General features: G+C 42.8%; 51 protein-coding genes (1 of these 51 running past the window's edge). 14 read left to right on the plus strand and 37 right to left on the minus strand.

What is annotated here, in order from left to right:
* Positions 1 to 583, minus strand: partial view of an OmpA family protein gene (locus ACE38W_RS07920; RefSeq protein WP_375829900.1) — the beginning only. Its footprint begins 971 nt before the window's first position; 583 of the gene's 1,554 nt are visible here — the first part of the coding sequence; its start codon is at positions 581 to 583; its stop codon lies beyond the left edge, outside the window.
* 313 nt (positions 584 to 896) lie between these two features.
* Here ACE38W_RS07920 and ACE38W_RS07925 point away from each other — a divergent pair, with 313 nt between their 5' ends.
* Together ACE38W_RS07925 and recJ are read left to right on the plus strand one after the other, a co-directional pair.
* The gene (locus ACE38W_RS07925; protein WP_375829901.1) at positions 897 to 1,862 is read left to right on the plus strand and encodes a polyprenyl synthetase family protein; all 966 of its coding nucleotides are present in this window, start codon (positions 897 to 899) and stop codon (positions 1,860 to 1,862) included.
* A 144-nt stretch (positions 1,863 to 2,006) separates the two neighbouring features.
* Positions 2,007 to 3,704: a single-stranded-DNA-specific exonuclease RecJ gene (recJ, locus tag ACE38W_RS07930; protein ID WP_375829902.1), complete on the plus strand. Its 1,698-nt coding sequence runs from the start codon at positions 2,007 to 2,009 to the stop codon at positions 3,702 to 3,704.
* Between the two features lie 120 nt (positions 3,705 to 3,824).
* Here the strand turns inward: recJ and ACE38W_RS07935 are convergent, their stop codons facing one another.
* Positions 3,825 to 4,577, minus strand: coding sequence for a hypothetical protein (locus ACE38W_RS07935; protein WP_375829903.1), 753 nt, complete (start codon positions 4,575 to 4,577; stop codon positions 3,825 to 3,827).
* Positions 4,578 to 4,903: 326 nt separating this feature from the next.
* Complete coding sequence (htpG, locus tag ACE38W_RS07940) at positions 4,904 to 6,739, minus strand: molecular chaperone HtpG (RefSeq protein WP_375829905.1); 1,836 nt, start codon at positions 6,737 to 6,739, stop codon at positions 4,904 to 4,906.
* 393 nt (positions 6,740 to 7,132) lie between these two features.
* Here htpG and rpsF point away from each other — a divergent pair, with 393 nt between their 5' ends.
* The 8 genes from rpsF (at position 7,133) to ACE38W_RS07980 (ending at position 13,569) form a co-directional block, all read left to right on the plus strand.
* A complete protein-coding gene (rpsF, locus tag ACE38W_RS07945) occupies positions 7,133 to 7,483 on the plus strand; it encodes a 30S ribosomal protein S6 (protein ID WP_205195154.1) in 351 nt (116 codons plus the stop codon).
* Positions 7,484 to 7,487: 4 nt separating this feature from the next.
* The gene (gene rpsR, locus ACE38W_RS07950) at positions 7,488 to 7,760 is read left to right on the plus strand and encodes a 30S ribosomal protein S18 (protein WP_073077706.1); all 273 of its coding nucleotides are present in this window, start codon (positions 7,488 to 7,490) and stop codon (positions 7,758 to 7,760) included.
* 6 nt (positions 7,761 to 7,766) lie between these two features.
* Positions 7,767 to 8,213 carry a 50S ribosomal protein L9 gene (rplI, locus tag ACE38W_RS07955; protein ID WP_375829907.1) on the plus strand — a complete coding sequence of 149 codons (447 nt, stop codon included), beginning with the start codon at positions 7,767 to 7,769 and terminating at the stop codon, positions 8,211 to 8,213.
* Between the two features lie 107 nt (positions 8,214 to 8,320).
* On the plus strand, positions 8,321 to 9,190 hold the full coding sequence (locus ACE38W_RS07960) for a hypothetical protein (protein WP_375829908.1): 870 nt from the start codon (positions 8,321 to 8,323) through the stop codon (positions 9,188 to 9,190).
* Between the two features lie 70 nt (positions 9,191 to 9,260).
* Positions 9,261 to 9,884: a rhomboid family intramembrane serine protease gene (locus ACE38W_RS07965; protein ID WP_375829909.1), complete on the plus strand. Its 624-nt coding sequence runs from the start codon at positions 9,261 to 9,263 to the stop codon at positions 9,882 to 9,884.
* A 62-nt stretch (positions 9,885 to 9,946) separates the two neighbouring features.
* Positions 9,947 to 10,687, plus strand: coding sequence for a hypothetical protein (locus ACE38W_RS07970; protein ID WP_375829911.1), 741 nt, complete (start codon positions 9,947 to 9,949; stop codon positions 10,685 to 10,687).
* A 62-nt stretch (positions 10,688 to 10,749) separates the two neighbouring features.
* Positions 10,750 to 11,121 (plus strand): hypothetical protein, encoded by a 372-nt coding sequence (locus ACE38W_RS07975; protein ID WP_375829912.1) that lies wholly within the window; start codon positions 10,750 to 10,752, stop codon positions 11,119 to 11,121.
* An 87-nt stretch (positions 11,122 to 11,208) separates the two neighbouring features.
* Complete coding sequence (locus ACE38W_RS07980; protein ID WP_375829914.1) at positions 11,209 to 13,569, plus strand: family 20 glycosylhydrolase; 2,361 nt, start codon at positions 11,209 to 11,211, stop codon at positions 13,567 to 13,569.
* Positions 13,570 to 13,594: 25 nt separating this feature from the next.
* Here the strand turns inward: ACE38W_RS07980 and ACE38W_RS07985 are convergent, their stop codons facing one another.
* The 21 genes from ACE38W_RS07985 to ACE38W_RS08085 form a co-directional block, all read right to left on the minus strand.
* Positions 13,595 to 14,800, minus strand: coding sequence for a DUF2252 domain-containing protein (locus ACE38W_RS07985; protein WP_375829915.1), 1,206 nt, complete (start codon positions 14,798 to 14,800; stop codon positions 13,595 to 13,597).
* 60 nt (positions 14,801 to 14,860) lie between these two features.
* Positions 14,861 to 15,964, minus strand: a complete 1,104-nt coding sequence (locus tag ACE38W_RS07990) for a D-TA family PLP-dependent enzyme (RefSeq protein ID WP_375829917.1) — start codon at positions 15,962 to 15,964, stop codon at positions 14,861 to 14,863.
* A gap of 31 nt (positions 15,965 to 15,995) precedes the next feature.
* Positions 15,996 to 17,309 (minus strand): gluconate:H+ symporter, encoded by a 1,314-nt coding sequence (locus ACE38W_RS07995; protein WP_375829918.1) that lies wholly within the window; start codon positions 17,307 to 17,309, stop codon positions 15,996 to 15,998.
* A gap of 58 nt (positions 17,310 to 17,367) precedes the next feature.
* Positions 17,368 to 18,645 carry an ABC transporter permease gene (locus ACE38W_RS08000; protein ID WP_375829919.1) on the minus strand — a complete coding sequence of 426 codons (1,278 nt, stop codon included), beginning with the start codon at positions 18,643 to 18,645 and terminating at the stop codon, positions 17,368 to 17,370.
* A 132-nt stretch (positions 18,646 to 18,777) separates the two neighbouring features.
* A complete protein-coding gene (locus ACE38W_RS08005) occupies positions 18,778 to 20,154 on the minus strand; it encodes an NADH-quinone oxidoreductase subunit N (RefSeq protein WP_375829920.1) in 1,377 nt (458 codons plus the stop codon).
* A gap of 23 nt (positions 20,155 to 20,177) precedes the next feature.
* Positions 20,178 to 21,611, minus strand: a complete 1,434-nt coding sequence (locus ACE38W_RS08010) for a NuoM family protein (protein WP_375829922.1) — start codon at positions 21,609 to 21,611, stop codon at positions 20,178 to 20,180.
* A 33-nt stretch (positions 21,612 to 21,644) separates the two neighbouring features.
* Positions 21,645 to 23,543, minus strand: coding sequence for an NADH-quinone oxidoreductase subunit L (gene nuoL, locus ACE38W_RS08015; RefSeq protein ID WP_375829923.1), 1,899 nt, complete (start codon positions 23,541 to 23,543; stop codon positions 21,645 to 21,647).
* A 56-nt stretch (positions 23,544 to 23,599) separates the two neighbouring features.
* On the minus strand, positions 23,600 to 23,917 hold the full coding sequence (gene nuoK / locus ACE38W_RS08020; RefSeq protein ID WP_167015542.1) for an NADH-quinone oxidoreductase subunit NuoK: 318 nt from the start codon (positions 23,915 to 23,917) through the stop codon (positions 23,600 to 23,602).
* A 43-nt stretch (positions 23,918 to 23,960) separates the two neighbouring features.
* Positions 23,961 to 24,455 (minus strand): NADH-quinone oxidoreductase subunit J, encoded by a 495-nt coding sequence (locus ACE38W_RS08025; RefSeq protein WP_375829925.1) that lies wholly within the window; start codon positions 24,453 to 24,455, stop codon positions 23,961 to 23,963.
* A gap of 60 nt (positions 24,456 to 24,515) precedes the next feature.
* Positions 24,516 to 24,965: an NADH-quinone oxidoreductase subunit NuoI gene (nuoI, locus tag ACE38W_RS08030; RefSeq protein ID WP_375829926.1), complete on the minus strand. Its 450-nt coding sequence runs from the start codon at positions 24,963 to 24,965 to the stop codon at positions 24,516 to 24,518.
* A gap of 107 nt (positions 24,966 to 25,072) precedes the next feature.
* Complete coding sequence (gene nuoH, locus ACE38W_RS08035) at positions 25,073 to 26,116, minus strand: NADH-quinone oxidoreductase subunit NuoH (protein WP_375829928.1); 1,044 nt, start codon at positions 26,114 to 26,116, stop codon at positions 25,073 to 25,075.
* Positions 26,117 to 26,155: 39 nt separating this feature from the next.
* Positions 26,156 to 27,247 carry a 2Fe-2S iron-sulfur cluster-binding protein gene (locus tag ACE38W_RS08040; protein ID WP_375829929.1) on the minus strand — a complete coding sequence of 364 codons (1,092 nt, stop codon included), beginning with the start codon at positions 27,245 to 27,247 and terminating at the stop codon, positions 26,156 to 26,158.
* Between the two features lie 115 nt (positions 27,248 to 27,362).
* Entirely contained in the window at positions 27,363 to 27,740 is a 378-nt protein-coding gene (locus ACE38W_RS08045; protein ID WP_375829931.1) for a GxxExxY protein, read from the minus strand.
* A gap of 96 nt (positions 27,741 to 27,836) precedes the next feature.
* Positions 27,837 to 29,195: an NADH-quinone oxidoreductase subunit NuoF gene (gene nuoF, locus ACE38W_RS08050; RefSeq protein WP_375829933.1), complete on the minus strand. Its 1,359-nt coding sequence runs from the start codon at positions 29,193 to 29,195 to the stop codon at positions 27,837 to 27,839.
* Between the two features lie 284 nt (positions 29,196 to 29,479).
* Complete coding sequence (gene nuoE / locus ACE38W_RS08055) at positions 29,480 to 29,977, minus strand: NADH-quinone oxidoreductase subunit NuoE (RefSeq protein ID WP_375829934.1); 498 nt, start codon at positions 29,975 to 29,977, stop codon at positions 29,480 to 29,482.
* 29 nt (positions 29,978 to 30,006) lie between these two features.
* Positions 30,007 to 31,227 carry an NADH-quinone oxidoreductase subunit D gene (locus ACE38W_RS08060; protein ID WP_375829936.1) on the minus strand — a complete coding sequence of 407 codons (1,221 nt, stop codon included), beginning with the start codon at positions 31,225 to 31,227 and terminating at the stop codon, positions 30,007 to 30,009.
* Positions 31,228 to 31,239: 12 nt separating this feature from the next.
* The gene (locus ACE38W_RS08065; RefSeq protein ID WP_375829937.1) at positions 31,240 to 31,755 is read right to left on the minus strand and encodes an NADH-quinone oxidoreductase subunit C; all 516 of its coding nucleotides are present in this window, start codon (positions 31,753 to 31,755) and stop codon (positions 31,240 to 31,242) included.
* 43 nt (positions 31,756 to 31,798) lie between these two features.
* Positions 31,799 to 32,362, minus strand: a complete 564-nt coding sequence (locus ACE38W_RS08070) for an NADH-quinone oxidoreductase subunit B (RefSeq protein WP_375829938.1) — start codon at positions 32,360 to 32,362, stop codon at positions 31,799 to 31,801.
* A gap of 24 nt (positions 32,363 to 32,386) precedes the next feature.
* Positions 32,387 to 32,779 (minus strand): NADH-quinone oxidoreductase subunit A, encoded by a 393-nt coding sequence (locus ACE38W_RS08075; protein ID WP_375829939.1) that lies wholly within the window; start codon positions 32,777 to 32,779, stop codon positions 32,387 to 32,389.
* A 159-nt stretch (positions 32,780 to 32,938) separates the two neighbouring features.
* Positions 32,939 to 34,696 carry a hypothetical protein gene (locus ACE38W_RS08080; protein WP_375829941.1) on the minus strand — a complete coding sequence of 586 codons (1,758 nt, stop codon included), beginning with the start codon at positions 34,694 to 34,696 and terminating at the stop codon, positions 32,939 to 32,941.
* Between the two features lie 38 nt (positions 34,697 to 34,734).
* Positions 34,735 to 35,649 carry a substrate-binding domain-containing protein gene (locus tag ACE38W_RS08085; protein ID WP_375829943.1) on the minus strand — a complete coding sequence of 305 codons (915 nt, stop codon included), beginning with the start codon at positions 35,647 to 35,649 and terminating at the stop codon, positions 34,735 to 34,737.
* Positions 35,650 to 36,249: 600 nt separating this feature from the next.
* On the opposite strand from ACE38W_RS08085, the gene ACE38W_RS08090 reads away from it, so the two are divergent.
* Positions 36,250 to 36,687 (plus strand): low molecular weight protein-tyrosine-phosphatase, encoded by a 438-nt coding sequence (locus ACE38W_RS08090; protein WP_375829944.1) that lies wholly within the window; start codon positions 36,250 to 36,252, stop codon positions 36,685 to 36,687.
* 21 nt (positions 36,688 to 36,708) lie between these two features.
* Complete coding sequence (gene hisS, locus ACE38W_RS08095) at positions 36,709 to 38,061, plus strand: histidine--tRNA ligase (RefSeq protein ID WP_375829946.1); 1,353 nt, start codon at positions 36,709 to 36,711, stop codon at positions 38,059 to 38,061.
* A gap of 69 nt (positions 38,062 to 38,130) precedes the next feature.
* Here hisS and ACE38W_RS08100 read toward each other — a convergent pair whose 3' ends face one another.
* The 5 genes from ACE38W_RS08100 to ACE38W_RS08120 form a co-directional block, all read right to left on the minus strand.
* Positions 38,131 to 40,140: a protein-disulfide reductase DsbD family protein gene (locus tag ACE38W_RS08100; RefSeq protein WP_375829948.1), complete on the minus strand. Its 2,010-nt coding sequence runs from the start codon at positions 40,138 to 40,140 to the stop codon at positions 38,131 to 38,133.
* 105 nt (positions 40,141 to 40,245) lie between these two features.
* On the minus strand, positions 40,246 to 40,701 hold the full coding sequence (locus ACE38W_RS08105; protein WP_375829950.1) for a protein-disulfide reductase DsbD domain-containing protein: 456 nt from the start codon (positions 40,699 to 40,701) through the stop codon (positions 40,246 to 40,248).
* Positions 40,702 to 40,734: 33 nt separating this feature from the next.
* Entirely contained in the window at positions 40,735 to 41,427 is a 693-nt protein-coding gene (gene purQ, locus ACE38W_RS08110) for a phosphoribosylformylglycinamidine synthase subunit PurQ (protein WP_375829951.1), read from the minus strand.
* Between the two features lie 190 nt (positions 41,428 to 41,617).
* Positions 41,618 to 42,595: a hypothetical protein gene (locus ACE38W_RS08115; protein WP_375829952.1), complete on the minus strand. Its 978-nt coding sequence runs from the start codon at positions 42,593 to 42,595 to the stop codon at positions 41,618 to 41,620.
* A 15-nt stretch (positions 42,596 to 42,610) separates the two neighbouring features.
* The gene (locus ACE38W_RS08120; protein ID WP_375829954.1) at positions 42,611 to 44,137 is read right to left on the minus strand and encodes a hypothetical protein; all 1,527 of its coding nucleotides are present in this window, start codon (positions 44,135 to 44,137) and stop codon (positions 42,611 to 42,613) included.
* A gap of 204 nt (positions 44,138 to 44,341) precedes the next feature.
* On the opposite strand from ACE38W_RS08120, the gene ACE38W_RS08125 reads away from it, so the two are divergent.
* Positions 44,342 to 45,259, plus strand: a complete 918-nt coding sequence (locus ACE38W_RS08125) for a TIGR01777 family oxidoreductase (protein WP_375829956.1) — start codon at positions 44,342 to 44,344, stop codon at positions 45,257 to 45,259.
* Here the strand turns inward: ACE38W_RS08125 and ACE38W_RS08130 are convergent.
* The 7 genes from ACE38W_RS08130 to ACE38W_RS08160 form a co-directional block, all read right to left on the minus strand.
* Positions 45,231 to 46,493 carry an anthranilate synthase component I family protein gene (locus ACE38W_RS08130; protein WP_375829958.1) on the minus strand — a complete coding sequence of 421 codons (1,263 nt, stop codon included), beginning with the start codon at positions 46,491 to 46,493 and terminating at the stop codon, positions 45,231 to 45,233. The two genes, ACE38W_RS08125 and ACE38W_RS08130, sit on opposite strands and share 29 nt — an antisense overlap.
* Before the next feature lie 72 nt (positions 46,494 to 46,565).
* Positions 46,566 to 47,021 (minus strand): hypothetical protein, encoded by a 456-nt coding sequence (locus tag ACE38W_RS08135; RefSeq protein ID WP_375829960.1) that lies wholly within the window; start codon positions 47,019 to 47,021, stop codon positions 46,566 to 46,568.
* Positions 47,022 to 47,114: 93 nt separating this feature from the next.
* On the minus strand, positions 47,115 to 48,386 hold the full coding sequence (locus ACE38W_RS08140) for an adenylosuccinate synthase (RefSeq protein WP_375829962.1): 1,272 nt from the start codon (positions 48,384 to 48,386) through the stop codon (positions 47,115 to 47,117).
* 279 nt (positions 48,387 to 48,665) lie between these two features.
* Positions 48,666 to 50,915, minus strand: coding sequence for a RelA/SpoT family protein (locus ACE38W_RS08145; RefSeq protein WP_375829964.1), 2,250 nt, complete (start codon positions 50,913 to 50,915; stop codon positions 48,666 to 48,668).
* 69 nt (positions 50,916 to 50,984) lie between these two features.
* On the minus strand, positions 50,985 to 51,743 hold the full coding sequence (locus ACE38W_RS08150; protein ID WP_375829965.1) for a response regulator transcription factor: 759 nt from the start codon (positions 51,741 to 51,743) through the stop codon (positions 50,985 to 50,987).
* Positions 51,744 to 52,210: 467 nt separating this feature from the next.
* Positions 52,211 to 53,650: an alpha-L-fucosidase gene (locus tag ACE38W_RS08155; RefSeq protein WP_375829967.1), complete on the minus strand. Its 1,440-nt coding sequence runs from the start codon at positions 53,648 to 53,650 to the stop codon at positions 52,211 to 52,213.
* Positions 53,651 to 53,652: 2 nt separating this feature from the next.
* Complete coding sequence (locus tag ACE38W_RS08160) at positions 53,653 to 56,256, minus strand: glycoside hydrolase family 2 protein (protein WP_375829969.1); 2,604 nt, start codon at positions 56,254 to 56,256, stop codon at positions 53,653 to 53,655.
* 75 nt (positions 56,257 to 56,331) lie between these two features.
* On the opposite strand from ACE38W_RS08160, the gene ACE38W_RS08165 reads away from it, so the two are divergent.
* Positions 56,332 to 56,502, plus strand: coding sequence for a DUF6728 family protein (locus ACE38W_RS08165; protein ID WP_375829970.1), 171 nt, complete (start codon positions 56,332 to 56,334; stop codon positions 56,500 to 56,502).
* A gap of 59 nt (positions 56,503 to 56,561) precedes the next feature.
* On the opposite strand, the gene lpxB is transcribed toward ACE38W_RS08165, so the two are convergent.
* Entirely contained in the window at positions 56,562 to 57,671 is a 1,110-nt protein-coding gene (gene lpxB / locus ACE38W_RS08170; RefSeq protein ID WP_375829972.1) for a lipid-A-disaccharide synthase, read from the minus strand.

Consider the following 57,671-nt stretch of genomic DNA (forward strand, 5'->3'; position numbering starts at 1 on the left):
TACCATCTACTGCATCAACGTCAACGTCAGCCATTACGATAGAGTAACCAGCCAATACATACCAGTTAGCTTTAGGCTCTGCTTTGTAGAACATGATGTTGCTCAGAGAAGCGATCACGTCTAAAGACAGCTGATGGTTAGCTGATTTGTAGTTAGGAACAATCTGTCCGCCGTTCAGAGCAGCAGTTTTAGCCCATGGATTTACCGCATCTGCAGTGTAAGGCACTGGACGCAGTTTGTAATCCTGACCGTAGTCGAAAGAACCAGTATACTCAGCTCTCAGGGAGAAAACGTGACCCAGAGATTTTCTCAGGGAGATACCACCACCGAAACCTGGTCTTGCAGGTACAGTACCATCAATCAGGTGAAGACCACCGTGTAAACCCAGTTCCCACATATCCCTTGGTTTAGCCGGGAAGTTGGAAGTGTGGTTCATGAAGTTATTTTGCTGTACCAATCTCTTGCTAGGAACTTTGGAAGAATCCAGAGCATCATAGCCAGTTGGTTGAGTCTGTGCAAAACCAGAAGACGCGGCTAATAAACTCACAGCGCCTGCCAGTAATAAGTACTTTTTGCTTGCCATAATTGTTTTTTATTTAAAAACTGTTAAAAATTTACTAATAACCCGTTTTTTACCAAGCAAAGGTAAAAATCATAAATGAATATACAAATTTTTCTTGCAATATTATTTTCATTGATAACTACTTATAAAGCAGTGCATAAACGAAAGTATTTATATACCTTAAACTTGTACTCATTCTCTCCCCGTCATTCTCGCGTTAACAAAACATTTAACTGCTGTTAAAGGAATGTTATACTTCTTATACAAATTAGAGGCCAAAATGTTAAAGTTTCACATTTTAAACCTAGCTTAGCAATCCTTTTGATTTTAGGCCATGGATGATATTAAGCACCTGATAAGTAAGGAATTACAGGATTTTGAAAGCAAATTCGCTGATTCGGTAAAAAGTAATATTCCGTTACTGGACCGCGTCATGCATTATATTGTTAAGCGTAAAGGGAAGCAAATGCGTCCCATGTTTGTGTTATTGTCCGCCAGGCTTTTTTGTGAAAATCTGCCGGAAAGTACCTACAGCGCCGCTTCATTCGTTGAACTGCTTCATACAGCCACACTGGTGCATGATGATGTTGTTGATGATGCAAATGAACGCCGGGGATTCTTCTCTATAAATGCATTGTGGAAAAACAAAATAGCCGTTCTCGTAGGTGATTATCTCCTGTCTAAAGGCCTATCCCTTTGTCTTGACAATAACGAATTCAGAACTTTGAAACTCATCTCCGATGCAGTTCAGGCAATGAGTGAGGGAGAACTCCTTCAAATAGAAAAAACCAGGAAACTCAATATCAAAGAAGATATCTATTTCGAAATCATTCGACGCAAAACCGCTTCTCTTCTGGCTTCTGCCTGCGCAGCAGGTGCATGGAGCACAACTAACGATGAAACAACAACCGAACAAATGAGGTTGTTCGGTGAAAAAGTAGGAATTGCATTTCAAATTAAAGATGATCTCTTTGATTATGGCTCCGCAAAAATCGGAAAACCAACAGGGATAGACATTCGGGAGAAAAAAATGACCCTCCCACTTATTTATACTTTAGAACACGCAACTCCGGAAATTCGTAGAAGAATTATCAATATTGTAAAAAATTATAATACCGATAAAGAAAAGGTAAACGAAGTAATCGACCTCGTAAAAGCCTCTGGTGGTATTGAATATACACAACAGAAAATGTTCCAGTACAGGGACGAAGCTATCGCCATACTCCATAGCCTCCCTGAAACCAATATCCGGAACGGCCTTGAGTCAATGGTGAGATACACCACTGACAGGACATTCTAACAAAGAATTTTCTAAAAATGTAAAATATTAAATGTAAAATGCAGAAAGCGTTCCCATAGAACGCTAATGGCTATATTATGCTCACACTTGTGACTTGCTTTCATTATCTTAGAAAATAGCTCACAGAATCCTGAAAATATTATAATGCAGAAACGCTGGACAGTAAAAGCTTATCAACCAAATCAGGAACATCTGCTGCAATCCTCACTCCGCATACACCCGCTGCTATGCCGGCTGTTAGTGCAGCGAAATGTTCATACCTACGAGGCTGCCCGGCAGTTTTTCAGACCTACACTGGCAGATTTACACGACCCCTGGCTCATGAAAGATATGGATAAAGCCATCGCAAGAATCGAACTGGCTTTCTTCCGTCATGAAAAAATACTTGTTTACGGCGACTATGACGTAGATGGCACCACCGCCGTAGCTACCGTTTTCGACTTCCTCCGACAACTTTATAATGATATAGAATACTACATACCTCACCGTTACCGCGAAGGATATGGCGTATCTCCCCAAGGCATCAGCTACGCTAAAGAAAATGATTTTAGTCTGGTTATCGCCCTCGATTGTGGCATTAAATCAATAGACCTCATCAGCGATGCCAAAGCAGCTGGCATAGATTTCATCATCTGCGACCATCACCTGCCAGATGCAATTCTACCTCCTGCAGTAGCTATTCTTAATCCTAAACAATACGACTGCCCTTATCCATATAAAGAACTCAGTGGCTGTGGCATCGGTTATAAACTGATCAGTGCCATCGCTTTGAAACGTGGCCTCCCGGAAAGTGCTCCGAATAAATACCTCGACCTCGTTGCAACGAGTATCGCCGCCGATATTGTGCCCATGACCGGTGAAAACCGCGTACTCGCTTTTCATGGTCTTAAAAAAGTGAATGAAGATCCGTTACCGGGCATTAAAGCCCTCATGCAACTCAATCAACAAAAGGAACCCCTCACCATCTCCAACCTGGTATTTGTTATTGCGCCTCGTGTAAACGCCGCCGGCAGAATGGACGACGCCAGGAAAGCAGTGAACCTCTTCATTGAAAATGATCCTGAAAAAGCCAATGCCATCGCAGCTATACTGCATGCCGACAATTTCGACAGAAAAGAAATTGACAGCACCATCACCCAGGAAGCTGTGGCACTGATCCAAAATGATTTGTCGCTGGCTAATAAAAAATCTACCGTATTGTATCAATCCCACTGGCACAAAGGAGTAGTAGGTATTGTAGCATCACGGCTGATCGATAAATTCTATTACAGACCTACTGTTATTCTTACGCAGTCTAATGATATGGTGGCCGGTTCCGCAAGGTCTGTTTCCGGCTTTAATGTGTATGAGGCTATACATCAATGTAAAGATCTGCTCGAAAACTATGGCGGACACTTCTATGCTGCTGGCATGACGCTTCGCCCTGAGAACGTAAAGGCTTTCCAGGAGAAGTTTGAAGAAGTAGTTGCACGCACCATTACCGCAGATATGCTGGTACCAGAGATCGTAATCGATACCGAATTAATGTTCAGTGATATTACACCGGCTTTTTATAACATTCTCAAGCAATTTGAACCCCTGGGCCCGGAAAACCTCCGTCCTGTATTTCTGGCCAGACACCTGCGTGATACTGGTTTTTCCAAGCTGGTAAAAGATGAGCATATTAAATTTTCTGTCAGACAAGGAAATACTGGTCCAACCTTCAATGGCATTGGGTTTTACATGGCGGAAAAATTCCATTTAGTCAATAGTAAAAAGCCTTTTGATATGGCTTTTACACTGGATGAAAATGAATGGAACGGACAAACGAGTCTACAATTAAAAGTGATAGACATCCGGTAAATCATCTCCTGAAAAATAAAAAAAATGGGGCTGATCAATTCTCTTCTCCAAAAAATGAGCAGAGAGTAGATCGGCCCCAAAGGTATAATAACAAAGCACTTCCGCTTACAATAACTTTAGTTAGCGATGTTGCTCCAGCATCCAGGTGTATAAATCAGCAGTAGCATAGGCACGGGTCCAGGAATCATGTCCTCCTGTTGGATATTCTGTGTAACGAATATTACCACCAATTGCCTGCAAAGCCTTTACTGGTCCTCTGGAACCTTCTACGTTTACCGTTGGATCATCAGCAGCATGGAATGCCCATATAGGCAGGTTTTTCACACTTTTTACCAGGTTAGGATCTCCTGAACCAGCAATAGGAATTGCCGCTGCAAAATTTTGAGGATATGCGCAAATCCAATCCCAGGTGGCGATTCCGCCCATACTTAAACCGGTAAGGTATACCCTGTTAGTATCTACATGATACTTATTCAGTACTTCCCGGTAAAATTGCTGAAGTACATCTCTGCTCCACCAGCTAGCATTGCATTGCGGCGCCACCATCACAAAAGGTTTACCGCTTATCACCCTTGGCAGTGCTACATTTCGGAGAATCTCCACATTAGTACCTATCTCCCCTACTCCATGTAAAAAAATTACAATGGGCCATTTGTAATCCTTTCTATCATTATATCCATCAGGAATATATAACAGATAATCGGAGATGTTGCCATTTACCGCAGTAACCTTTTTACTAGTGATACCAATGGTTTGCGGCTCAAATACATCTGGCTTAACCGGATGAGAGGTTTCTTTTTTTGAGCAGGAAAAAAGTGCGAGCATGCTCAGCAAGATGACATGGTTAAAATTCGTAATTGTTCTTTTTTTCATATAAGTCCTATAAACTAAAAAGGCCCCGACATTACGCCGAGACCAGGTTTCACAATAATATGCTGCATGATATTTTTCGCAGTGGGGTGCACAAATTAAAGGCTATAACGGGAGTAACATGAAATTATTTTGTGGGAGAAGCGGCATCATATAATGTTTATTTATAACTGATGCAGAACTAAAATATTTTCTCAACTGGTGGGCAATATATAAGCAGCTAAATCAATACTGGCAAGCATTTAAAAAAAATATAAAAAAAAGAAAGCCTGAAAGTATTGGCACTTTCAGGCTTTCTTTTTATGTAGATGATTATGTTTTATTAGTTGCTATGCTTCTTCTTCCTGGCTCATCAGCTCTACGCTTCTGTTTACGAAAGCGGTAAGATCAGCGCCGGTGAGCAGATTCTGAGAAAGCAGCGCCAGGTCAGCCAGATTTTTGATTTGCTTGTGTTGCAGATCAGCGTTTTTCTCTTTCAGGATCTGGAGATAAACCGGGTGATTAGCATTGATGGTCATGTTGATTTCATCAGGCATGGCAGCATACCAGTTCATTCCGCCGCCGCCCATGCTGGCCATATCTTTCATGCGACGCATGAATTCAGGGCGAGTCACGATTACTGGCTGGAGATCAGCGGTAAGACCTTTCATATCCACTTTTATATTAGGCTGTGTCACCTCAGTGGTGAAGAGGTTTTTCAGAGTATCTTCCTGTTCTTGGGAGAGTAGTGTTTCTACTGTTTCGTCTTTATCGATCAGGTTATTGGCGATATCAGCATCTACGCGGGTGAACTGTACGTTATCCCATTTCATCTCGATATTGTTGATGAATGCGGAATCTACGAGTGTTTCCATTTTCACCACGATAAAGCCTTTTTTACGCGCAGCTTGAACGTAGCTGTCTTGCTGTACAGGGTTGGTAGAATAGAGAATTACTAATTTACCTTCCTTGTTGGTTTGCAGCGCAGCAGCGGCGGTGCGATATTCTTCCTGTGTGTAGCATTTACCATCGGCAACATCTTCGAGAAGCAGGAATTTATTTGCTTTTTCCAGGAATTTATCGTCGGTCATCATGCCGTATTTCACGAAGAGGCCAACAGACTCCCATTTTTCTTCAAAGCCTTTGCGGTCGTTACGGAACATTTCGTCCAGTTTATCGGCCACTTTTTTGGTGATATAACCGTTGATTTTTTTCACGTTAGGATCACCTTGGAGGTAGCTACGGCTAACGTTCAGCGGGATATCCGGGCTATCGATCACACCATGCAGCAGCATGAGGAATTCAGGAACGATATCTTTCACCTCGTCGGTAACATATACCTGGTTGGAATAGAGGTTAATTTTATCTTTCTGTATTTCGTAGCTCTTGCTGATTTTAGGGAAGTAGAGGATACCAGTCAGATTGAATGGATAGTCTACGTTCAGGTGAATCCAGAACAGTGGCGCTTCTGCGAACGGATATAGTTCTTTGTAGAAGTTCTGATAATCTTCAGCCGTTAAATCACTAGGTTTTTTAGTCCATGCTGGGCTGGTATTATTTATTTGTTCGCCTTCAAATTTTACAGGTATTGGCAGGAACTTACAGAATTTTGTCAGGATGGACCTGATGCGGCCTTCGTCGAGGAATTCTTCACTTTCAGCATTTACATGCATGACAATTTCTGTTCCGCGTTCTGTTTTGGCAGTTTCTTCGAGGGTGTATTCAGGGCTGCCGTCGCATTCCCAGCGTACAGCAGGTGCATCATCTTTCCATGATTTGGTGAAGATTTCTACCTGATTACTGATCATAAAGGAAGAGTAGAAACCAAGGCCGAAGTGACCGATGATATTGGTTCCGTTTTCTTGTCCTTTATATTTTTTCAAGAATTCTTCCGCACCGGAAAAGGCTACCTGGTTAATATATTTATCAACTTCTTCAGCGGTCATGCCCACGCCATGGTCCGCGATGGTGATTGTTTTTTTCTCTTTGTCAAGTCTTACTTCGATATCGATATTTCCCAGTTCACCTTTGAATTCGCCAACACTGGCGAGGGTTTTAAGTTTTTGGGTAGCGTCAACGGCATTACTTACCAGTTCGCGAATAAAGATTTCGTGGTCTGAATAGAGGAATTTCTTAATGATCGGAAAGATATTTTCCGTTTGTACACGTATAGCACCTTTTTGCATGGGTAAACTAGTTTTTAAATCCGTGGCGTGGGGTTCAAAGGTTGTGCCATTGGTGGGTCGGCTGACAAGTTGACGCTATTTTTCCAATAGACATGGTTAATAATATAAATGGATTAGGAGATATTAGGATCTTTTGCTTTGCTGGACTCTTTTTTCTTTCGTTCGGTGCGGGAAAAAGGTCCAGCTATACGGATGGCCTGTGGCTGTCTATAAAGCTGGACAGCCACAGGCAGGGAAAATAAGCATCAATATATAATCAATTGATTATTAATAAAATACAGGAAACAGAAAGAATATTATGGAATAAAGCGTCTTATTAACTGGAAATTGGGAATACTTCTGTATCTTTGCGATCCAAATTTTTTTATTAAACCTATCAAAAAACAGGGAATTATGAACTACGAATTGATGGTGATCTTTACCCCTGTGCTTTCAGAAGACGATTACAAAGCGGCTTCTAAAAAATTCGCTGATATCATTAAAGATAACGGCGGAAATGTAACGCACGAAAATCCCTGGGGATTAAGATCACTGGCGTATCCTATCCGGAAAAAGACTACAGGAATGTACCTGGTTCTGGAATATACTGCGCCAACCGACCTCAATGAGAAGCTGAAAGTTCAGCTGAACCGCGATGAAAATGTATTGCGCCACATGACTACTGCGCTTGATAAATACGCTGTTGCGTATAACAATCGCAAGAACTACGGTGTAAATGCTGAATCTAAAACCACTGAAGCTTAAAATTATGGCAGTTAAACCGAAACAAGAGATCAAATACTTAACAGCCGTAAAAACTGAAAAACGTCAGAAGAAATACTGCCGTTTTAAGAAAATGGGCATCAAGTATGTAGATTACAAAGACGCGGAGTTTTTGAAGAAATTTCTGAACGATCAGGGCAAAATGTTGCCACGTCGTATTACAGGTAACTCCCTGAAATTTCAGCGTAAAGTAGCCCAGGCTATTAAAAAAGCTCGTCAAATGGCTTTATTGCCTTATGTTACTGACCTTTTAAAGTAAGAAGTTATGCAAATTATTTTAATACAAGACGTTGACAACCTGGGTCAGAAGAATGAACTGGTTTCCGTAAAGAATGGTTACGCCAGGAATTTCCTGATCCCTCAGAAGTTTGCGGTAGAAGCTAGTCCTTCTAACCTGAAACAACTGCAGGAGCGCCTGAAAGTACAGAAAGTGAAAGAAGAGAAACTGCTGGCAGAAATCGCTAAAGTGGTGGAAGTTCTGAAAGCTTCTCCTGTTAAGATCGGCGCTAAAACCGGTACTTCCGGTAAAATCTTCGGTAGCGTTACTGGTGTTCAGATTGCTCGCGCAATTAAAGAACAGAAAGGTTACGAAATTGACCGTCGCCGTATCCACATCATCGATGATGTGAAAGAATTAGGTACTTACAAAGCTCGTCTGGATTTCGGTAAAGGCAACGAAACTGAAATGGAATTTGAAGTTGTAGCTGAGTAATATTCGGTTTCACCGAAAAGAGATTTCCTCTCCTGGTAACGGGAGAGGATTTTTTTTTGCCCCTACCTAACTATTTTATTATTTTCAGGGCATATATCCGCCCATTCATGAAATACTTTATCGCCCTCCTCCTGCCTGTATTCATCACCGCATGTAACTCGCAGCGAGGCAAATTCACCACTCAACGCTTGCAGGCCATTACCATCCGCGGCGAAGAAATGCCGGCACTGGCTTTTAAATACAATGAAAAAGGCCTACTCACCACCATCACACGTTATGTGAATGCCTCCGATACCAATACTGTAAAATTTGATTATGATAAGTTTAGTCGCATTACGGGAATGGTATACCAACAGCAGATCGGCAAACAAAGCATCACTACACAAACAGCTACCGTTACAGACTGGGACCTCAACGGTAATATCCGTCAGGTCGACTTCTTCAATAAAGACCACCAGAAAGTACAGACAGCACAAGTACGATGGCTCAATAACCAGCCTTTATCGCTCAAATGCTCTCAGTCCCAGCAAGCCACTACCTGGAATTATATAGAAGGCAATGCCGAGTGGAAAAATATAAAAGAAGATAAAACAGCTGATGGCAACGACACTACCATCTATTTTACCAGCTCTCATTATGAATGGGACTTTTCCCGTAACCCGATGAGAGATCTCGCTAACCAGTTATTACTGACGGATTCCTTGCCACAATGCCACCCAGAGGCGCCGCTGCCTGATTTATGCAATCTCATGCTTCATATCAGCCAAAATAACCCGTCACTAGTGCGATTAAAGGAAAATCAACAAACAGTAGCAGGTAACAGCGTATCCCATTTCAGCAGAACGACCACCGTCCAATATATCTATGCATATAACAGCAATGGCTATCCGAAAAGCGCAAAGGTATTTGTAAACACAGAGGGCTACACACGACTGAAATCTCAACTGCAAACAACAGTAGATTATCAGTACGAATAAACCAGCATTTACTATATCGCTTACTGATAGCAGCATAATAATTACCTGATTTTTTCGTAACTTATCGTGAATGCAAACCAGTAAGCACCTTAAAAACATGCCTGTAACACTGGCGTTGATAACCATTAATACCATCGTATTTGTGGTTATCGCTGTCAGAGGACATGATTTTCTGTGGGGCAACCCGGATGACTTATTGCATGCCGGCGCTAATTACTGGCCGTTTACCGTACAACAGCAGGAATATTGGCGCTTATTCACCAGTATGTTTTTGCACGCAGGGATATGGCATCTGATCACCAATATGCTAGGCCTCCTCATCGCAGGGCTGTTTCTGGAGCCGGTAGTCAGAGGGCCTAAATTATGCATCATCTATTTTAGCACTGGCCTGATCGCAGACTATGCCAGCATCTGGTTTCATCGGGATGTAGTGGCAGTAGGAGCCTCAGGAGCTATTTTTGGAGTGTATGGCGCTTTCCTGGCGCTGTTAACCACACCGCTGTTCAAAACAACAACGCGTATTCCTTTCCTGGTATTTATCGCATTGTTTGTAGGACTCAATATCATTGCTGCTTTTTTTGTTGGAGAAATAGATAATGTGGCGCATATTTCAGGATTTATCAGCGGGATTATTTGCGGATTCCTGTTATACCCAACATTATCCGATACCGACGGAAGCAGATTACCCGGATAATCATCTAACCATATCATAATTTCTATTACTTACTTTTGCAGATCAGAAATTTTAAAAAGTATATGTACAAAAACCTGATTTATCTGATTGCTGTTGCCTGTATACTCACCAGCTGCGGTCAGCGTAAAACGAAAGAACCTGTTGCCGATTCTACGGGTATTGTATTTGCAGATGTACCCGCCACTTCTGAAGAACCAATAGACACACTTGAACTGGCCAACAAAAAATTTTTAGTTTACACCATCGACTCTGCTGTATTCGAAAAATTCAAAGCGCAACCTATCGATACCAGTGAAGCACTGGCGCTAAGTCGCGATACCAGCGTGAAACGCAATGGCCCAAGCCTACAGTTCAGACTCGAAAACGGTAAAACATTAACGCTCACAGACAACGACAGTGAAAGTGATACCACAGATACCTTCGCACATTATCTGTATGTAAGTAACTACCCTGAAATTCATAGGAAAGGCGTAATCGTTTACTACTACGAATCACAGGATTATCTGCTGGTAGATACCCGTAATGGCGATACACTGCATATCTGGGCCGAACCCATCTTCTCACCAGATAAAAAACATTTACTCTGCGCTTCCATGGACCTGGTGGCGGCCTTTATGCCTAACGGTTTTCAATGGTATGATATCAACAAAGACAGCATCGTTTATAAAGGAGAAGCCAACCTCGAAAAGTGGGGGCCAACAGAAACCAAATGGGTAGATCCTAAAACAATCCTCTGTCAATATATCACCATCGACGAAGAAGGAAATACACAATCTTCCTACGTGAAATTAGTGATGCAGTAACCATTTGGCGACATGACTTTTTTTTGTAACTTAATAAAGCATTTCATCTTTAATCCCATCACATGAAAAAGTTATTCACCTTATTGCTTATCCTCATCACAGCTGGACAATTTGCACTGGCTCAGAACCCGACCATGAACATTGAAGGGACTGCGTCATCGATTATCAGCAAACTTGATAAATCACTGCAACTGAGCGAAACACAAAAGCCGAAGTTGCTCACAATTGTGACTAATTATCTGCAGCAAAAAAGTAATATACAATCGCTGAAAGTCACTAATGAAAAGGCATACAAGTCGAAAATCAACAGTATGCAAAATGGTTTAAATAACCGGCTAAAACCATTGCTGTCGGATATACAGTATACTGCGTTTCAAGATCTGAAGCCAACAGCGCCCGACGCGACGAATGTACTTACGCAACTTTACTATTAGAATTGGGCATAATTGCCTAATTTGTATGATAATCAAACCTTCACCTTTAGTGTGAAGGTTTTTTTTATCAGTGAACAATCCGCAAATATGAAATCGCTTAAAGAAAACCTCCGCCTGTTATTGCCGGCAATGTTGCTGCCTGCTATTTCCAGCGCACAGCAAATACCAGATTCTGCTGTGTTTGCACAAGCAGTGAAATCCATTGCGCCTATTACGATACCACAAAGTGGACAAGGAAAAATTATTATACCTGCTGCTCCCGCAGGATATCAGCTGCTGCTCAAAGGCAGTGATAGGAATCCGGTGATTGATAGTCTGGGACAGATTACTACACCGCTGAATGATGCCACGGTAAATTTATATTTCGTACTACGCCGTACACAAGACGGCGCGGAAATGGATGCGCCACAGCAACTCACTGTTCCGGGCAAGTTTGGTAAACAGGAGGCAGATCAACCTACTGTTATTCCTGCATTGCGCGAATGGCATAGCCAGTCAGGCATTTACACTTTAAACGCAACTACCAATATCGTCCTTGATCCGGCTTATGCGAAAGTGTTAAGTCCAGGAGCGAACGTCTTCCTGCAAGATTTGCAAACCTTTACTCACAGCCGCTTACATAAAATTATTGTTGGAAAACCGGCTAAGGGTGATATCTACCTAACATTAAATACTGCCGATAAGAGTTTGGGTAAAGAAGGATATCTAATGCAGATAGATGATCAGATCAATATCCAGGCCACGCACCAACAAGGTGCATTCTGGGCTACCCGTACTATCTTGCAACTATTAGAGCAAGATATAACGCATAAGAATATACGAAAAGGAATTACCCGTGACTACCCTAAATATGCGATCAGAAGTTTTGTATTGGATGATGGCAGAAAATTATTCACGTTGGAGTTTGTAAGGAACTATGTAAAGTTCATGGCTTACTACAAAATGAATGATTTCCACATTCACCTGAACGATAATGGCTTTGTGAAATTCTTTGGGAATAACTGGGATAGTACTTATTCCGCATTTCGCCTAGAAAACACGACCTATCCAGGACTTACCGCCAAAGACGGATTCTACACCAAAAAACAGTTTATCGATTTACAATCGCTTGCCGATAGCATGGCGGTAACTATCATTCCTGAAATAGATGTTCCTGCACATTCGCTGGCATTCAGCAAGGCTAAGCCTGAAGTGGGCAGTAATAAATATGGTCGTGATCATCTCAACCTGGAACCTGTTTCCTGGGAGATGATAGATAATGTGTTTAAAGAATATCTGGAAGGCCCGAATCCTGTCTTTAAAGGCGCTGAAGTACACATTGGCACTGATGAGTATTCAAAAGATGAATCAGAGAAATTCAGGGCATTTACAGACCATTTAATAAAATTCGTAGAAGCCTATGGTAAAAAAGTAAGGATGTGGGGATCACTGACACATGCAAAAGGTAATACGCCTGTGAAATCAACTGGTGTTACGATGAATGCCTGGTACAATGGTTACGCAGAACCAAAAGACATGGTCCGCCAGGGATATGACTTGATCAGCACTCCAGATGATTGGTTATACATCGTGCCAGCAGCAGGCTATTACCACGACTACCTCGATATCAAAGGCATCTATGAGAAATGGGAGCCTAACATGATCGGCAATGTAACTTTTCCTTATGGCCATCCAAAAATCAAAGGAGGTGCATTTGCTGAATGGAATGACCATTGCGGCAATGGCATTACCCAGGAAGATGTTCATGATCGCGTATTTCCAGCCATGCAGGTACTCGCCGAAAAAATGTGGGCAGGTCATACTGCTAACAGCAATTACGAAAACTATATACGCTACAGCCACCAGATTAGTGAAGGACCTGGACTTAACCTAAGAGGAAAATATACTAGTAAGGATTCCTTAATACTTTCATATTCCTTCGAAAATGGCAAAGCGAATGACATTAGTGGAAACAACAGAAATGCTGTAAAAATCAACAACGCAAAAGTATCAAAAACACTGAAACTCAACGGCGGCAATAGTTATATCACCACGCCAATAAACGAGGTTGGATACGACTACACCATAAGTTTTGATATCAAGCCATCAGAGAATAATGCTGCGAATGCAGTGATATTCTCCGGCCCGCATAGCGTATTTACATTAAAACAAGGCTCTTCTGGAAAACTAGGTTTCTCAAGAGAAGGTTATCACTATTTCTTTGATTATGTTGTACCAACCAATACCTGGACACATATAGAAATTGCAGGAAATAATAAAGGCACCTCTCTTTTTGTAAATGGTAAACTGGTACAACGTTTACAGGATGAGAAAATTAGTTTCTCCAATACAAAAGATAAAATCGCAAAAATGCAGACACTCATTTTCCCTTTACAAATGATAGGCGCTACAGCAAACGCATTTAATGGTGAGATTGATAATCTGAAAGTATATAATTACGCGAAATAACTTAAAACTGCTGTCATCCTGAATTTCAGGATGGCAGCTTTTTCTTATCATAGGCAGCAGCGAATACTTTGTAATCCTTGTTAACTTGTGCTGCATAAGATTTCACATAATCAAACAATAGTGGTTTCCACGTTTTAGCCGTTTTTGCAAATGCAATCAGATCATCCGCAATTGCTGATCCCTGGCGGCCTCCCGACCTCAAACAATCCCAGGCACATATCTGACCCATGGTCGATAATATTTCTTCCAACGCAGGTATCTTCCCGCTGAATAACTGAAAATTTAATTTATCTGCCGAAGGCTGTAATGATTTTAAAATAAAATGTTTTTCCAGGATATCTACATTACGCAACAATGCCGGAGATGCAGCCTGTATACGTTTCTGCACTTCTGTCACTCTGTTTGCTTCATCTTTCCAATTGGGCTGTTTGAACTTGTGAAACTGTAAGATACAGGATGGTAGTGCCTCTTTTAAGTCCAGTAGGTAGTATTGCCCTGGTATATTTTTATACGTCACCAATAGTATATACCGATAACCGCCCAAACTACCGGTACCGGCTATACGATAAGCAACATCCATTATCGTTATTTTCTTCAACTTGGGTGTGGCGTCCATATACTGTTGCAGTGCGACTTTCACAGCGCGTTTCTCTTCTCCAGGCACCTTAACGGTTTTGACGCCATCTATTGTAATTTTCGGCTTCTTATCTTTGAAGTACATACGCTTGCTCATAAAAGCTTCATGACTTCTGTTCTTAACCGTATCAAGAAATTGCTTGATAATACCTGTAGCAGCCTGCTTTTCTAAAGATCTTATATAACCAGCTTCTAAGGTATCCGTATAAGCATCCATAAAGATGTTATACAATTCTTTAGCACCGACAGCATTAATTCCCAATACATCTGAAGCTACCAGCACACTGCATAGCAGGCGTGCCGGATCTACCAGGCATGGCGCCAGAATAGATTCATCAAAATCATTGATATCAAAATATGGGATGTGATTATCAGCTTTGTAGCTTCCGAAGTTCTCCAGGTGAAGGTCGCCACAAATCCATGCCATGGGGGATTTTAACAAAACGCTATCGGCGGGAATATCTTCATAAAAAAGATGGCAGGAGCCTCTGAAAAAACGAAAAGGATTTTCTCTCATTGCCGCATACTTCAACTGTAACATTTCTGGCAAACGTCCTTTGTTGAAAGCAATTATGCGGGATACAACATTATCCATAAGATGGTAAATTTATATAGCCCTTAAACGCTATATAAATTTACCAAATATTCAGATATATCAGATGATGATTTGTCTGTCGCGGGCAATTACCTTCCAGGTAGCCACTACATCCTGCTCTTCCGCTACATAGGCTTTTTCGTATAGGGCCACCGTAGGACAAACATGCAAAGGCACACCATAACATACAGTGCCCACTGGAAACTTGCTGCTATCCTTCACTTTCAGCACCAGATGCTCCTCGCTTTGAGAAACGATCGTTGCATCAGGAATATTCAGGTAATCCACCCGTGGCTGCGGATTTTCGGCAGCAACAGATTTATGACCCAGGTCAAGGCATATAAGCTGTTCATCAATTACAGAGACAACCCTGCTAAGTACAAGGGCTGCATATTTAAAAGGTTGTTCAGGTAGATTTCTGGCATAGCCAAAATCCCAGAAAACAAAGGTGCCTGGGCTACATTCAATATTTTTGCGCTGCGCATGAATCGGGAAGGTCGGCGAGCCGCCAGCAACAATAATCGGGGCTGGCAATCCGCTAATAACCGCATCTACTACCAATTGGTGCACCGGCTCATAGGCCTCGTTGCAGCGTTGGGTGCGTGTAGCCATGTCCGTATCATGGATATGACCATCGTAGGCATGAAATCCGATAGCGTTGATACCCGGCAGCTGTTGTAACTGCTGATATAATGCCAACGCATGCCTGCCAGGTTTGATACCCGTGCGGTTCATACCGACGTTTAGATCTACATATACTTTTACTTTTCTGCCAATAGCTGCAAACTGATCGCTGATACTTTTTGCTGCATCCATGTTATCTACCAGGCAGCTGAACATAGTGTCAGGATATTTCTGCACTAATTCTACCAGTCTTATTACTTTGGGCCCGACAGGCTGATAGGCCAGCAGAACGTCCGGGGCTTTTGCCAGGGCGCACATCTCAGCTTCCGCGATGGTGGCGCATTTGAACTTCTCTATGCCAGCTGCTATCATCAGGGAAACTACTTCTGTAATTTTATTTGTTTTGACGTGTGGGCGTAACCGTTTCACATCGTCAATCATTGTTTTCAACAGATTTATATTCTCTGTAATTCTTTCCTTATAGATGATTAATGCAGGAGAATCTACCTGCTCTACATTCTTTAATTCAAACCATTCCATGTAACAAATATTTAAATAGGAATCCTTACAATTAAACAAACAAGCTTAAGAGCAATGCGCCTAACAGTCCGGTTACTGAAACGATCGTTTCCATCACGGACCATGTCTTGATCGTATCTTTCACTGTCAAGTTAAAGTATTCTTTAAACATCCAGAAACCGGCATCGTTCACATGTGAAAACATGAGGCTTCCTGCGCCGGTTGCCAGCACCATCAAATTGGGATTTACCCCTGCGGTACTTACTACGGGCGCAACGATGGCAGCAGTTGTCAAACCAGCTACAGTAGCAGATCCTATACATACCCGGATAATTGCTGCGATACCCCAGGCAAGCACCAACGGATGAAGATGTTGCGCCATGATGGTAGCCGTAATATAATCACTGACCTTGCTATCATTTAACAATTGCGTAAGCGCACCTGAGCCACCGATGATAAGAATGATGACAGCCACATCTTTCACGGCGTCGTCCATAATGCCCATGACTTTTTTCATTGGCATTTTCCTGCGGAGTCCTAGCAGGAAGATGCCATTTAAAACGGCCAGCAACATTACGATCAATGGATCGCCAAGCCATATAGCTATTTCATAACCTGTTGAATGTTCGTGCAGCCATAGCTTTGCCAATGCAGTAAATGCCAGCAGCAATACCGGTAACATGGCAGCAAACAAGCTGGGTATCATACCTGGAATTTCATTTTCAGGCAGTTCCTTTGCCGCAAAGAGTTGGGAAGGAACATTCTTATATCCTTTCAGAAAACGGCTAAAAACCGGACCTGCAAGCACTATTGCAGGAATGGCCAGCATCATGCCATAGAGTAGTGTCATGCCCATGCTTGCATGGAAATAAGTTACCAATGCAGTGGGAGAAGGATGTGGGGGAAGATATCCATGTGTTACCGACAGCGAAGCCAACATAGGAATACCAAGATATACCGCAGGCAAGCCTGTACGTGAGGCCACCGTAAAGATCAGCGGCACCATCAACACAAATCCAATATTGTAAAACAGCGGAATACCAACAATAAAGCCGGTAATCATCAACGACCATTGTACATATTTTGGGCCGAGTAATTGCATCAGTCCACCCGCAATCCTTTGCGCCGCGCCGCTTTCCGCAACCAGCTTCCCTAACATTGCACCAAATACAATTACGACAATCAGTGATCCCAGTGTTTTACCTATACCTGTTTGTATAGATTGGGTAATAGCAGAAATGTTCATATGCAGTGCCAGTCCCATGAGGATAGACACGATCAGGAAAGAAAGGAATGTATTCAGTTTACACCAGGTAACCAGAACTACTAACAGTAAAATGGCCGCGATTACAATGAGGAGTGGCATATCTGCTCGTTTTAGGTAACGAACAAGATATAAAAAAGAAATCCGAAAAAGTAATCTGCTATTCGTAGCGCAGTGCGATGATAGGATCCAGTTTAGATGCCTTAATAGCTGGATAAATACCGGATATCAGTCCTACCAACGCGCAGATGCTAACGCCGATCAGGATCCAGAGCCAAGGAATGATAAAGGAAGATTTAAAAATGATAGATACAATGTTGCCCAGCAGCATACCAGCAATAACGCCGATGACGCCCCCCATCAGACTGATGATAATAGCTTCATAGAGGAATTGCTTACGTACTACTTTACTGGTGGCTCCTAAGGCTTTGGTAACACCGATTTCGCGGGTTCGTTCTGCCACAGATACCAACATGATATTCATCAAACCAATAGCAGAGCCGAAGAGGGTAATAAATGCGATAGCTATGGCGAAGAGGTTTACTTTACTTAAACTGGAGAAGAGCATTTCTGCGATACTATCGCTTTTGCTGATAACGAAGTTATCTTCTTCGTTCAGCGACAGGCCACGGACCACACGGAATATGCCGATTGCTTCGCCCTGTGCAGGCTCCATCTGTGTAATATTTCTTACTGCAATACCAATCTGATAAGAGGCTGAAGGTCGATTAAATATTCTTCGTGTATTGTTGACCGTAGTAATAACGACATTATCAGCACTCATCAGGTTACTGCTACCTTTGGAGGCCAGCACACCAATTACACGGTATCGCACATCTCCCACCCTGATGGTATTGTTGACGATGTTCTTCATTTTTTTGCCGAAGAGTTTTTCGGCGACATCCTTCCCAAGAATAGCCACATTTCGGCCAGAGGCAACGTCCAGGTTATTAAAATTGCGACCTTGTGCTACTTCATAGTTAGAAATGGCCAGGTAGTTTTCATCTCCTCCGATAACCGTCACATTGGGATTAGTTTTCTTATCATCTTTATACACAGTGGCTATACCAGTAGCGCGGAAGTTGATAGAAACATCTGCCGGGAAATGATATCTTTCCTTGAAAGCGACAGCATCCTGGTAGGAGATAACTTTATTGCTGTTTGATTTTTTAACCTTTTTCTGGTTTTTGTTGCCTTTTGAGGCACTTTCATTGTCATTTCCCATCCTCACCTGCACGTCCCTGTTCCTGATAGAAAAGCTATTGGCTCCCATCATGGCAAAGCTGCTGTAAATACTGCTCTTCATACTGTCGATAGCAGTAAGGATACCAACAAGTACCATGATACCCAGCGCGATGATTGCTACGGTTAAACCGGTTCGGAGTTTATTTCCGCTTACAGAACGATATGCCAGTTGAAAGATATCTCGGGATTGCATAATTACGGGTTAATAGTAAAGTTAATATAATAATGCATTCTACCTAATCTTATTTGGGATGAATGGTTGGTCGGAAAATGAGAACGGCCTCTACTGAGTAGAGGCCGTTCTTAATTATATTTCACTTTGTGATTAAAGGCAACCTATCAAGAGGCTTGGGCAGATACCCAGTGCCAACACAAGGATAATTGTCAGGATCAGGGCAGCTTTGAAACCACCGGAAACTGGTTCTACTTCAGGTTCGCCTTGTTTGAAGTACATAGCGATGATTACGCGGAAGTAGTAGTACACGCTGATAGCGGCACACAATACAGCGAGGATAACCAACCAAAGTAAGTGCCCTTGCTGAATAGCAGCTGCTAATACAAAGTATTTAGCGAAGAACCCTGCAGTTCCAGGGATACCTGCCAGTGAAAGCAGACAAACAGTTACTGCGAAGGCCATCAGTGGCTCTTTACGTGCCAGTCCATTGAATCCATCGAAAGTATAATCTTTTTTCATGCGCATCAGCACAGCAAATACGCCGATAGTAGCGATGCTGTAAGCTGCTGCATAAAGGATGATACCTGAAGCTGCCATCTGGTTGTTAGCAATTACTGCGAACAGCATGAATCCGGCCTGCGCGATACTGGAGTAGGCCAGCATACGCTTCACGCTCTGTTGGAATACAGCGGTAAAGTTACCGATGATCAGTGTCAGTGCAGTGATGATAGACAGGATCAGCATCCAGTGCTGGCTGATAGCGCCGCCGCTGAAAGCTGTATGGAACAGGCGAACAAAGGCTACAAAACCTCCTGCTTTCACCACCGTAGCCATGAAAGATGTAAATACGGTTGGTGAACCATCGTATACATCTGGCGTCCAGAAGTGGAAAGGAGCTGCAGATACTTTGAAAGACAAGGAGAAAGCTACCAGGATGATACCACATAAGGACAGCGGATGGATTTCATCTGCGCCAAGGCCTAAAGCAGTGATATCAAAGGTTCCGGCAGCACCATAGATCAGCGCAATACCCATCAGCAATACACCAGTAGTGAAAGAACCTGTCAGCAGGTATTTCAGCGAAGCCTCATTACCTTTCAGACTTTTCTTGTCAGCACCAGCCAGGATATACTGTGGAATTGACAATATCTCAATGGCCAGGAACAACATCAGCAGGTTGCTGAAGCTGGATGCCAGCATAATACCAGAGAGTATAAAGAATATCAGTGCGAAGTAATCAGCCACATGTTCTCCTACTTTCTCAAACTCGCTGCCAGACAACAGGAAGTATAACAAGGTGGCACCTAAAGCTACAGCGTTGAAGATGACACTGAACCTGGATACTTCTATCATACCATACATGATGTAACCTCCCAGCTGCACTGTAGGTAACAGTGCCAGATCGGCAATAAGACATATGATAACGGCCGCGATGGCAAAAAATTTAATATGCTGCTTGTTGCGTACAAATAAACCGACAAACATCAGAACAACGCCCGATAAAGCAGTAGAAATTAGTGCGTTCATATTTTTGCGTTACAAAACCCCGATTAAAATTTAAGAACTAACTCTGTTGTGCTGCTCACCAGATCCAGGATTGGTTTTGGATAAACACCCAGGACCAGGATGATGGCAACAACCAGGCTTAAGGCCAGTGTTTCACCAGGCTGTAAGTCGGTAGTCGTTTCCGTTAATGCATTTCCATTACCGAATATTACCTTCTGGATCATATTCAGTGTATATACTGCGGCCAGGATGATACCCAGACCAGCAACTGCCATAAACCAGTGGTTATATTGGAAAAGGCCGCTGAACATCAGGAACTCACCTACGAAACCGTTGGTCAGTGGTAAACCGATGTTAGCAAGACTTATAATTACCAGGAATGTAGCCATACGAGGCGCTTTCTGTGCGATACCACCCAGTTCGTCCAGGTTTTTCACTTTCAGTCGGTTCTGGATAATTTCAACGATTATCCACATGCCGATGATGTTGATACCATGGTTGAACATCTGTAATAGTACGCCTTGCATACCTTGTTCCGTTCTGGAGAAGATAGCAGCGCACATCAAACCGATGTGGGCGATGGAAGAGTAAGCGATCAGGCGTTTGAAGTCGCTCTGTACCATCGCAATGCAAGAAGCATATACGATACCGATGATAGAGAGAACGATGGCAACATCTGACCACATTTTTGCACCTTCAGGCAATACAGGTACCAACCAGCGGATGATACCGAACAAACCCATTTTCACCATGATACCAGAAAGGATCATTGTTACCGGAGTAGGAGACTGTTCGTAAGTATCCGGCTGCCAGGTATGGAAAGGAAAAATCGGCATTTTAATGGCAAAAGCCACAAAAAACAACCAAAAGAGCCAGTTTTGCTGATCAGCGCTCAGATGTAAAGCAGTGAATGATTCCCAGCTGAAGCTATGATCAGGGCTTTGTGAATACAGGTAGATGATACCTACCAACATTAACAGGGAGCCTAGGAAAGTGTAAACAAAAAACTTAAAGGTAACGGCTATACGCTTTTCACCACCCCACATAGAGCAGAGGAAGTAAACAGGGATTAATGCCAGTTCCCAGAATATGTAAAACAACAGGGCATCATAAGCGGTGAATACACCTGTTAATCCGGCCTGTGATAATAACATTAAACCATAAAAGCTGCTGGACCTTTCGGTGTCGCGGTTAAAGATGGTAATGTAAACAAGCAGAAAGGCAATCGCTGTAAGTAAACAGAGCATCATGCCCATTCCATCTAACCCTACTTTGAATTGACTTCCTAGCTGGGGAATCCAGTTAGCAACAAAGCTCAAACTTTGAGGTGCTGTACGGAAACTGCACCATGCACCAACTGCTGTAGCCAGTGTTGCCAGAGATGCTACCATCGCCAGCATTTTCGGCCCGGATCCCTTCAGGCCAAATGCGATAAGGCCCGCTATGAAAGGAATCAATATTAATAAAACTGTCAACATAATTTATCTGCGCTTGTAACTTCTGCTATTGGTTTATAATAAGAATCCGATCACAAATAATACGATCATACCGATGACCATGGCAAAGATGTAGAAACCAACATTACCGGTCTGGATAAGACGGATTTGCTGACTTCCCCATTTAACACCGCGCCCTACACCATTTACCAGTCTGTCTATTCCGGACTTTTCGATTGTATCACGGAAGAAACGAGACAGTTCGTATAATGGACGTACGATAACGGCATCATATATTTCATCAACATACCATTTGTTCTCCAATACTTTTGCAAAACCAGTGTTTTCAGCACCTGTATCCTGGTAGTTGTTGAATTTCTGACGGGCAAACAGTATCATGGCAATAACCAGAACACTGCTCAGTACCATCAAAATCAACTCAGTACTGTGTTCCAGGTGATGAGCCACTGCAAATGGAGCAGAAGGCGCAAAAATTGGTTCCAGGTATTCTGCCAGTAAATTCTTGGTACCAAAAACTTCAGGCATTCCTACATAACCACCAACGATAGAGAGGATTCCCAGGATAACCAATGGAATGGTCATCGCAGCAGGGCTCTCATGCAGGTGATGTTCTTGTTCGTGTGTACCACGGAACTGACCAGCAAAAGTGATATAATAAAGGCGGAACATATAGAACGCTGTCATCAGCGCACCAAGCAGGCCTAATACATAATAAGAGATATTCACACCAAACGCACTGGCGAGGATCTCATCTTTCGAGAAGAAGCCCGAAAATCCAGGGATACCGGCGATTGCCAGGCAGCCAACAAGGAATGTCCAGTGAGTAGTAGGCATATACTTTTTCAGTCCTCCCATTTTACGGATATCCTGTTCGCCACCCATTGCATGGATAACAGAACCAGAACCGAGGAACAACAACGCCTTAAAGAATGCGTGTGTCATTACGTGGAAAACTGCAGCACCATAAGCGCCAACGCCCAGTGCCAGGAACATATAACCCAGCTGGCTTACTGTGGAGTAGGCCAGTACTTTCTTGATATCGTTTTGTTTGAGTGCAATAGTAGCTGCAAACAAAGCAGTAGCCAAACCAATGATGGCAACAACTGATTGAATGCAAGGAGCAAGTGTATATATGATATTGCTACGAGCGATCATATAGATACCTGCAGTAACCATGGTAGCAGCGTGGATCAGGGCCGATACAGGCGTAGGACCCGCCATCGCATCAGGTAACCAGGTATACAGCGGAATTTGAGCCGATTTACCGGTAGCGCCGATGAAGAGGAATGCTGCAATCGCGATCAGCACTGGAGAATTCATGCCTAGTGGCGCTGCTTTCGCAAAAACTTCAGGGAAAGAAACAGTGCCAAATTGTGTAATGATGAAGAAGATACCCAGCAGGAATCCAAGGTCACCAATACGGTTCATTATAAATGCTTTCTTAGCAGCATTGTTATAGCTGGTGTTTTTAAACCAGAAACCGATGAGGAGATATGAGCAAAGACCAACACCTTCCCATCCGATAAACATCATCACATAGTTAGCGCCAAGTACAAGTATCAGCATAGAAAATACGAAGAGGTTGAGATACGCAAAGTATCTGGCAAAGCCTTCATTACTTTCATCATGCATGTAAGAAGTAGAGTAAATATGAATCAGGGTACCTACTCCAGTAATAATCAGGAGGAATAAAGCGCTCAGCTGATCTACCTGGAAGGCAAATGGGATATGAAGAGATCCAACAGAAATGAAATCAAACAGGGAAACTGTCTGAGGAGTGAATCCCGGCGCTTTTACCTGGAAAAATATCAATAAGCTCACCACAAAGGCAGCCAACACCGTACTGCTTCCAACAAACCCTACGAGGGACTTGGATAAAAATCTGCGTCCCAATCCATTCACCAGGAAACCTAATAATGGTAAAAATGGTACCAGCCAAACTAGATTAATCATTTATCAATTCTATTTACGACGTCGAAATAATTAATAATTATGAAGGATGAGAATTATTAATTTTTCAGCCTGTTAAGAATGTTAATATCTACCGAGTGTGTATTTCTGTAGACCATGGTGATGACAGCCAGACCTACGGCTACTTCCGCAGCAGCTACCACCATAATAAAGAATACGAACAACTGTGCTGATCCAGCATCTACCCTTCCGGCATCTGCCCACATTTTAGAAAATGCTACCAGCAGCAGATTTACCGCGTTTAACATCAGCTCTATGCACATAAAGATGATGATGGCATTTCTGCGCATCAGTACTCCCATCACACCAATGCAAAACAGGGCGATACTCAGGAATATGTAATATTGAACAGGCATAAAAATGAATTACGAGTTACGAATTATGCTGACCTGTAAAGGATCAGTCTTTTTTACCAATTACGACAGCACCTACCATTGCACTCAGAAACAGGATGCTACTTACTTCAAATGGAACCACGTACTGGGTAAATAACAATTTACCGAGGTTATGGATCAATCCTACTTCTGCAGCATTGTCGCTTAACGCAGGCATGCTGGCATCACGTAATGCAGCTACCAGAACTACCAGTAATGCACCGCCACTGATAGCGCCCGCATATTTCAACCAGTTCCGTTTCTGTGGTTCTACTTCCGCGTTCAGGTTCATCAGCATCATTACATAAAGGAACAATACCATGATGGCTCCCGCATAAACGATGATATGCACTACTGCCAGAAACTGAGCATTGAGCAGAATATAATGACCCGCGATTGCGAAGAACGTAATGATCAGACACAATACACTGGATACCGGATTTTTACTCAATACCACGCCCAGAGCTGATACCAGCGCTACGAACGACAGCACCATGAAAATTATTTGTTGGATACTCATTCCCATCTCTGCTATGTTTGACTATTGTATTTTTAGCTTGAATGCCTCTTGTTATTAAAATTATTTACCCGTCTTTGGATTAGGAATCAGCAGATCCTCTTTTCCATAGATAAATGTTTTACGCTGGTAAGCGGTAGGAGGAAATGTTTCTGACATATACACAGCATCTTTCGGACAAGCCTCTTCACAGAATCCACAGAAAATGCAACGCAGCATGTTAATTTCATAACGTGCAGCATATTTCTCTTCACGATACAGATGCTCTTCTCCCGGTTTTCTTTCTGCTGCTTCCATGGTAATGGCTTCAGCAGGACAGGCAACCGCGCAAAGTCCGCAGGCAGTACATCTTTCACGTCCTTCCTCATCTCTGTTTAATACGTGTAATCCACGGAAAACAGGACTGAACTCACGTTTTCTATCAGGGAAAGGGATGGTAGCTTTACGCTTGAAAAGGTGCTTCATGGTAATACCCATACCCTTTGCTATCGCAGGGAGGTAGAGCTTTTCCATAAAAGACATCGGCCTACGATCAACCGGTTTTGCCCTATTAGTTAAAGTTTGCATAATCAATGCTTATTTTGGTCCTGCCACTGTTACATGGCAGGAATAATTCTCAATTAACGATGTAAGTATAAAACTGCCGCTCCTGTAGCCAGCATATTAAACAATGCCAGCGGAATCAGTACTCTCCAACCCAGGCGCATCAGCTGATCATATCTGAAACGTGGTAACGTCCAACGTACCCACATAAAGAAGAAGATAAAGATCAGGATCTTAATAAACAGCGCCAGGAATCCGAGGATGGTCAGCAGGTTAGGTGAAACACCCAGGCTATCCATTCCAGGGAATGCATAACCACCAAAGTACATGGTAGCCATTAACGCAGAGCTGATGAACATATTGATATACTCCGCAAACAGGAAGAAACCAAGCTTCATAGAAGAATACTCCAGGTGATAACCACCATTGAGCTCATTCTCCGCTTCTGGAAGGTCAAAAGGAGCACGGTTACATTCTGCAAATGCACAAATCAGGAAGAGCAGGAAGCCCAGTGGCTGATAAACCACGTTCCATAATCCATGACGTTGCTGTTCAACGATATCTTTCAGGCTCAATGTACCTGTCCACATCAACAATGCGATCAATGCCAGTCCCATAGGCAACTCATAAGAGATGATCTGGGAAGCAGCACGAACGGATGCCAGCAGGGAATATTTATTGTTGGAAGCCCAACCACCGATCATAATACCATAAACACCCATCCCAACCACCGCAAAGATGAAGAGGATACCGATGTTTACATCCGCCACCTGTAAGGATACTTCGCGACCTGCAATGGTCAGGGTATCACCCCAGGGAATAACAGCGCTGGTCATACAAGCTACCACCATCGCGATGGATGGCCCAAGTATGAAGAGGAATTTGTTGGAGTTGGTAGGAATAATTTCTTCTTTAAAGAAGAGTTTACCACCATCTGCCAACGGCTGGAGTAATCCCATGAAACCTGCACGGTTAGGACCAAAACGGTCCTGGATCCAGGCAGCAACCTTTCTTTCACCCCAGGTAGAGTACATGGCTACTACCAGTGAGAGTACCAATACTGCTGAAATCAGCACTATTTTCTCCAGAATAAAAAACCAGTCTATGTTTAATAACGTCATTACCAAATACTATTACGAATTACGAATTGCGAGTTACGATTATTTCTTATCAAAATCGTCCGAATGAGCAGGTCCGTCGATCTTAGACAGATCGATCTGTGGCCTGTTTACCTGACTGGTGGTATGGATATCGAACACCAGTTTTGGCTGACGGCCGTCCAGTACTTCTACCAGTGGATCTTTCGGTTTTACAGTATTTACATAATGGCCCTGGGAAATAATGCTATGACGATCGATTTTACGAGCACCTTCAATAGTCCAGTCTTTCACATCTTTTTTGTCGAATCGGCAGGTATCACAGATCCACTCTTCTACTTCTCCGTATTGATCTTTACGGGCAGTTACGCGGAAGATTTCATCACCACGCATCCAGAGAACGGTTTTGCCACAGCATTTTGGATCTTCACAATGGCGGTGTGCATTCACTGGTTTCAGGAACCATACACGGTTTTTGAAACGCGCAGTTTTATCTGTGAGGGCGCCTACCGGACAAACATCAATAACGTTACCGATAAAGTTATTGTCCAGGTTTTGTTGAATATAAGTACTGATCTGTGAATGGTCGCCTCTGTCGAGTATACCGTGTTCACGTTTTTCTGTCAGCTGATCAGCTGTGAATACGCAACGGTAACAGAGGATACAACGGGTCATATGCAATTGGATATGCTCACCGAGATCAATTTTTTCAAATGTTCTGCGTTTGAATTCGTAACGGGTAGATTCAGCACCGTGCTCATAGCTCAGGTCCTGAAGGTCGCACTCACCAGCCTGATCACAAACAGGGCAATCCAGCGGGTGATTAATCAGCAGGAATTCCACAATACCTTTACGTGCTTCCAATACTTCAGGGGAAGTGATATTTGCTACTTCCATACCGTCCATAACTGTAGTACGGCAGCTGGCTACCAGCTTAGGCATAGGACGAGGATCAGCTTCAGATCCTTTGGTTACTTTCACCAGGCAGGTACGGCATTTACCGCCACTACCCTCGAGTTTTGAATAATAACACATAGCTGGTGGCACCACATCTCCTCCAATACCACGCGCTGCGTTCAATATGGTTGTACCAGGTTCGACCTCCACGGAGATGTTATCGATCTTAACCTTGAATAATTTTTTTTCCTCCGCCATTGTTTTCAGTTTGTTGCCCGCAAGCGGGCTTTTTATTTTTCTTTCTTTGCTCGCAAAGCAGCATAAGCAGCAGAGCAGCAAAGGATTTTGTTTTGTTTAATAAATGTCGTTCCACCTAAATATTATAAACAACACGATGAATACCATCTTTGATAAGCTTTACATTAAAGTTGATCAAAAGACCAAGTTTCATTTCGGTAAGCTTCAGATAAGTATAAAGCTGCTTATAGTGTACGTCTTCCAATTGTTTTATTGATTTGAGCTCAATAATCACCTTATGATTGATAATTATATCTGCTCTAAAGGCCTTTGGAATAATAATTCCTTCATGTTCAATATCTATTTCAGCTTGCTCCTGCACATGAAAATCTTTTTTACGTAATTCATATGCGAGTAACTGCTGATAGACAGATTCAAACAATCCCGGACCGTACTTTTGGTGCAAATAAAAACAAAGATCTACTACCTCTTTCGAGATTTCATTTTCAGACATGGATAAAATTTATGGTGGGTCAACAAATTCTGAAAATAATCTATTTCGTCAATTCTTTGCTGCTCTGCTGCTTATGCTGCTTTGCGAGCAAAAAAATTACACAGCAGCTGGAACTGGCAGTGGGTCAGCGTAGTGAGCCAAACCGAAGTTGCGGCGTTGTGCTTCTTCCGGATTTTTGATATGCCATTCGAACTCGTCGCGGAAGTGACGGATAGCTGCTGCTACCGGCCATGCTGCGGCGTCGCCGAGTGGGCAGATGGTATTACCTTCGATTTTACGCTGGATATCCCAGAGTAATTCGATGTCACTCATCTTACCTTTACCGTATTCAATATTTTTCAACACTTTCTCCATCCATCCGGTACCTTCACGGCAAGGGCTACACTGTCCGCAGCTTTCGTGGTGGTAGAAACGTGCAAAAGTCAAAGTATTACGTACGATACACTGGTCTTCATCCATTACGATAAAACCTCCAGAACCCAGCATAGAACCAGTTGCAAAACCACCTTCAGCCAAGCCTTCGTAAGTCATCATACGCTTTTCACCTTTTGCTGTATTGAGCAAAAGATTAGCCGGCAATACCGGAACAGATGATCCACCAGGGATACATGCTTTCAGGCGTTTGCCATTCTTAATACCACCGCAGTATTCATCAGAGAAGATGAATTCTTCTACAGAGATATTCATCTCAATTTCATATACCCCTGGTTTGTTAATATTACCACAGGCAGAAATGAGTTTAGTACCGGTAGATTTACCAGTACCCAGTCCAATATATGCGTCAGCGCCGTAGTTGATGATAGGTACTACAGCAGCCAGTGTTTCTACGTTATTAACTACGGTAGGGCACTGCCACAGGCCTTTTACCGCAGGGAATGGAGGTTTGATGCGTGGGTTACCACGTTTACCTTCAAGTGATTCGATCAAGGCTGTTTCCTCACCACAGATATAAGCACCCGCACCGCGTTGTACATATATCTCCAGGTCGAAACCAGTACCTTGAATGTTTTTACCTAACCAACCATTATTTTTTGCTTCAGCAATTGCCTGCTCGAGGATATCTGGAATCCAGGCATATTCGCCACGGATGTAGATATAGCAAGCATTTGCACCTAATGTGAAACTGGAAATGAGTAATCCTTCGATCAGCAGATGAGGTATAAACTCCATGAGGTAGCGGTCTTTGAAAGTACCTGGCTCAGACTCATCGGCATTGCAAACGAGGTAACGGGGAACGCCTTCAGGTTTTGCAATAAAACTCCATTTCATGCCGGTAGGGAAGCCCGCTCCACCACGGCCACGGAGGCCACTCTTCTTCACCTCTTCCAGTACAGCTTCAGGGCCCATTGTTTTAAGCGCCTTTTCAGCTGCCGCATAACCGCCATTTTTCCGGTAGGTGTCGTAATACCGGATACCTTCAATATGTGCGTTTTCTAACAGTAATTTGCGTCCCATTTTCTTCCTTATAGTATGATGACATGATCTTGTTTGAAAGCGTCATCAACAGATTTGTGATGTAAAGTTGTTTGACCTTAAGCCTTGCTAACCCCTTTTTTTGCAATACGATCACCAAGCCGGTAAAACAGGATGCCGGAACATATGCCGCATACGAGTGAAACATACACATCATCGATACGCCACAGCACTGTGATTAAACCCAGTAGCAATATAGCTTCAACAATGCTTTTTCTTTGCTCGTATAACATTCCTGATAACCGCATAAGATTCGTTTTACAGAATTAGTTAGCCTTAGATCTGCATTCAGCAATGATTTCATCAACCTTCGCTGGTGTAAGATGCTCACGGTAATGTTTACCCAGCTGCATCATAGGCGCATAACCACATGCACCCAGACATTCAACTGTTTTCAGTGTAAACATTCCATCAGCGGTAGTTTCACCCACCTCTATACCCAGTTTACTTTTGATGTAATCAATAATATTGTCAGAACCACTAACCATGCAAGGACCTGTCTGACATACTTCAAACAGATATTTCCCTACAGGTTTCAGGTTGAACATGCTGTAGAATGTTGCTACTTCATACACCTCAATTGACTTCAGTTGGAGCAATTCAGCCACATAGTCCATCGTTTCTGCACTCAACCAACCGCCAAATGATTCCTGTGCCAGATGCAGCACCGGGATCAGCGCACTTTTCTGTTTTCCTTCCGGATAACGTGCGATGATTTCTTTTACTTTATTCAGTTTCTCTTCAGAAAATTGAACCACAGCCATTATTTTAATCAGCTTTAATCTTAGAATTATTATGCATCCAGCTCTCCTGCAATCAGGTTCAGAGAACTCATACAGATGATTGCATCACTGAGCATTGCACCCTGTACCAATTCGGCATAGGCCTGATAATAGATGAAGCATGGACGACGGAAATGCAGACGGTAAGGACTACGGCCACCATCACTGATCAGGTAGAAGCCCAGTTCTCCATTTGCACCTTCAACCGCATTGTAAACCTCTCCAGGTTTAATATCTGTTTCACCCATCACAATTTTAAAGTGATAGATGAGCGCTTCCATTTTCGTATACACGTCCTGTTTAGGAGGCAGATAGAAATCCGGAACATCAGCATGGTAAATATCTTCAGGCAAGCCTTTCATTTTCTCAACCGCCTGACGGATGATGCTAAGACTTTCCCACATTTCGGCATTGCGTACCAGGTAACGGTCGTAGCAATCACCAGTAGAACCTACTGGAATGTTGAAATCGAAATCCTGGTAAGAGCTATATGGATTCGCAACACGAACATCGTAATCGATACCAGCAGCGCGGAGGTTAGGGCCAGTAAAGCCATAGCTCATGGCTCTCTGTGCATCTATACCACCAACACCAGAAGTACGGTCGATGAAGATACGGTTACGGGTAAGTAAGGTTTCAAATTCTTTCAGTACCGCAGGGTATTCTTCCAGGAAACGGTCGATTTTAGCCCAGGCAGCAGGTGTGAAGTTTCTTTCGAAGCCACCCACACGGCCAATATTGGTAGTGAGTCGGGAGCCACAGATTTCTTCATAGATTTCGTAGATCAGCTCACGATAAGTCATCAGGTATACGAAGCCGGTGAGGGCACCGGTATCTACCCCGATAACAGAATTACAGATAAGATGATCAGCAATACGCGCCAACTCCATGATGATTACACGCATGTAATCCACCCTTTTAGGGATTTCTATTCCAAGGAGTTTTTCTACGGTCAGATGCCAGCCCATGTTATTGATGGGAGAAGAGCAGTAGTTGAGGCGGTCTGTGAGTGGAGTGATCTGGTAGTAGGGGCGACGTTCAGCGATTTTCTCGAATGCACGGTGGATATAACCAACAGTAGATTCAGCGCTAACGATACGTTCACCGTCTATTTCCAGGATATTTTGAAACACGCCGTGGGTAGCAGGGTGAGTGGGACCCAGGTTCAGTGTTTGTGTTGTTTTTTCTATCGAGCCTTCCGGCAGTTTGATATGTTGTTTCTGGTCTTGCATGTCCTGGTAGTATTAAATGTTACCGCCGCGACCAAACATCTCATCGTCTTTATCGGTACGCATGGAGTCTTCGAGCGGGAATTCCTTACGCATAGGGAAATAAGTCATTTCGTCTACGTTCAGGATACGTTTCAGGTTAGGATGACCTACAAAGTCGATCCCGAAAAAGTCATATGTTTCGCGTTCCATCCAGTTTGCAGAGAGAAACAGTTTGGAAGCGGTGAATACTTTAGGAGCGGAAACCGGTGCATATACCTTCATTCTCAGGCGAATATTATCCTGGAAGTTATGCAGATGGTAAACTACTGCCAGTTCTTCATTTTTCCTTTCGGGATAATGTACAGCAGTGATATCCGTCAAAAACTGAAAACGCAATTCCTCATCTTCAAACAGGAATTGCATTATTTTCAGGTTAAAATCTCTTTGCGCGGTGAAGGTGAGCATGCCATACGGCTCTTCAAAACCGCTGACCACATCCCCAAACTTCTCCGTGAGGCGTTGCTGTATGCGTTCGTTTGTTAAAGACATTAACAATGTTAGATTTACGTTTAACGATTTACCTGTTCTTCAGTTATTTGATACCGTATGATTCCATCAGTTCACGGTATTTGTCGGAATGACGGCGACGCAGACTCTCATTATGAACGAGTTCCTGAATTTTCATGAAACCGTCGATAATACCTTCTGGTCTTGGAGGACAACCCGGTACGTATACATCTACCGGAATAACCTGGTCAATTCCCTGGAGAACGGAGTAAGTATCGAAGATACCACCACTGGAAGCGCAGGCTCCTACAGCCATTACCCAGCGTGGCTCTGCCATTTGCAGGTATACCTGACGTACGATAGGACCCATTTTCTTGGAAATAGTACCCATCACCATCAGCAAGTCGCACTGACGTGGCGTAAATGCCATACGCTCTGCACCAAAACGGGCAAGATCGTAGGTAGCTGCCATGGTAGCCATAAATTCAATTCCACAGCAAGATGTAGCAAAAGGCAGCGGCCAGATAGAGTTCTTACGGGCCAGGCCTATAGCCTTATCAAAACTGGTGGCATAAAATCCTTCACCGGAATATCCCTCAGGGATTTCCACCACCTTCACTTTATTATTATATTGAACCGGACGAGGCATGGTATTAATTTTAAAGATTTAAGATTAGTCTTCCCATTTCAAGGCACCTTTCTTCACGATGTAGATAAATCCACAGAGGAAGAACCCTACAAACATCAAAACAGCCATAAATCCTTCCCATCCCAACTCTTTAAAGTTAACAGCATAGGGATAGAAAAAGATTACTTCCACATCAAAAAGCACGAAGAGAATAGCGGTAAGAAAATACTTGATAGCTACCGGCTGGCGGGCGTTTCCTTTTTGCTCGATACCACTTTCGAAGTTGATAAGCTTGTCTTCAGTTTTGCGTTTTGGACCCAGAAAGTGGGTAGCAACCATCGTAATTCCGACAAAACCTATAGCAGCAAGTAATTGCAATACAATAGGGAAATAGCTGAAGGGTGTCGTTGATGCTGACAAAAGTTCAGTTGTATACATAAGCTTCCCGATAAAAATATTGACCGAATACGCAAAAGTACTGTAACTAAACCAAAAATCAAATCTATAAACAAGTAAAATATTAGATTTTTTCATTAACCAGAAACAAAAAAACCCTCTGAAGTTCAGAGGGTTTTCTTTTCCTATGGAAAACAATTATTATTTGTTGCCTGCAGCGGTTTTAGCGCCATTTCCTGCTGGTTTACCAGCTGGTTTTTCGCGGGCAGACATATTCGCCTTGATTTCTTTAACAGTTACGTTAGTAGGATCCACTGATAACAGTTTGTCCATGTAAGCATTCATGTTTTCTTTATCTTCTTTGTTGTAGTAGTACAGCAGTAGATAAGTATAAGCGTTAGTCAGGTAGTTTTTGTTCTTAGCGGCATCGGCACCTGCTACTTCTACGTATTTCTCGAAGAAAGGTTTAGCGATACCAGACTGACCTTGCTGATCTTTAGCATAGTTAGCCATACCTCTGTAGTAGTAACCTAAAATGAAGTCAGGTTTTACTTCGATCATTTTACCATACAGCTCATCTGCTTTATTCAGTGCTACGGTATCCTGCGGTTTTGCAGTTGCGCCATAGTAGTAGTACATCTGAGCAGGCAGATAGTAATCAATCGCCTGGAGCGTTTCTTTGTTAGCAACGCGCAGATCATTTGCTTTCAGGTACCACTCACCTGCCTTTTCAAATTTCCTGGCAGATTTGTAAGCTTCAGCAACAGCATTGTATGCTTCTGGCTCTTTGGTAGTATCCATGGAAGCAAATTTTTCCAGATACTCAAGACCTTTTTCAGTATAACCAGCCTGAGTTGCTGAATCGGAAGATTTCAGACGCAGGTAGATAGTATTCAACAGTTTGTAATCCTGAACACCTAAGTTGGAACCCGCTTTAGCAACGTATTCGTCCATTACTTTTTTAGCATTCAGCGAATCACCTTTCTGCAGATAAGCATCACCTACCAGGAGGTTCAGTTTATCAGCAGTGGCAGCGTCTGCACCAGGAATAGCAGCCTGACCTTTACTGATTGCTTTGTCGTAGTCTTTTTTGAAGAAGGCTACAGAAGCATCCAGATACTGCAGTTTAGTTTTATCTGCAGGGTCAGCAACTTTCATGTAAGACTCCAGGTAACCAGCAGCTCTATCCCAATCTAACTGATCTTTCTTAGGAGTAGTATAGAAAAGGAACAGTTCATAAAACGCAGGAGCGTAGTTAGGGTCCATGTTGGTAGCTTTGGTCCAGTCAGCAACAGCCTCTGGTCTGAGGTGTGCATTATAGTTAACCAAACCTTGTTTCATCACAGCCTCAGCGTTGTTCTGGTCTACTTCCAGGGCTTTATCATAAGCACCGATAGCTTTACCACCATTTTCACCACCGAGGTAACGATAAGCATCACCCAGTTCGATATAATCGGCTGCAGTTGCAGTGTATACTTCTTTTTTCTTACGACCTTCGTTGTTCAGGAGTTTTTCCATTACAGTCAGTGCGTAAGCACGGTCACCACCTTTGATTTCGGTGCTTGCATCAGCAATAGCGCGAGCTACATCTCCATCACGGCCTTGTGTAGCAGCACTGGCAGCATCGAATTTCTGTTTTGCAGCAGCAGCATCACCTTTGATCAGGTCTAAACGGCCCATACCTACCTGCAATAAAGCAGAGGTTGGAACAGCCTGCAAACCTTTCTGGAAAGTGGCAGCAGCACCAGCCTGATCACCCATGGCCAGTTGCGCTATACCCATGTAATAATAGGCTTTGTCTTCTGTTGGCTTCGCAGCAATTACTTTCTCAAAATTCTGTTTTGCGGACAGATTTTTTCCGTAATACAGGTCTTTCAATCCATCATCTACAGATTGAGCCATTGCACTACCAGAGGCAGCGCACAGCATTGCTACGATTAAACTTTTCCGTCTGTTCATTTGCAATCTGATTTTTTAATTTTTAGTTGTGTTGTTTTCTACTTTAGGTTGGCTTCTCTGAAGACTACGTTCAGACGAGCCGGGAAAAGTCTGAATTGCTTGATAACCAGCTGACCTTCATAACTACCGAGGAAAGTTGCAAACCCCGAGCCAAGTCCACTGTAAGGCTCCTTCAGACAGTAAAAGAAACCACGTTTCAACGGATAACTTCCAATCCCAATAAATGCCTGGTAAGGCCTTACAAACTCCGAATATCCGTCTGCACGCAATTTACATACCGTTACATCATTTCTGAAAGCCAAAGAAAGAGAGTCGTTAGGATCTGAAATCCAGCTAACACCTATTACTCCCATGGCATCCTTGTTTTTTGTAACATAATCTACTACCTCAGGATTGGTTTTGGCGGCCATTACGTTGGCTGGTAATGCCTTGCCCTGATTGATAGAATCTTTGATATAACGCACCGTGCTTGAGTTGGCATTGTCAAACACCAGTTGCCATTTTCTTTCATCGTCCGTACCATCCATGACCTTTCTAACCTGATCCATGGTAAGTATAGAATCGGGATTGCTGTGGTTAACGATCAACGCCAGCGCATCCCAAGCCAGCAGCATACTACGAGGTTTTATTTTAATCTGCTGAAAATAATCCTTCTCCTGCTGGTTGAAATCTCTTGTCACTATTACAAGCCTTGCACTATCACTCAAAAGATCTTTAAAACATTCTGCCTCAGGCTTATATTCCGCAATAATATGTGCTTTAGGATATAAAGACTGAAAAACTTTTATTTCTGCCTCCATTAACGGCTGATACGTCTCGTCCACACTGATCTTTATCGTTCCCTCCGTCGGAGTATCCAGCTTCTTAGCATTTGGATTAGTACATGCCGCAAACATTGTCGCAGCAGCCGCCAGGCATATAGCCATGGTCTTAGTTACATTGAGAAATCTCATAACAAACCTCCTATCGCTTATTTCCTGTTAAAAAATAGTTTCCGCATTCCATTGAAAACTCTAAAGAGGCCGTAGACACATAATGCGATTCCAAATATGGTCAGCCACTTAGGTGACAAAGTAAATTCAAAGCCTAATTTATCAGAAAAAATCGCGAATAGACCAAAGAGTAGAAAGAACAACCCTCTGATTAGCTCGCCTATCGGTCTATACTTATTTTCTATCCGTCTATTTCTTTGTTCGTCCTGCATTATATTGATTGCGATTTACAATTATACAAAAAAATATTTTTTAATCAGGTATATGAAAGTTTAGAAGATTGTTAAAAAAACTTGCTAAACTTAGCCTCAATCGCACAGCCAGCGGCAATTTGAGTCATTTTTTCAACAATTTGTATTTTTTAATGTGAAATTTCTTGCCTATGCTTAATTTTCTGGTTTGCCGGGATTTAATCCCTTAAAACTCATCTTCTTCTATCCGCTGCTACCCCATGGCTCCTTATCACATGTTTCTATGATAACAACTATTAATAAGATGCAAATCAGTGCAGATTTCCATAATATCTTGTAGGTTTGCGGCCAGATTTCAATATATTTTAACATGAAAATTTTAATGGTCTGTTTAGGTAACATCTGTCGTTCTCCCCTTGCGGAAGGCGTCATGCGTCACCTGGCAGCCGAACATCATCTCGACTGGACCATCGACTCCGCAGGAACCGGCAACTGGCACATAGGCGACAAACCCGACCATCGTTCCATCCGTATCGCTAAAAGCCATAATATCGATATATCCAGCCACCGTGGACAACAATTCACCGTTGCAGACTTCGACCAATTCGACCGGATTTATGTCATGGACCGCAGTAACTTTAACAATGTTATCCATCTGGCCCGACATGAAGCTGACCGCCAAAAAGTCCATTTTCTTTTAGAGAATGAAAAAGAAGTGCCAGATCCATGGTATGATGATGCCCTCTTCGCTCCCGTATATAATCTTATATACGAAGCCTGCGAAAAAATTGTAAATAATGAACAGTAACCAAACTTATTAATACAGAAAATGATTAAACCCACTATAGTAAAAGGAACCCGTGACTTTGGACCAGTAGTCGTTAAAAAACGTAACTATATATTCCAAACCATTCGTTCTGTATTTGAACTCTATGGTTTCCAACCACTGGAAACACCTGCCATGGAGAACCTCTCTACCCTCACTGGTAAATACGGTGAAGAAGGAGATCAACTGATGTTCAAAATATTGAATAACGGAGAAATTTTTGACGATGCATCTAAAGCCACCAATTCACGCGAACTAGTGGCAGCTGTAAGTGAAAAAGCACTCCGCTACGACCTTACCATACCTTTCGCACGCTACGTGGTCATGAATCATAATGATCTCGCCCTCCCCTTCAAACGCTATCAGATGCAACCTGTATGGAGAGCAGATAAACCGCAACGTGGCCGCTACCGCGAATTCTACCAATGTGATGCAGATGTTGTAGGCAGCGACTCTCTGCTGAATGAAGTGGAACTCCTGCTGATTTATGACACCGTGTTCACTAAATTCGGCCTCCAAGGTTACGAACTACGTGTAAATAACCGTAAAATCCTCAGCGGCCTCGCTGAAGTTATCGGCAAATCAGAACTCTTAACAGATATTACCATCTCCATAGATAAACTGGATAAAATCGGAATTGATGGTGTGCGCAAAGAATTAACTACCCGCGGCCTGTCCGACAATGATATCGCCATCATTGAAGAATTCCTGGCCATTGATGGTACCGGCGAAGAGAAACTGGATAAGCTCAAAGTATTGCTGAAAGACAGTCCTACCGGACAAAAGGGTATAGAAGAACTTTCTTTCGTACTCAATTCTGGTTATGCGACTTTCAACACCGCACCTATCGTTGACGTAACGTTGGCGCGTGGTCTGAACTATTATACCGGTATGATCGTAGAAGCTAAAGCTCCTGCAGCAGTGAAAATGGGCAGCATTGGTGGCGGCGGACGTTATGATGACCTCACCGGACTGTTTGGCTTAAAAGGCATTTCCGGTGTTGGTGTTTCTTTTGGTGTAGATCGTATCTATGATGTACTGGAAGAATTACAATTATTCCCTGAAACTGCCGGCCAGTCTACAAAAGTACTGTTCCTGAACCTCGGCGAAGAAAATGCACGCGTGGCTTTCAAACATGTACAATCCCTTCGTAATGCCGGTATTGCAGCTGAACTCTATCCTCAGAATGCGAAGATGGACAAGCAGATGAAATATGCAGATAAGAGAGCAATTCCTTATGTTGCCATCATCGGTGAGTCTGAATTGCAGGAAAATATGGTTAGTATTAAAAATCTGCAAACACGTGAGCAGGAGAAGATCGACGCAGATGCAGTGATAAGATTTGAATATAAATAGTTATTAATTCAGTAAATAAAAAGGACGGCCATCTGGCCGTCCTTTTTATTTATCTGCGGATTGTATTCCTTATTTCTTTGTGCGTTTCTCAAATTCCGCTTTCGCATCTTCGAGATATTTCACAAACGCATCAACATCTTCTTTAGGATCATAGCCATATCCTTTGTTTACCAGTTGTTTACCATCCAGGTCTACAGGGATATAGTATGGTTGTGAATTCCTGTTGAAATGAGTTGCTTCCAGGTCCAGGTTGCGCTGACCAACATTAGTCACCTTAGTCCCATCGAACTTAGAAACGAATTTCTCATTATCTGGCAGCGAAGTTTTTTCATCTGTATACAGTGAAGCTACTACGAAATCGTTGCGCAGGATTTTCATCACTTTAGGACTGGAAAGTACTGATTTCTCGAACTTACGGCAGTTTACGCAAGTATGGCCTGTGAAGTCGAGCATCAATGGCTTATTAGCAGCTTTTGCCGCAGCAATAGCTTCATCATAATCGAAGAAAACATTCTCTACACCAGGAATTTCAGAATGGAGAATACCTACCAGTTTCTTAGGTTTTATCGCTGTGGCATCAGATTTAGCACCACCGCCGCCAGCGCCACCTTCCAGTGAAGCCTGGATATCGATCAGAGAACGGTTCAGGTTAAAGTCCTGTGAACCTTCGTGTGGCAGGAATCCGCTGATACCTTTCAATGGAGCGCCCCACATGCCTGGTACCATGTACACTACAAAAGTGAAGGTAACAATAGCAAAGCAAAGACGTGTTACTGTCAAGAAAGGCACATCGCTATCATGGCTAAATTTCAGCTTTCCGATCAGGTACAGGCCTAACAGGGTAAATATCGCAATCCACAGTGCCAGGAAGATTTCTCTGTCCAGCAGGTTCCAATGGTAAGCCATATCTACGTTAGAGAAGAATTTCAGCGCCAGCGCCAGTTCGAGGAAACCTAAGGTCACTTTCACTGCGTTCAGCCAGCCACCGGATTTACCGATTTTATTCAGCAGACTTGGGAATAATGCAAAAAGGGAGAATGGAATCGCCAATGCTAAGGAGAAACCAAACATACCTACCAGCGGACCAGCATTACCACCTTTTGCAGCCAATACCAGGAGGTTACCCAGGATAGGACCGGTGCAGGAGAAGGAAACGATCGCCAGTGTCAGTGCCATGAAGAATATTCCTACAAAGCTTCCCATCCCTGCTTTGGAATCAGAAACGTTTGCCCAGGAGCTAGGCAGCGAAATTTCGAATGCACCCAGGAAAGAGAATGCAAACAAGAGGAAGATGACAAAGAATATCATATTCGCAATACCATTACTAGCCAGACTATTCAGGGCGCTGGCACCAAATATTTTGGTAATCAGGAAGCCCAGGAATGTATAGATGATAATGATAGAGAGTGAATAAACGAATGCATTCTTAATACCAGCCGCTCTGGTGCCACTTCTTTTAGTGAAGAAGCTCACTGTGATCGGAATCATGGAGAACACGCAAGGCGTGATCAGCGCGATGAAACCACCGCCAAAGCTAGCGATGAATATCCACCAGAGGGATTTGTTGGACGCATCATCTTCTGCAACATCACTGGCAGCAGCTTTGTCGCCAGCACCAGCAGCTGGTGTAGCAGCCACTGGAACGCTGAATGATACTTCTTCCGTAGCGAATTCCTCACCCTTCAAAGTGTTGTAGGTTATTTTACCTGCAAGCTTATCAGCAGGAGCAGTCAGTTTCACATGCACCAATAACTCTACTTCATTTTCGAAATATTTCACATCGCTATCCAGCAATGGTTCTTTTTTGGATTCCAGTTTACCAGCTTCAGTAATACCTGTAATAGTGCCTTTTATAGCGCTATCTAATACAACACGGGTATTAACCTGGTCATCTCCCATGGTAGTGGAATAGAGCTGAACACCTTTCTCGATGGTTCCTTTCAGGTGAACATTGTATTCCAGATCATTTACCTTTTCAGCAGTAAATTTCCACTGTACAGGTTTGGTGCTGTCCTGGGCGTTGGCAACCCCAGCAAACAGCATGAAAACGGGTATAAGTAATGAAAGCAGATGCTTCATAAAGTCAATAGGCTTTAAATAATACTTTGTAAAGAAAACAACAAACGAGTTCCCGTGATGTGGAACTCGTTTGATAAAAGTCTTTTATGTGTGTAGAGGATCAACTTATTTTCCTCCTACAGAGATCGCAAATTCTACTTCTTTTGGAGGCAGACATTGGTGATCATCGCACACCATATATTCTACGGAACCTTTCACTTTTACGGCAGCTTTGCTTTTAACGGTAACTTTCTGTACGAAATCTACCATGCCTTCGTAGTATTTAAGTTCTGAGTTGAAGTTTTTATCGAACTGTTTGTGCAGTTTACCTACTTCAGTGATTTTACCTTGTGCTACTACCAGTGGGCTTTTAGTGATTTTAAAGCTGGTAGGTACAGGACCTTCACCTGCTTCCTGTGCATATAAATGCCAGCCAGCATCGATGGTAGCTGTCATATGCAGCTCGTAGGTGGTTTCATTTATTTTTTTGGAAGAGAACTTCCAGTTCACTGGATTTTCTATCTGCGCACTTGCCAGGATAGGCAGCGCAAACAGTGCCAGCGCGGTTAATAACTTCTTCATACTTAGCTTTTTAATTGGTTGGTGGATTGATTATTAATTATTATTAATTAAACTCTGGAAAATCAATTGTCCATCTGTATTACCCAGAGCGAGGCTGGTAGCTCTTTCAGGGTGAGGCATCATTCCGAACACATTACGGTTTTTATTACAGATACCTGCGATATTACGGATGGCGCCGTTAGGGTTAGCAGTATCAACAACATTGCCAAACTCATCGCAGTAACGGAAAAGGATCTGGTTGTTGGCAGCCAGCTCATCCAGGGTTGCGTCGTCTGCATAATAGCGACCTTCACCATGAGCAATAGGAATCATCAACGCACGACCTGTTACATCTTTCGTCAGGGAGGCTGTATTGTTCTCGCTTTTCAGGAAAATGTTCTTACAAACAAACTGCTGGTTCTGGTTCTGCAGCAAAGCGCCTGGCAGTAAGCCCGCTTCACACAGGATCTGAAAACCATTGCATACGCCAATCACACGGCCACCTTTATTTGCAAACTCGATCACACTCTGCATCATTGGACTAAAACGAGCAATTGCACCACAACGCAGGTAATCACCATAAGAAAAACCACCTGGTAATACGATACAATCTTCGGTAGTAAATGCGCTCAAATCTTTGTCCTTATGCCACAGTTCTATAACTTCCTGACCCAAATCGTTACGTAAAGAGTCAATCATGTCATGATCGCAATTAGAACCCGGAAAGGTGACAACACCAAATTTCATCTGAAAATGTTTTGTGTTTATGTAGTAAAAAATGCTTTTAATTATCTGATTTCCTATGATTTTTACAAGCATAATCACCTGCAACAAATCTACAAGGAAAGCACAAAATTACTTCGCCGTTCGCAATTTTCCATTGCCGCTTATCCGGAAAAATGAAATTGTTGAATATCAATGACTTGAAAACCCGATTTTAGCTAAAATATTGCATAATTATAACATATGCGAAGGCTATCAGGTGTACAATGTTGGCAAATGCATCACTTGGGATGCACCAGAAAACATTCCCGGCAAACATGGAGATAGGTAAAACCGCCAATACCCAATAAGCTGGCGAAAAATGAATATTAAAGAACGGTACCAGCATGGCTACCAGTACATATATGATCATCGCTGCCCAGATTTTTCTGCTCTGAATCAGCATTTTCTTTAATGGTCTTTGTAATAATAACCATCCCAGCACGAAAAACAGGATGCAGGCTACCATTGCTCCCCAAACTTTATAATCCGTAATCATCGGCAAGGAAAGGCCAATATTAGGAATTTTCCACATTAGCGTGGTCTGGTTGGTGAGAAACAGATAAGTTCCCATCAAATAAATCGGACAAATTAACCCTAACAAGGCTATAATCCATTCTGCCAGCCTGAATGCACGCATGATCAGCATACTTACCAGCAATAGCACACAGAAAATAATTGCCGGGAAGTAGAATAGCCCACAGAGTCCAATGGCAAATCCGATGTTAAATACAATATCCCTGGCCGAAGTACGTGTATACAGCTCCGTGATACTTGAAAATACCCACAACATCATCAAATTCACGATGATTGCTGGTGAGAACACGTTCCAGCTGTGCAACATGGAAGTAAACAACAGGTAACACATGGCCGGCAGGTAGGTAGGTTTGGCAAACAAGCGATGATGATTCACAATCTTTGTGAATAACAGCGACTGTATCACCAACATCAATACGGCAAGTGCCGTAAAAAAGAAAGGACTATCGCCCGCAAAGCCATGCAGCCATTTAACCAGCAATCCATATAATAAGCCCTCTGACCCATCTGCCAGGTAAGTGGTAGGATGGACCAGATAATAGAACTTAACAACAAGCGTGTAGATCAACAACAGCAATACCGTAAGCGGATTGCCGGAACGGAAAAATTTTATCACAATGCAAAGGTGTGATTAAAAGTCAATTTTAGCAAAGCAAATGTAATTTCTGTAGATACATGGTATGAGTACAGACTTCGCACTTATCTGTTTACCATAACGCGGCATAAAGGTAAATCCTTTATCCAGGTTTCTCAGTGTAGGCATTCTGTTTACTTTTCCACCTGGTTCCAGGCTGTTATCTATCAGGATATAGCTTCGTCTGTCGAGGTCGTTATACAGGAAACGCAGTTCACTGCCTACATTCACCATCATATAAGACAGATACAGATCGGCGTTATCGTCGTACTGGCTTTTGTTGATGAAGTTGTTCCATTGCATGTTACCCTCGTCATCGAACGACATAACAATAACTTTATCGTAGTGGTAGCGCAGGCCCTGGGAATTATTCCAGTAGCCAGGATTATAATACCATGGAGAATAATAGGGATTGTAGTAATAAGGAGAGAATCCACCATAACCATAAGGACCGTACATGTAATTCCAGCGGTTCCATGGCTGATAACGGGAAGAGGTAGAGAAAGATTCGGCTGTCATCAGGAAGCCGCCATCTGCTGTATTAATTACCTTTCTGATAAAGTAGTCGTTGAAAGCTGCGTTAGTACTCGACTCCCCTCTTGCGGCAGCCTTCAGCTCATTAGAAAATACAACTGACTTTTCATACAAGGTCTTCTGGTTCTTGAAATCATACTTATAAACGTACAGCCCCTCCACGTTACCTCTTTTCTGCTTATAGAAAAAGGCTGTCACGAGTGCGGTACCTTTCTGATTGTCCAACTTCATTTTGATTTCGTCCAGCAATTGTGATTTGAATTGCAATGGCGTTACTTCAAAACTATCTACCAGCGGATGTTTCATGATCATACTACCACTGATAACATAATCCTTTCCACTGGATCTTTCCAATTTATTAAAAATGAAATCGCCGTCGTTCGTAAGGTTGAAGTTATTGAGGAAGAATTTCTTCGTTTGCATTGGCAATGCCACCTTGCTGTTATTAACGAGGTGCATATTAGCATCATAAAGGAAAGTATAGAAGAGGTTATTATCTTCTTTATCCTGGTTGATCTTATAGATCATGATACGGTTTTTATCTTCCGATACTTCAACAGAATAAACTTTATTTTCTTTAGAATAATAACCTATGCGGGTAGAATCAATCAGGAGCGGCTCTGAAGCGAAAGTGGCATCCGGGCTCATTGTAGCGCAGTAACTAAAAACTGCATCTTTATACTGGAACTGATAGATCATCAGCACTCTATCCGGGTAAGCAACGAAATCCATGCTGATCACTTTCTTTGGCAGGAAGTCCAGCTTAACGCGTTGTTTCAGCTCCATTCCATTATCATACACAGAAACAGCATAATCACCGCGGTCAGACTTATACACCAGAATATTACCGGATACTTTACCAATAATTTCAAATTCGGTGTTTTTATAATCGTCTTTCTCCGGTTCTGAATAGGAAATCTTTTGTGCTATTGCCGTGGAAGTAGCAAAAAGCATCAGTATTAACAGTTGAATGCGGTATAGTGTATGCATGCTTCAGTTAAGTTTCAAAAGTTGTTGGTTATGATGCAGGAATCTGTCTGCACACATTAATTTCAAACTTACATTAAAATTTAGAATATTGAATAGCAATTTCCGTGCACAATTCCGTAGGGCTTTTCCCGTTACATTAAATACCAAAAGCCTGGATTTATTGTGTACATTTAGATAATTATTTTATAAACCAGATTATTCTACATGGAAACCGTTTTAATTACCGGTGGCACCGGCCTGGTAGGCACCGCATTAACGGCTCTTTTGCTGGAGAGAGGCTTCAGGGTGATTGTACTCTCCCGAACACCAGAACAGGGAGAAAATAAGCAGGTACAATACGCTCGTTGGAACATATCCACACAACAGATAGATACCGCTGCATTGCAGCAGGCAGATTATATTGTTCATCTGGCAGGTGCTCCAGTGGCTGATAAGCGCTGGTCTGCATCCAGAAAACAGGAAATTATTGAAAGTCGCACCCAAAGTAGTGAACTACTCGTAAAGGCTTTAATGTCTACGCCCAATAAAGTGAAGAAGATTATTAGTGCTTCTGCTACAGGCATCTACGGAGAATATACCGATCATATTTTCACAGAAACTGACCCGGCAGCAACTGATTACCTCGGCACTACTACTAACGCTTGGGAAAAGAGTATCAGTGAAATTCAGTCACTTGATAAGAAACTGGTGATTTTTCGTATAGGCATTGCATTAAGCAGGAATGGTGGTGCTTTGAAGGAATTTTATAAACCATTAAAGTTTGGCTTTGCCACGGTGATGGGCTCTGGCGATCAATATATCAGCTGGATACATATTCATGATCTGGTACGCCTTTTCTTTAACGCCATCGTGAACGATAAACTCGAAGGCGTTTACAATGCAGTGGCACCTAATCCGGTTACGAATAAGGAGCTGGTGCTGAGTATGGCTAAAGCAGCCAAGGGCAAGAGTTTCATGACCGCATATGCACCTGCTGCTATTTTAAAAATAGCATTAGGGGAGATGAGTGTGGAGATATTAAAAAGTGTGCGGGTTTCTTCCGAAAAAATACAGCAAACAGGATTTCAGTTCTCCTACCCTACTATAGACAAGGCTATGGAGCAGTTGTTCCCGCCTCGTTAATAACGGTTCGCAAGGCAGCTGCTTTCAGCAGGCATTCTTCCCACTCCTTTTCTGGATCGCTGTAAAAGGTAATGGCGGAACCAGTTTGAAAGGATAAGTACTTCGCTGTTTCGTTATAAAGTATACTTCTGATTACTACATTAAAGTCAAAATCACCTGAGGGGGTGATGAACCCTACTGCGCCTGAATATAGGCCACGTCGGGTTGCTTCATGCGATTCTATCAGCTGCATGACACTGATTTTTGGCGCGCCTGTCATACTTCCCATAGGAAATGTTGTTTTCAGCACTTCAGTCAAAGGCTGATCAACAGGGAGTTCTGCGGCAACGGTAGAAATCATGTGATGCACTTGTGCAAAAGAATAAATCCCGAAAAGTTCTTCCACTTTCACGGAGCCCCTTATGGCAGCATGCGAGAGATCGTTGCGCACAAGATCTACCACCATAACGTTTTCGGCTCTTTCTTTGGAATTGTTGTACAATGCGGTTTTCAGGGCCTGATCTTTGGTAGGGTCAGGATCTTTTTTGCTGGTACCCTTGATTGGTTGCGAGATGACGTGGTTACCTTTTTTCTGCATGAATCTTTCAGGGCTTGAGCATACCATGTATTTATCATTTACACGATAGAAAGCGGCAAATGGTGCAGGGTTCAGGGCATTCAACCGTTGGTATAACGCTGGTGGGTATACGTTAACATCTTCAATATAATTTTCGCGGCAGAAGTTAACCTCATAGCAATCTCCTCTTAGGATATGCTGCTGGAGCGATTTTACTGCGGCGATATATTGATCGTGATTTAATCGGGCCTGGATAGGCTGCGTAATTACAGCAGTGTTGGCAGCCGTGTTAACGGGCTGCTGCTGGCAATTTTGGAGAATTTCCAGCGCATCTTCCCTTGACAAATCTGGTGCACCGATACTGATTTGATTTTTTTCCAGGAGCATGAGTATGCGTGGCTGGAAGAAAAACATATCCGGGAACCCAATACCATCGTGGTTTTGCGAACGGAGGGACGGTACGACTTCATTTTTCAGGTCGTACGCGAGGTGTCCGAAGATCCAGTCTTGCTGAGTATGATGAAACTGCAGTAGTTCGGGAAATGCGTTACCGGCGGGTTTTTCGAGGGTTGTTATGGCATCGGCTGCCAGTACGGCTTCGTATTGATGATAGACAGAAGGATAGTCGTTATTGTCTAATAAACAGCAAATGTTGAACCGGGTAGCCCAATTCAACATTTGCTGTTTAAGTATTTTATGATCATCAACCGGGAAAATGTGAAAAATCCTGATAATAATCTCTTTTAATGCTTAAAAATCGTCATCGTCATCATCAAAGCCACGGTCGTTGAAGAGATCCATGTCTTTGAATTCATCATCAAAGCCGAGGTCATCGTCTTCTTCTGATTTTTTGGTACTTGGACGGCCGCGTTTACCTTTGGACTTAGGCATGTCGAATTCTTCGAAGTCTGGATCATAGTCTTCGTCTTCACCTTTTTCCCAGGCGTCATCTGCATCATCCAGGTCTTCGTCATCTCCATCCTCGTCATCATCATCGTCATCGTCTGACTTACGTTTAGATTTAGAAGGGGATTTATCTGATTTTTTGGGAGATGCTTTGGAAGTGGTTTCCTCCTCATCATCCTCATCCTCATCATCTTCATCCACCTCTTTCTTAGGCTTGGCCGCAGCTTTAGGAGCGTCTTTTGCAGTCTTAGGAGAAGTAGTTTTTTTAATCTCTTTCTCTTTATCAGATTTTGATTTCATAATAGGTTCACTTATTTCTTTGCCGTAAAGTTTTAATAGTTTTTTTTATTCGCCAAATTTTTTTTGCCGTTTTTTTTCCGTAATTTTTTGCAACTACTGCTCGAGAATCTGGTCACGTCCTGGCCCGTTGGAAACGTATTTCACGGGAACGGCAAGATATTTCTCTACGGAAGATACAAATGATTTCATTTCATTTGGTAACTCATTGAATTGCTTGCACGTAGAAGTTTTATCTGTCCAACCTGGGAATGTTTCATACACAGGTTTTACGTCTAATCCAGTGAGTTGGAACGGCAGTTGTTTTGTTTGTTGGCCATTAATTTCATAGGCGGTACAAGCCAATACTTCATCAAACTCATCAAGTACGTCTGATTTAGTCATTACCAGTTGGGTAACACCACTCAGCATGCAGGTATAGTTCAGCGCTACCAGGTCAATCCAGCCACAACGACGAGGACGGCCGGTTACTGCACCAAATTCGTGTCCTGCTGCACGCAGTTGTTCACCAGTTGCATCATGCAGTTCGGTAGGGAAAGGACCGCTACCAACGCGGGTACAATAAGCTTTGGTAACACCAATTACTTCTTTGATCCACTGTGGTGCAATACCAAGGCCATTGCAGACACCAGCCGATATTGTATTAGAAGAAGTTACAAAAGGATAGGTACCAAAATCAACGTCGAGCATAGAGCCCTGTGCGCCTTCTGCCAGTACTTTTTTACCAGCTTTCAGTTTTTCGTTGATGAAATATTCACCTGCTACCACGTTCATGGTTCTCAGGAATTTTACAGCATCGAAGAATTCAGCTTCCCATGCAGCAATATCATCGCTGAACTCGCTGCTATCGTAATGAGACAATAATTCCAGGTGTTTGGCTTTCAGTTTACCATACAGTGCTTCAAAATCCGCGGACATCACATCACCAACACGCAGGCCATTTCTACCGGTTTTATCCATGTATGCTGGGCCGATACCTTTCAGTGTGGAACCGATTTTATCGTTTCCTTTGGCCATTTCAGACGCTTTATCCAGTGCACGGTGGGTAGGAACGATGATGTGTGTCTTTTCAGCTATGAAAAGATTTTTTGTCAGGTCAATGCCCAATGCGGAGATATCCTCGCTTTCTTTTTTGAAGGCTACTGGGTCCAAAACCACGCCATTACCAATGAGATTGATGGTGTTTTCATGGAATACACCTGAAGGAATTGTGCGCAAAACTACTTTCTGGCCATTCACATACAGTGTATGCCCTGCGTTCGGGCCGCCCTGGAAGCGGGCTATCACGTCGTACTTACCGGCAAAATAGTCCACAATTTTACCTTTACCTTCGTCGCCCCATTGCAGGCCTAACAAAACGTCTACCATAATGATTTAATTATTTATCGGAGGTTGTTGCTTTAAAAGAAGTCGCAAAATTAAAGCGAATTATAACAATTACAAATTTCTACACGTTCCTAGCTTGAATTTCTCACATGACGAAAAACAGCAAACACCCATGCCGGTATGTTTCCGCCCAACCATGACTGGCCCGAAAATTCCGATATCGGGAGATGACGCATGCATCCCCCGATATCAGGAAAAATATTAAAATATTCTGAGAAAATTATAAGACCGAAGATCCTTGTTTATGATTTTCCGAAAAAATCAGGATTCTTCCAAACGTTGTACAGACTGAATTCCATCCAGTTTTTTAAGCCTTTCTACCAGCTCGTCCAATTCTTCCTTGTCGTGCACATATACTTTGATCAACCCCTCAAATAAGCCTTCTTTTGACTCAATACTCAGGGCCGAGATATTTACTTTTAGCTCACCGGATATGATATTGGTGATTTTGTGGATAACTCCCACATCATCCATTCCTATTATACGTAAACCAGTGAGGAAAGAGATTTCACGATTTTTAACCCATTTTGTTTTTACTACACGGTGTCCGTAATTAGCCAGCAGCTGTGCGGCATTCGGGCAGTTGGTACGATGGATTTTCAGGCCTTCGCTAGCGGTAATGAAACCGAATACATCGTCGCCTGGAATCGGGCGGCAACAATTAGCCAGCTTGTAGGCGATACGATCAGAGCTTTCGCCAAAAATGATCAGCTCTGCATCTTTTTTCGTTGGGATCTGATGTTTAACCTGATCTTCCGCCACATGCTCCGGTTGTTTAACAGGCGCAGGTTTGGGGGCGTCGAGTTTATCTCCGAGGAGCGTAAATTCCTTTAGTTCTCTCAGGTCTATATTCTTCACTGCGATCTGATAATACAGGTCGAGTGCAGATGGTTGTTTATAAAATTGCGTCAGCTCATTAATATTATACTGGCTGGCAGTGATCTTCATGTGATCCAGCTTACGCTCCAGCGCAGCTTTCCCGTCCATGGCCACTTTACGTTTTTCTTCCTTCAGCGCATCTTTGATTTTGGACTTGGCTTTGGCAGTAAGCACAAAGTTCAGCCAGTCTTCAGAAGGCTTTTGCTTGTTGGACGTAATAATTTCTACCTGGTCGCCACTGCGGAGTTTATGGCTAAGTGGCACCAGCTTATAATTCACTTTGGCACCAATACATTTATTACCTACTGCACTGTGGATGGAATAGGCAAAATCCAAGGCTGTAGAGCCTACTGGCAATATTTTCAGGTCACCTTTTGGTGTGTATACATAGATCTCTTCAGTAAAGAGATTGCTTTTGAAATCGGCCAGGAAGTCCAATGTATTTGAATCCGGGTTACTGAGGATCTCGCGGATCTGGGTAAACCATTGGTCAAATTTAGATTCCTGTTGTGGTTGGGTACTGCCTTCTTTGTAGCGCCAGTGTGCCGCCACCCCTTTTTCAGCGTAGTCGTTCATACGTTTGGAACGAATCTGCACTTCTACCCATTTACCTTGAGGGCCCATCACTGTAACATGCAAAGCCTCATAGCCATTGGATTTGGGATTACTAAGCCAGTCGCGGGTACGTTCAGGACTCGGATGATAGAAATCGGTGATGATGGAGTATACCTTCCAACAATCTGCTTTTTCCTTATCTATCGGGCTATCCATGATAATACGGATCGCAAAAAGATCATATACTTCCTCGAAGCTTACCCCTTTCGTTTTAATTTTATTGTGGATAGAATGGATAGATTTTGGTCTGCCATAGATTTCAAAATTGAATCCTTCTTCCTGAAGTACTTCTTTGATAGGTTTGATAAACTCATTGATATAGCGGGTACGTTCACGCTTGGTTTCTTTGAGTTTACGGGCAATGTCTTTATAGGTTTGCTGTTCAGTATATTTCATTGCCAGGTCTTCCATCTCGGATTTGATATTGTATAAACCGAGGCGGTGTGCCAGTGGGGCATAGATAAATACTGTTTCAGAGGCAATTTTCAATTGTTTCTCACGACTCATGCTGTCGAGGGTACGCATGTTGTGCAACCTGTCGGCCAGTTTGATGAGGATTACCCTTGGGTCATCAGCGAGGGTGAGTAATATTTTCTTGAAGTTTTCCGCCTGAGCGGTGCTGGTACTGGAATCAATGACGGTACTGATTTTCGTAAGGCCGTCAACGATATGTGATATTTCTGACCCGAATTCTCTGGCGATATCTTCCAGTGTTACTTCGGTATCTTCTACGGTATCGTGTAAGAGTGCGCAGATGGCAGAACGGACACCGAGTCCGATTTCTTCCACGCATATTTGTGCTACTGCCAGCGGGTGAAGGATATAAGGCTCGCCTGATTTGCGTCTCATTTCCTTGTGGGCATCCGCTGCCATTTCAAAGGCAGTACGTACCAATTCTCTATCGCCTTTTTTCAGTCGCGGTTTCAACGCCCTGAGTAAAGCCCGGTAATGACGTACGATTTCTTTTTTTTCCTGCTCTTCGTCTAGATTATATTTTTGAACTACCACTGTTTCCATTGCCTTAAAGTTACGATTAAATATAATCTGAAAGAAAAACAGCTATGGAAATGCAGTAAATACGGGGATTCATAACCTTATCGGGTTCTTCAGTGGTACAGCGACCCTTTCAATCACCTTATCTGGCGGCACTTTCAGCCTGAGACCAGCATTGTGATAAGTCTCCAGTTCAAACCCTTCAAGGAAATCCTTTATCTGCTTACGGACTTTTGTTACGTAAACATCCATACTGCGGCTGTTTTGCAAATCATCCTTTCCCCAAACCTTTATTAACAGCTCATCCCGGCGGATGATTACGTTGGGGCGACTAAGAAAATAGCGTATTACTTTGGCTTCCATGGGCGAAAGCCTGCCCACAGGAAATTTCGTTGTGTTATCGATCACTTTCAGTCGCCTGTAGTGAAAGGTAAAGTTGCCAACAGTATGCGCCAGCAATAAGTCGTTTCGAACCGGTCTGGAATATTTCAAAAACACCAGGATCCGGCGCATTAACTCCATGATATTGAATGGCTTGGTCAGATAAGTATCTCCTCCAATTTTGAAAGACGCTATTCGGTCGGTATCATCAGTACGTTCTGCGGAGAAGAAAATAATGCACACGAGAGAACTCTTTGCCCTGATGAGTTTTGCCAGTTCAAAGCCATTCATTCCCGGCAGCACAATATCCAACAGGCAAACATCAAAGCGTTCATGCTGGTAAACTTCCCAGGCTTCAGATCCATCCATATAATGTTCGACACGGAAACCGGCTTCCTCCAGCCTGCGTTTTACCATGGCGCCAAATATCTTATCATCTTCGACCAATAAAATTTTCGGGTTCTTATTCATAGATCAATGGGGGCTTTGTGAACACAGTTTGTATCGTAAAACACTCATCTTGATATGGTTACCCTGTGGTTTCCGGTCCTTACATGCAATCATTGCTGCAAGTTTTATAAAATTCCGATCCTATACAGTTAATCAGTCGTTAATCAAACTCAAATCATCCTGATACGGATCATTTCAGTACATCTACTATCGAACAATCTATCCGGGGCTTTTCATTATGTACGTATAAAAGCAAAAAAAAGACTGATAGGATCAAAATGCTCGTTGTTATATTTATTAACATAAACCAATCACATAATAACAAGATATCCACATTTCAAAATAAGGTCACTCAAAACCGCCACCATACTAAAACAGACCAACTGAACGTATTTTACATGATCCATCATATTTCTTCCCAAAAACAAAAAAAGCCGTGTCTACTTGGTAGACACGGCTTTCACTATTCACATAAATTCACATTACAATCACAGTTTATCCACAGCAGACAAACGAATAGCTACAGCATGCTTTAAACCTTTGTTCTGCAAAGAAGTAGGTATATTAATAACTGTTTTTCCATTCACAGTTTTCCACACCAGATTTCCGGAAGCACCAAGGATTTCCACATGTGCTTTCTTAGCAGGTGTTAATCCCGCGAAAGAAATAGTTGCAGGTACCTTCTCCCCTTCATCCAGCATATAGATCGCATACACCGCTCCATCTTTCTTACGGGTGAAACATACTTTACCATCTTTGTAAGGCGCTACGGCACGAGTGCCATAAATCGCATCTCCGTTGATATGAATCCATTCGCCAATGCCTTTCATAGTGGTATAGGCAGCATCATGCAGTTCACCATCAGGGCCAGGACCCACGTTTAACAGATAATTACCACCTTTTGCAACGATATCTACCAGGTTATGAATCAAAACATTCACTGATTTGTACTTATCATCTGGCACATAAGACCAGGAACCACCCATTGTCATGCAGGTTTCCCATGGATAATCCAGCGGTTTATCAGGGATCTGTTGCTCAGGTGTACGATAGTTTTCATATGGACCATGCACACTACGATCAACCACAATCAAACCAGGCTGGTGACTACGCGCCATAGTCGCAATCTTACCCATGTCAATATCCTGGTTCTGCGGTGCTGATTTGCTCCAAGATAGGGATTCTTTGGTCTGCTGTTTCAGCGGGCGTACCCAACCACCATCTAACCATAGGATATCCAGTTTACCATAACCTGTCATCAGTTCTTCAATCTGATTATAAGTATATTGTTTAAACTGATTCCATCTCTCTGGATATTTCTCTACGTCGTAGTTAACGTTTCTGTCGCGAGGCGGGAAATAACTCCACCAGTAGTATTCAGTATGCCAGTCAGGCTTAGAGAAATAAGCACCTGCATGGATACCTTCTTTACGAAAAGCATTGAATACTTCTTTGGCAATATTCGCACGAGGATTTTTGCTAAAAGCTCCATCCGGTGCGGTGACACGATAGTCTGTCTGCTTGGTATCAAACATACAGTAACCATCATGGTGTTTGGTTGTAAATACCACATATTTCATACCTGCATCAGCAGCAGCTTTTGCCCAATGTTCAGGATTGAAATGTACAGGATTAAAGCTCTTACCAAGTGCTTCATATTTTTTCAGGTATTCGTAATATGGAATACCATATGGCTTGCGCTGGGTCCAGCCTTCATCTTCCGGACAAAGGCTCCATGATTCCACAACGCCCCATTGAGAATAAGGCCCCCAGTGAATAATCATCCCAAATTTCCAATCTTGCCATTCATCCAGTTTCTGTACTACAGCCTTGTCAGTTTCGGGTACATAAGGAGGCTCTTGTTCCTGGGCCAGCGCTGCATTAACACTTAGCAATGCAAAGCCGGCGGCCACTAAAAGTTTACGCATAGTTATTTTTTATAAGAGTCTACCAAAGAGGTGACGTTTACCAATGGCTGAATAATCTCAGGTTTGCGGTAAGTATTCAGCTTCACTACTTTTTCTTCTCCAGGAAGTAAATCAAAATAATTATCCTGGAAGTGTTCATGGTCAATTGTTCCGTTTAACGATAAGCGTATATTTCTCGCGAGCTTATCTGATTTTATATGAAGATTTACCTCTCCTTCGGCGCCAGCTTTACACAACACACTTATGCTCGGCGCAGGGAGGTCCAAATCTTTCGCTTTTGCAAAATAAAAGATATTAGGACTCTTTACATTACCGTTTATTAACAATTGCGCATAGAATATTACCTCTTTGCGGCCTTTCCCTTTTAAAATCTCATCTACCGGCACTTCATTTACCAACAGACTTTTATCTTCCTGTAATTTAATCCGGGCAGTTTTTTTCTCCCAGATGATATTTCCGGAGAGATCCATCAGCTTCATTTCTACTACTGCATCCTGTGCTTTAATCGCATCCGCGATGAGATAAGTTTTGAGCTTATTATTTTCTTCAACAGTAGAAAGTATTACCGGCTCAAACGCTCGTTTGGCATAATACTGCAAGGCTTTCCATCTGCCATAATAATCTCTTCCTGACCAGCTTGGGCCAGGCCATACATCATTCAGCTGCCAGTACAAAGTACCCATGCAATAAGGCATATTTCTGCGATGTGCTTCTATCGCCATCTTCATACCTTCTGCCTGTAAAACCTGGCTCAGATAAACAAAAGAAGAGAAATCCTTTGGCTGACGATAATAGTGGTCCATGTATATTTTTATAGCAGTATTACCTTTGGCAGGGCTCTTCTGATGCGACTGCATTACATTCGAGAAAATGTGGTAATCTTCTTTGGTAGCAAAGCTATCGATCGTTTCCAGACTTGGGAAAGACTGGAAACCGTATTCGCTCATGAAACGCGGGATACGCTCGTTGAATGCCTCGAACCATTCCATTCCATGCCATACGCCCCAGTAGTGGTTATCACCTTTGGTAAAGTCTTCTTTTGTACCCCAGTTGCTGATTGGAGAAGAAGCAAAATAAAATCTGCCTGCATCATATTTATTCACGAGGGAAGGGAGCAAGTCTTTGAATAATTTATCATAATCCTGCTGAAGCTGCGTCCATTGCTCATCCGTATAGGCGTAACCGTCTTTCCAGCCCCAGTTTTTTATCGCTACGCCAACTTCATTATTGCCGCACCATAGCGCGAGTGAAGGATGACTTTTCAATCGGTTGATATTGTAAATAGCTTCAGCTTTTACGTTATCAAGAAAATTTTTATCACCAGGGTATAAGGTACATGCAAAGAGGAAATCCTGCCATACCAGCATACCGGTTTTATCTGCCAGGTCATAAAAAAGATCATCTTCATAAATACCACCACCCCATACGCGCACCATATTAAAATTGCTTTCCTGCATATCGCGGAATAGCTGCTGGTATTTTTCAGGTGTTACTCTTGGTAGAAAATTATCTTGCGGAATGTAATTGGCGCCTTTCATGAAAGTAGCTCTCCCATTGACTTTCACGTAGAAGCTTTCCCCTGCGCTATCTGGTTTATTTACAATTTCTATACTACGTAGCCCGACTTTTTTATTTTTAACAGACAATACGTCTTTGTCTTTCAATAATGAAACAGTAGCATCATATAAATGTTGTTCACCCATGCCATTAGGCCACCAGAGCTGCGGTGCGTCTACATCAAACGAAGCGGCGGATGAGAAGTCGCCAGTGGACAGTGTTACAGGGATGCTGACATTATTAAACAGATGAGATTGAACAGACGTTAATATCTCCTTATTCATAAATTTAAAGGAAGGAATGAGCGTATAGTTTCCTTTACGTGTAGCCGATACCGTTATATTCATATCCACATGCGCTTTTTTTCCTTGCAGGCTGGTGGTATATGTCACATCACGGATAATGGCGTTGCTCCATGCACGAAGAATTACCGGGCGCCAGATACCACTGGTAACGAGCCTTGGGCCCCAATCCCAGCCATAGTGGTAAGGTGCTTTACGCGCATAAACACTCAACGGCATATCAGATGCATCATTGCCTGCCGGGTATATCACATGATCTCTCAGGAAGAAAGGCATATCATGCTTTATTGGGCTCATGAATTTAACTGTCAGTGTATTCTCGCCTTGTTTCAAATACTTTTTTATGTCGATGATATAAGCGAGGAACATATTATCCGTTTCCTTTACCAATTGATCATTGACATAAATGGAGGCGTAGGTATCCAATCCTTTGAATTCCAGCTCTATGACGTCCTGTTTAAGCATTTCGGCTGTCACAGGCAATTTTGTATGATATTCCCAATCTTTTTTATCAACCCATTGAACGTTTTTCTCGTTGGTACCTTTAAACGGGTCAGGGATGAGATGCTGTGCCAGGAGATCAGTATGGACAGTGCCAGGAACAGTGGCGGGGCGCCATATTTTTTCATCTGCACGGGCAAATTCCCAGCCGCTGCTGAGTTGTATTTCCTGTGAGTAAATCGATTTAGTAAAACCCATTAAAAAAAAGACCACTGTAAAGAAGCGACCTATGTTGCTAATGTTCATGGAATAGAATTTCGGTAGCTTCAAAAATAACAATCTCACGGGAATAAGGAATAATAGTTTTACGATCTTTGTTAGATGAAAAGTATCTGGCAACAAATTTTACGTTACTTCTATATAGGAAAAAAAGATCCTAATGCACCTAAAACCCGTTATGTGGCCATGATGCATGGGATGAACCGCATTAGCATCATCCTCTTTGTTATTGCGATAATAATTTTAATTTTCAAGTTATTGAGAAGACATTAAACAAGAAAGGATCTGCCTATAGGCAGATCCTTTCTATATTTGAATTGCATTATTTGCTGTTAGCGGGGCTCCTGTGCATATTCATAGATCACAGTAGCAGCGCGGCGGGAAGCGTCCTTTTCGCCCAGTTTATGCCACAATGCGGCATAGTCGGCGGCCAGCTCCTGGCGACGCTGATCATCTTTCAATAAAGCGGTAAGCTCCTTTAGCAGGTTGGCTTCTGTCAGATCGTTCTGAATCAGCTCTTTTACCACCAGCTTATCCATCACCAGGTTTACCAGAGAGATGTATTTTACTTTAATGAGATTTTTAGCCAGGATATACGAAACCGGATTTCCTTTATAGCAAACGATTTCAGGAACACCAAACAATGCTGTTTCGAGGGTAGCAGTACCGGAAGTTACCAGTGCGGCGGTTGCCTGACGCAACAATGAATAGGTTTTACCTTTTACTTTAGAAACATTAGGATGCTGACCGATGAGGCTTTCCAGAAAGTGATCATCAAGACTAGGGGCTTGCGCCACTACGAACTGGTATTCCGGAAAATGCTTGGCCATAGTAAGCATAATAGGTAGTTTCACGCTAACTTCCTGCTTACGGCTGCCAGGCAGCACTGCAATGATAGGCTTATCTGACAATGGCGTTTCAGCAGGTTTGGCTTTTTCGGCCTTTATAACCTCGACCAACGGATGTCCTACATATTCTACCTCAAAGTTCCATTTGTGGTAAAACTCCTGTTCAAATGGCAGGATACACAGCATTTTATCTACTGTATGTCTGATTTTCTTCACCCTGTTTTCTTTCCATGCCCATACCTGCGGAGAGATATAATAGACCACCTTGTAGCCTTCTGATTTGGCCCACTCAGCAATCCGCATGTTAAATCCAGGATAATCCACCAGTATCAGTACATCAGGCTTAAAAGCAGCGATGTCCTTCTTACAGGCGTCCATATTGCGCAGAATGGTACGGAGGTTCATCACTACTTCCACAAATCCCATAAACGCCAACTCTTTGTAGTGCTTAACGATATTAACACCGGCAGCCTCCATCAGATCACCACCCCAGCCGCGAATATCCGCTGTCTGGTCTTGCAATCTCAACTGTTTGATCAGGTTACTGCCATGTAAATCTCCTGAAGCCTCTCCCGCAATGATATAATATTTCAA

Source organism: Chitinophaga sp. Hz27, from assembly GCF_042263525.1.
Lineage (GTDB): Bacteria > Bacteroidota > Bacteroidia > Chitinophagales > Chitinophagaceae > Chitinophaga.

Coding starts and splice junctions, on each gene's coding strand:
- ACE38W_RS08060 (WP_375829936.1), bottom strand. CDS start 31,227: ATGCAAGACCAGAAACAACATATCAAACTGCCGGAAGGCTCGATAGAA.
- ACE38W_RS07925 (WP_375829901.1), top strand. CDS start 897: ATGGATGATATTAAGCACCTGATAAGTAAGGAATTACAGGATTTTGAA.
- purQ (WP_375829951.1), bottom strand. CDS start 41,427: ATGAAATTTGGTGTTGTCACCTTTCCGGGTTCTAATTGCGATCATGAC.
- ACE38W_RS08010 (WP_375829922.1), bottom strand. CDS start 21,611: ATGTTGACAGTTTTATTAATATTGATTCCTTTCATAGCGGGCCTTATC.
- ACE38W_RS08105 (WP_375829950.1), bottom strand. CDS start 40,701: ATGAAGAAGTTATTAACCGCGCTGGCACTGTTTGCGCTGCCTATCCTG.
- ACE38W_RS07970 (WP_375829911.1), top strand. CDS start 9,947: ATGTACAAAAACCTGATTTATCTGATTGCTGTTGCCTGTATACTCACC.
- ACE38W_RS08150 (WP_375829965.1), bottom strand. CDS start 51,743: ATGAATAAGAACCCGAAAATTTTATTGGTCGAAGATGATAAGATATTT.
- ACE38W_RS08165 (WP_375829970.1), top strand. CDS start 56,332: ATGAAAAGTATCTGGCAACAAATTTTACGTTACTTCTATATAGGAAAA.
- ACE38W_RS07975 (WP_375829912.1), top strand. CDS start 10,750: ATGAAAAAGTTATTCACCTTATTGCTTATCCTCATCACAGCTGGACAA.
- htpG (WP_375829905.1), bottom strand. CDS start 6,739: ATGCAAAAAGGTGCTATACGTGTACAAACGGAAAATATCTTTCCGATC.
- recJ (WP_375829902.1), top strand. CDS start 2,007: ATGCAGAAACGCTGGACAGTAAAAGCTTATCAACCAAATCAGGAACAT.
- ACE38W_RS08140 (WP_375829962.1), bottom strand. CDS start 48,386: ATGGTAGACGTTTTGTTAGGCCTGCAATGGGGCGACGAAGGTAAAGGT.
- ACE38W_RS08005 (WP_375829920.1), bottom strand. CDS start 20,154: ATGAACGCACTAATTTCTACTGCTTTATCGGGCGTTGTTCTGATGTTT.
- ACE38W_RS08065 (WP_375829937.1), bottom strand. CDS start 31,755: ATGTCTTTAACAAACGAACGCATACAGCAACGCCTCACGGAGAAGTTT.
- ACE38W_RS07960 (WP_375829908.1), top strand. CDS start 8,321: ATGAAATACTTTATCGCCCTCCTCCTGCCTGTATTCATCACCGCATGT.
- ACE38W_RS07965 (WP_375829909.1), top strand. CDS start 9,261: ATGCAAACCAGTAAGCACCTTAAAAACATGCCTGTAACACTGGCGTTG.
- nuoI (WP_375829926.1), bottom strand. CDS start 24,965: ATGGAAAAGCTCTACCTCCCTGCGATAGCAAAGGGTATGGGTATTACC.
- ACE38W_RS08025 (WP_375829925.1), bottom strand. CDS start 24,455: ATGAGTATCCAACAAATAATTTTCATGGTGCTGTCGTTCGTAGCGCTG.
- hisS (WP_375829946.1), top strand. CDS start 36,709: ATGATTAAACCCACTATAGTAAAAGGAACCCGTGACTTTGGACCAGTA.
- ACE38W_RS08125 (WP_375829956.1), top strand. CDS start 44,342: ATGGAAACCGTTTTAATTACCGGTGGCACCGGCCTGGTAGGCACCGCA.
- nuoE (WP_375829934.1), bottom strand. CDS start 29,977: ATGGCTGTGGTTCAATTTTCTGAAGAGAAACTGAATAAAGTAAAAGAA.
- ACE38W_RS08075 (WP_375829939.1), bottom strand. CDS start 32,779: ATGTATACAACTGAACTTTTGTCAGCATCAACGACACCCTTCAGCTAT.
- ACE38W_RS08135 (WP_375829960.1), bottom strand. CDS start 47,021: ATGAAATCAAAATCTGATAAAGAGAAAGAGATTAAAAAAACTACTTCT.
- ACE38W_RS08080 (WP_375829941.1), bottom strand. CDS start 34,696: ATGAACAGACGGAAAAGTTTAATCGTAGCAATGCTGTGCGCTGCCTCT.
- ACE38W_RS08070 (WP_375829938.1), bottom strand. CDS start 32,362: ATGCCTCGTCCGGTTCAATATAATAATAAAGTGAAGGTGGTGGAAATC.
- ACE38W_RS07935 (WP_375829903.1), bottom strand. CDS start 4,577: ATGAAAAAAAGAACAATTACGAATTTTAACCATGTCATCTTGCTGAGC.
- nuoH (WP_375829928.1), bottom strand. CDS start 26,116: ATGACGTTATTAAACATAGACTGGTTTTTTATTCTGGAGAAAATAGTG.
- rplI (WP_375829907.1), top strand. CDS start 7,767: ATGCAAATTATTTTAATACAAGACGTTGACAACCTGGGTCAGAAGAAT.
- ACE38W_RS08085 (WP_375829943.1), bottom strand. CDS start 35,649: ATGAGATTTCTCAATGTAACTAAGACCATGGCTATATGCCTGGCGGCT.
- ACE38W_RS07985 (WP_375829915.1), bottom strand. CDS start 14,800: ATGGATAATGTTGTATCCCGCATAATTGCTTTCAACAAAGGACGTTTG.
- ACE38W_RS08090 (WP_375829944.1), top strand. CDS start 36,250: ATGAAAATTTTAATGGTCTGTTTAGGTAACATCTGTCGTTCTCCCCTT.
- ACE38W_RS08155 (WP_375829967.1), bottom strand. CDS start 53,650: ATGCGTAAACTTTTAGTGGCCGCCGGCTTTGCATTGCTAAGTGTTAAT.
- rpsR (WP_073077706.1), top strand. CDS start 7,488: ATGGCAGTTAAACCGAAACAAGAGATCAAATACTTAACAGCCGTAAAA.
- ACE38W_RS07995 (WP_375829918.1), bottom strand. CDS start 17,309: ATGCCACTCCTCATTGTAATCGCGGCCATTTTACTGTTAGTAGTTCTG.
- ACE38W_RS07980 (WP_375829914.1), top strand. CDS start 11,209: ATGAAATCGCTTAAAGAAAACCTCCGCCTGTTATTGCCGGCAATGTTG.
- ACE38W_RS07990 (WP_375829917.1), bottom strand. CDS start 15,964: ATGGAATGGTTTGAATTAAAGAATGTAGAGCAGGTAGATTCTCCTGCA.
- ACE38W_RS08120 (WP_375829954.1), bottom strand. CDS start 44,137: ATGCATACACTATACCGCATTCAACTGTTAATACTGATGCTTTTTGCT.
- nuoK (WP_167015542.1), bottom strand. CDS start 23,917: ATGCCTGTTCAATATTACATATTCCTGAGTATCGCCCTGTTTTGCATT.
- ACE38W_RS08130 (WP_375829958.1), bottom strand. CDS start 46,493: ATGTTGAATTGGGCTACCCGGTTCAACATTTGCTGTTTATTAGACAAT.
- ACE38W_RS08000 (WP_375829919.1), bottom strand. CDS start 18,645: ATGCAATCCCGAGATATCTTTCAACTGGCATATCGTTCTGTAAGCGGA.
- ACE38W_RS08160 (WP_375829969.1), bottom strand. CDS start 56,256: ATGAACATTAGCAACATAGGTCGCTTCTTTACAGTGGTCTTTTTTTTA.
- ACE38W_RS08045 (WP_375829931.1), bottom strand. CDS start 27,740: ATGTCTGAAAATGAAATCTCGAAAGAGGTAGTAGATCTTTGTTTTTAT.
- ACE38W_RS08040 (WP_375829929.1), bottom strand. CDS start 27,247: ATGGCGGAGGAAAAAAAATTATTCAAGGTTAAGATCGATAACATCTCC.
- rpsF (WP_205195154.1), top strand. CDS start 7,133: ATGAACTACGAATTGATGGTGATCTTTACCCCTGTGCTTTCAGAAGAC.
- ACE38W_RS08100 (WP_375829948.1), bottom strand. CDS start 40,140: ATGAAGCATCTGCTTTCATTACTTATACCCGTTTTCATGCTGTTTGCT.
- ACE38W_RS08145 (WP_375829964.1), bottom strand. CDS start 50,915: ATGGAAACAGTGGTAGTTCAAAAATATAATCTAGACGAAGAGCAGGAA.
- nuoL (WP_375829923.1), bottom strand. CDS start 23,543: ATGATTAATCTAGTTTGGCTGGTACCATTTTTACCATTATTAGGTTTC.
- nuoF (WP_375829933.1), bottom strand. CDS start 29,195: ATGGGACGCAAATTACTGTTAGAAAACGCACATATTGAAGGTATCCGG.